Raw genomic sequence first — 57,671 nt, forward strand, 5'->3', positions numbered from 1 at the left:
CGCCGCCACCGCCGCCCGGCGGCCCGACGGGAGCGGCGGGCGCGGGCGGCGGGGCGAACCGGCGCCGGCCCGGCCCGGCGGCCCGCAGGAACGACACCACGCACGCCAGGATCACCCCGATCGCGGCGCCGATGGCGGCGTTGCGCGGCAGTTGGTTGGGCGAGGCGGCGGCCGGGTCGGCGGTGTCGACGAACTGCACGCCGTCGTTGGCGTTGGCGCGCGCCGACAGCACGCCGCTCTCCTGCGACTGGAGCTTGGCCAGGTTGGTGGTCATCAACCGGTAGGCGCGGCTGCCGGCCGTGGTCAGCTCCATCTGGTCGGTGATCTTCTTCATCGCGGCCTGCAGGTTGGCCAGCTGCTTGTCCAGGCGCTCGGTGTTGGTGCTGACCGTCACCTCCTGGTACGCCTGCACCACCGCGTTGGCGGCCATCGCCGCCTCCCGCATGTCGCCGCCGGTGGCCGTCACGATCACCACGCCGCCGTCGGGCTTGCTGGAGGTCTGCACGCGGCCGCGCAGCGCCTCCCCCGACATCGCCGGGCCGCCCTTCTCCTTGACGATCGCGGCGGCGCGGGCCAGCACCGGCGTCGACCCGGCGAACGCGGCCCGCTGCGCGGTGTAGGTGGCGTAGCCCTGCCCCGACACCACGCCCATGCGCAGCACGTTGTTGTTGTTGGTCGGGTCGGTGACCGCGAACCTGGCGGTGGCCTGCACGCTGCTGAACATCATCTGGGTGGCCCCGGCCGAGGCCACGACGGCCACCAGGACGATGAGGAGCGACATCAGCCGGAAGCGCCAGACGGCCTCGACGAGGCTGATCTCCGGCGTGGCGGGGGTCTGTGCTGTCATCGGGTGCTCGAAGTCCTCACGGGGGCGGCATCGGGGTCGGTGAGCGCGCGGACGGCCTCCCGCAGCTCCCGATGGTAACGGTCCTTTCCGAACCGCCGGGCGGCGTCCTCGCGGGCGCGCTCGGCCATCGCCAGGGCGCCGTCCCAGTCGTCCAGCAGACGGGCCAGGCCGTCGGCCAGCGCGGCCGGGTCGTCGGGGGTGACCAGCACGCCGTTCTCGCCGTCGGCGACGATCTCGGTCAGTCCCTGCGTGGCCGCGGCGACCACCGGCCGGCCGGCCAGCATCGCCTCGACCGCGACGTTACCGAACGGTTCGACCCGGGAGGGCACGATCGCCACGTCCGCCTCGGCGAAGGAGTCCCACACCGAGGACCGGAACCCGGCCAGCACCACGCCGCCGTCCCGCAGGGCGTCGCCGGCGAGCTCCCGCAGCTCCTCCTCGAACCACTCGTAGCCCGGGAAGACGCTGCCGACGAGCGTCAGCGTCGCATCGTACCCGCGCTCGCGCAGCAGCCCGGCCGCCTTCACGGCGACGTCGGAGCCCTTGCGCGGCGACAGCCGCCCGACCAGCGCGATCCGCACCGGCCCGGTCAGCTCCGAGCGCGGCTCGGTGACCGCGGGCGGCTCGTCGACCCCGTTGTAGACGATCTGCCCGCGCCGCCCGGCCCGGCCCAGCGCCGCGGCGCTGGCCCTGCTGTTGACCACGACGGTGCGGGCCAGCCGCAGCGGCGCGCTCAGCGCCGCCCGCACCGGCCCGGGCACGCCGTCCTCGGCCTCGTGCACGTGGCACAGCGCAGGGACGCGGGCGAGCCTGCCCGCGATCAGCCACACCGGAATCGTGACGGTGTTCACGTACAGCGCCTCGGCCCCGGTGCGGCGCAGCAGCCGCCGCATGGCCGGCAGGGCCCGCAGCGCCGCCGCCGCCAGCCGCACCAGGCCGAACGGCGACATGTACGCCTTCCGCAGCACCGGCACCGGAAGAATCTCGATCTCGGCCCCCGCGTCCCGCAGCGCCTGCGAGAGCGGGCCGTCGTCCGGCAGTGTCACCACCACCCTGCGGGCCGGCACCAGCGCCCGGACCGACTCCACCAGCATCCTGTCGGAGCCGTAGAGGTCGGGCGAAGGGTGCGCGAGCACCACCACCGGCCTCGGGTCTCGGTCGCCCAACTTCCCCCTCCTTCTGGCGATCCAGGCCCCCTGGATACCAGTTTCGCGCCATGCTCAGATTAACTCTGCTTTACCGTCAAGACGTCTGACACCGGCTTCGGTTAGCGGCGGCGACGAAAAAATACGGAATGGTATGCGAAGAGGAGGCGGAGGGTCACGGTGCGCATCGCCATGATTGGGACCCGGGGAGTGCCCGCGCGCTACGGCGGCTTCGAGACCGCGATCGACGAGATCGGCAGGCGGCTCGTGGAGGCCGGGCACGAGGTCACGGTGTACTGCCGCGGGGAACGGCATCCCGAGCGGGAGTATCTGGGGATGCGGCTGGTGCACCTGCCCGCGGTCCGGAGCAAGGTGGCCGAGACCCTGAGCCACACAGGTCTGTCGGTGACGCACGCCGCCTGGCGGCGCGTCACCCGCCGCGGCCCGGACGTGGCGCTGGTGTTCAACGCCGCGAACGCGCCGCTGCTGCCGGTGCTGCGGGCCATGCGCATCCCGGTGGCCACGCACGTCGACGGCCTGGAGTGGAAGCGCACCAAGTGGAGCGGGACGGGCCGCCGCTACTACCGCAGCGCCGAGAGCCTGGCGGTGCGCTGGTCGGACGCCCTGATCGCCGACGCCCGCGGCATCCAGGACTACTACACCGAGCGGTTCGGCGCCGACTCGGTCTTCATCGCCTACGGCGCCCCGATCCTGGCCGAGACCGACACCGCCAAGCTCGCCGAGGCCGGCTACAAGCCCGGCGAGTACCACCTGGTGGTGGCCCGGTTCGAGCCGGAGAACCACGTCCACCTGGCCGTCGAGGGCTACCGGCGCAGCGAGGCGACCCGCCCCCTGGTCGTGGTGGGCTCGGCGCCGTACGCCGACGAGTACACCAAGCAGGTGCAGGAGCTGGCGGGCGACGACCCGCGCATCCGCTTCCTGGGCGGCGTGTGGGACCAGGACCTCCTGGACGCCCTCTACGCGGGCGCGCTGACCTACCTGCACGGCCACTCGGTCGGCGGCACCAACCCCTCCCTGCTGCGCGCCATGGGCGCCGGGGCCTCGGTCGTCGCCTACGACGTCAACTTCAACCGCGAGGTCCTGGGCGAGGAGGCGGGCCGCTTCTTCGGCGACGCCGAGTCGCTGGCGTACCAGGTCGAGGTGGCCGAGGCCGACCCGGGCGCCGCCGCCGACCGCGGCACCGCCGCCCGCAAGCGGGCCGCCGAACGCTACGTGTGGGACGACGTCGCCACCGCCTACGAACGCCTCTGCGAGGACCTGAAGGCCCGCAGGCTCACCCGGAAGACCATCCGCCGGAAGACCTGACCACAACTGGACGGGAACGGGGAGGGCCCCGGTGATCGAGATCACCGGGGCCCTCGCGTCGTTCGGCATCACACGGAGTTGGAGGCGGCGCTGGTGATCGTCACGCCGAAGGGGTCCTTCACGCGGATGCGGTAGGTGTGCTTGCCCGCGGGGGCGGTGGTGTCGGTGAAGGTGGCGTTCGGCATGGTCCAGAAGTTGGAGTCGCGCTTGACCGTGCCGATCGGGGTGGTGCCGTTGTCCCGGAGGATCTCGTAGGTCAGGTTCTTGTTGTCCATGTCCCAGGTGGTCTTCCAGGAGATGGTCGTCTGCTTGGTGACGGCGTTCCTGGTGGCCTTGGGGGTGCCGAGGTCGGCCTTGATCGGGCCGGACTTGTTCGGCGCGACGTCCTTCACGCCGAACCGGACGAGGCCCTGCTGGTTGACGCCGTTGACGCGGGGGAACTCGCCGCCCATCGCGATGTACTGCGAGGTGCCGGTGACGGCCCAGGCGGCCTGGTACTGCTTGGTGAACGAGCCCATGGCCAGGGTCGGGTACCACTGCAGCAGCGACGGGATCGGCTGGTTGCGGTAGTTGCTGTTGGAGCCGGGGGCGGCCTTGTCCTTGCCGGTGGCGTAGCTGGTCTCGGCGAGGGCCCGGTGCCAGGTCTGCGGGGTGGTCTCGGGGAAGGCGCCCAGCGAGGAGCAGTCGTGGGCGTGCGAGACGCTGTAGATGGACTGGCCCTGGGCGAAGATGCCGTAGCTGGCGCCGTAGCAGTTGTCGAGCCAGACGAGCTCGCCGGTCTCGGCCTTGGCGGCGAAGCGGCCGTCGAACCAGTGGAAGCCCTCGCCGTTGGCGGTGCCGTACACGTTCTCGCCGGACACGGTCAGGTCGGTCACGTAGGAGAACTTGTCGCCCTGGCGGGTGGGGATCGGGCGGCTGCTCCAGGGGGCCAGCGCGCCGGTGGAGCCGTTGACGGCGCCGATGCCGACCTTGGCGGTGCCGTTCAGCTTCTGGAACTTGCCGCCGACCAGGACCCGGGAGCCGCTGATGGCCATCGCCATGACCTCGTCGTCGTCGGCGGTGGGCCGCCACTCGCTGAGCGCGCCGTCGGTCGCGCGGACGGAGGCCAGGCGGGTGCGGGACTTGCCGTTGACGTTGAAGAAGTTGCCGCCGATGAAGACCCAGTTGTTGGTGGCGGCGATGGCGCGGACCTTGTTGGACACCTTGGGAGCGAACCCGGCGACGAGCTTGCCGGTGGCGGTGTCGAACGCGGCGATGCGGCTGCGGGGCTGCCCGTCGACCTGGGTGAACTCGCCGCCGACGTACACCCGCTTGCCGTCGGGCGAGCGCACGATGCGCAGGCCCTGGCCGTTCAGCGAGTGGTTGAAGGTGGTGATGAGGTTCCCGGTCCTGATGTCGAAGGCCAGGATGTTGTTCCGGGTGACCTCCTTGGCGTTGCCGGCCGCGGTGCCCGGCGGGCGCGCCTTGGTGAAGTTCCCGGTCGCGTACACGGTGTTGCCCACCGTGGTCATGCTCCACACGACACCGTTGACCTGCCACGTCGGCAGCGCGTCGGCGCTGACGGTGGGCGGCGTCCCCTGCGGAGGCGCGGTGTCGGCGCCGGCGGGCACGACGGACGCGCCGATGAGTGCGGCGGACGCGGTCACGGCCAGCAGGCCGTTCCGTCCGGTCCGGCGCGGAAGCACTAGAGCTCTCACGAATCGGTTCCCCTGCTCATAAGCCTCCTGTGACCACAACGGCCACACTGGCCCGGAGATACTAATGCCTCGACCCATACCGCCCGCTGGCACCTTATGAAATCGTGACCGGTTCCGGAAACGTCCGGCGGTGTCGTTCTAGGTCAGCATGCTCTTTCCCGCAGGTGAAAAGAAAGCGCCCCGGGGATGACAACCCCGGGGCGCCTTCGCGCGTCGTCAATCGCCGGTTCGGGTCGCCAGGAAATCGTCGACCGAGATCACGAAGGGCGCGTTGGTGGCATTGCCCGCCAGGTAGGTGCGCAGGCCGACGCTGCCCGCGGCCTGCAGGCCCGCGGTGTCGTCGGTGCCGGTGAGCTGCCAGTCGGGTTCGGCGGCGCCGTCGGCCCACACCTTGGCCTTCAGGGTGGTGGGCGAGGTGCCGGTGACCTGCATGCGCAGCCGCAGCGCCTGGCCGGGCGCGTAGGTGAGCCCGGCGACGGTCTGCTCGGCGACGACGGCCGTCTCGACCTGGGCGGCGTCGGTGCGGCTGAGCTGGAGCGAGACCACGCCCGAGGGCCGGAACCGGATCCTGGCCCGGTACTCCCCCGCGCCGCTGACGCGCCGGCCGAGCGTCCAGAAGTAGACGCCGTTGCCGGTGCCCTCCTTGTCGCCGGCCACCTTGACGGTCACGTCGCTGCCGGTGGTGCTGACGTCGTTGAGGTACCCGCCGCCGCTGTTGGTGGTGGCGGGCAGCTGGACGCGGCCCGCGCCGCCGGAGACCGACAGGGCGCCGGCGTTGCCGAGGCCGGTCCAGGCGCCTCCGGTGTCGGCCGTGCCGAACCCGGACGCCACGGTGCGGCCGAACGCGTCGGACGCGAGGGTCTGCGAGGCGACCGTGACGGCATGGGTGACCTGGCCGGTCGCGCCGTCGTCGTCGGTGACGGTCAGCTTCACCGTGTACTCGCCGGCGGCGGCGTAGGTGTGCGAGGGGGTGGCGCCGGTGCCGGTCGAGCCGTCGCCGAAGTCCCAGGCGTGGCCCGCGACCGTCCCGTCGGCGTCGGACGACCCGGACGCGTCGAACGTGCACGCCAGCTGGTCGCACGCGGAGGTGAACGCGGCCGTGGGCGGCTGGTTGGGGGCGGTCGTGCCCGTTCCCACGCCGTGGTGCTCGGTGACCTCGGCGGCGCTGAGGGCGCGCGGGTAGACCGCGACCTCGTCCAGGGTGCCGTTGAGGTAGTCGCTGGTCGGCTTGTCCGGCCAGCCGCCGATGGCGTCGCCGCCGACGCGCCAGTAGCCGGTGTGGCCGCTGGCGCTCGTGGCGCTCGCGTCGGCCGCGACCTGCTGGCCGTCCACGTACAGCTTCAGGCCCGCGCCGGAGTCGAGGGTGCCGACGACGTGGTGCCACTGCCCGTCGTTGAGGCCGGTGCCGCTCCGGATCGTCTTGGCCGAGCCCGGGTAGACGCCGAAGACGACCCGGCCGTCGTTGGTCAGGTAGAGGTGGCGGTCGTAGGTGTTGCTGTTGCCGCTGTTGCGGTTGCCGTACCCGATGATCTTGCCGCCGGTGGTGCTGGTCGTCTTCACCCACGCCTCGACGCTGAGGTTCCCCGGGGTGGGCGCGGCGCCGCTGCTGGAGGTGCCGCTGGAGGTGCCGCTGAACCGCACCGCCTTGTCGGCGTCGCCGCTGATGGCGCCGGCCTGCCCGCGGGTGACGCCCGAGGCGAGGGTGAGGTCGTTGGCGCCGGCGTTGTCGTACGCGACGCCGCTGCTCTCACCGAGGCGCCAGTACGCGTCGGCGCCGTCCCCGGTGACGACCCCGCTGTACGGCCCGGACGTCCCGGCGCCGGGCGAGGCCGCGTTGGACGAGGCGCTGGTCACGGCGTTGCCGAAGGCGTCCTTCACCCGCACCTTGTAGGTGTGCGAGCTGCCGGGCTGCGCCGTGGTGTCGAACAGCGCGACCGTCGGCTGCCGCCAGAACGTGGACGCCTTCTGCGCGGTCCCGACGGGCTCGCCCGTGCCGTCGCGGAGCAGCTCGTAGGTGAGGTGCTCGTTGTCCTGGTCCCAGGTCGTCGTCAGCCGGACACGGACCTTGCCCCCGGGCACCGCCTGTGCCGTGGGCGTGCCCAGGTCGCCCTGCTCCGGACCCACCTGGTTGGGCGCCTTGTCCTTGACGGCGAACCGCACCAGGCCCTGCTGGTTGACGCCGTTGACCCGGGGGAACTCTCCGCCCATGGCGATGTAGTCGGCGTTGCCGGTGACGGCCCAGGCGGCCTGGTTCTGCCCGGTGAACGTGCCCATGGCCAGGGTCGGGAACCACTGCAGCAGGCTGGGGATGGGCTGGCCGTTGTAGTTGCTGCCCGCCCCCGGGGCCGCCTTGTCGGTCCCGGTCGGGTACGCGGTCTCCGCGAGCGCGCGGTGCCAGGTCTGCGGGCTGGTCTCGGGGAAGGCGCCCAGCGAGGAGCAGTCGTGCGCGTGCGAGACGCTGTAGACCGACTGCGCTTGGGCGAAGATGCCGTAGCTGGCGCCGTAGCAGTTGTCGAGCCACACCAGGTCGCCGGTCTCGGCCTTGGCGGCGAACCGGCCGTCGAACCAGTGCCACCCCTCGCCGTTGGCCGACGCGAACACGGTGTCGCCGGAGACGTGCAGGTCGGTGACGTAGGAGTAGTTGCTGCCCGACTTGGTCGGGATCGGGCGGCTGCTCCACGGCGCCAGCGCCCCCGACGAGGCGTCGATCGCGCCGATGCCGACCTTGGCGGTGGCGTTGAGCTGCTGGAACCGTCCGCCGACCAGCACCCGCGCGTTGCCGGGCGCCATCGCCATGGCGAAGACCTCGTCGTCGTCGGCGGTCGGCCGCCACGTGTTGATGTTGGCGCCGTCGGAGGCCCGCACCGCCGCCAGACGGGTGCGGGACGAGCCGTTGACGTTGAAGAAGTTCCCGCCGAAGTACACCGTCGAGTCGGTCGCGGCGATGCCCCGGACCTTGTTGGACACCGTCGGCTTGAAGTTCGGATCGAGCGCGCCGGTGGCGGTGGCGAACGCGGCGATCCGGCTGCGCGGCTGCCCGTCCACCTCGGTGAACTCGCCGCCCACGTACACCCGGTCACCGCTGGGGGACGCGACGACGCGCAGCCCCTGCCCGTTCAGCTCGTGGTCGAACGAGGTGACCAGGTCGCCGGTGGTGACGTCGAAGGCCAGGAGGTTCTTCCGGTCGACCTCCTGCGCGCTGCCGGCGGCGGTGCCCGGCGGGCGCGCCTTGGTGAAGTTGCCGGTCGCGTACACGGTGTTCCCGACCGTGGCCATGCTCCACACGACGCCGTTCACCTGCCAGGTCGGCAGCGGGTCGGCGCTCACGGTCGGCGGTGTGCCCGGCTGGGGCGCGGTGTCGGCCGCCGCCGGTCCGGCCGGTACCGCCGTCACTCCGAGCAGCGCCGTGCAGAGCGCGGTGACGGTCGCGGCGGCGGCCCGGCGAACGGGCGCGCGTGTGAAGGCGAGAACTCTCAACGTGCGATTCCCCCGACAAAAAGAGGCAACTGGTGAAACAAAACGCGATCAACGGGTTGAAGCGAAGATTAACCGACGCACTGTCTAAACTTGGTGGCCACTACCGGCGCGCGCGGTTCCCGCTGCCAGAGGCGCCGGCTCCCCCACCACGATCGAGGAGATATCCGCATGCCCCATCCGGGATCGCGCCCGTCCACGCTCACGCGTTCGGCGGGCCGCGGAACGGCGCTCGCGCTGGCGTTCGCGCTCGCGCTCACGGGCTGCTCGGGCGACGACAAGAAGGCGTCCGGGCCCAAGCCGCCGCCGCCCAGCGAGCAGCCGGAGGCGGAGGCGACCAGCGCGCCCGGGGCCCAGGCGTTCAGCGCCATGACGGGCCTGCGCAAGCCGGTGACCTACGACGACAAGGTGTCGGTCGCGATCACCGACATCAAGTACGTGAAGAACAAGAAGCTGGGGCCGGGCGAGATCACCGGCAAGACCCTCACCATCTTCACGCTGCGCTTCACCAACGGGTCCGGGCAGGCGCTCGACCTCAACAAGGTGCGGGTGGTGGCCCAGTACGGCAAGACCCGCGCCCAGGCGAGCCCGACATCTTACGCAAATCTCAACGACTTCTATGGCACGGTCGCGGCCGGCAGGCAGCGTTCGGCCTCCTACGCCTTCGACCTGCCCACCGCGGGGTACGGTTCGGTCGTGCTCAACGTCGCCTTCAGCGACAAGCACAAGACGGCGGTCTTCGCGGGTTCGCTCAAGCAATAGCGGTCCATGCAGCATCGGGGATAGGGAGCACCGCATGCCGTCACGAACGTCGCGCCGCACACTGGCCGCCGGCCTGGCGCTGCCGGCGGTCGCCGCCATGAGCCTGGTGGCCTGGCAACTGCCTCGGGGCGACGGGGAGGGGAAGCCCTCACCGGCGAGTGCGATGGGCCCGGCCGGGGCGGTCACCGTGGGCGCCGCCGCTTACAAGGTGCCCGGCGATGCCGTGGTCGTGTCCCCGTCCGGGGACGACGCGGCGCCCGGCACCGCCGCGCAGCCGCTGCGCACGGTCGCCAGGGCCATCGCCAAGTCGAGCAGCGGCAGCACGATCGTGCTGCGCGGGGGGACCTACCACGAGTCGGTGACCGTCCCGGCGAGCAAGCGGCTCACCCTCCAGGCGCACCCCGGCGAGGCCGTCTGGTTCGACGGGAGCGAGCCCGTCGAGGGGTGGCGGTCGCAGGGCGGCGCCTGGGTGAAGGACGGCTGGACGGCCAGGTTCGACTCCAGCCCCACCTACACCGCCGGGGCGCCCGCCAGCCGCGACCGGGACTTCCAGTTCGTCGACCCCGCGCACCCGATGGCCGCCCACCCCGACCAGGTCTGGATCGACGACGTCGCGCAGCGCCAGGTCGCCTCCCGTGCCCAGCTCCAGGCGAACACCTTCTATGTCGACGAGGCCGCCCGCAGGCTCTACCTCGGCTCCGACCCGAGCGGCCGGAAGGTGCGCGCCAGCACCCTGGACGAGGCCATCACGCTGCGCGGCGGCGGCTCGGCGCTGCGCGGCATCGGGGTGCGCCGCTACGCCACCTCGCTCCCCCAGCTCGGCAGCGTGAAGGTCGTCGGCGCGGACGTGACGCTGGAGAACGTGGCCGTCACCGACTCGGCCACCACCGGGCTCAGCGTGGTGGGGCCGCGCGCCACCGTCCGGCGCTTCACCGCGACCCGTAACGGCATGCTGGGCATCCACGGCAATCACGCCGACCGGCTGCGGATCGAGCTGGTCCGCGCCCACCGCAACAACCTCGAACGCTTCAAGCCGGCCCCGGTCTCCGGCGGCATCAAGATCACCCGGTCCCGGACGGTCGCGATCACCGGCAGCGTGCTGGCCGACAACCTCGGCAAGGGCGTGTGGCTGGACGAGTCCGTGCACGACGCGACCGTGACCGGCAACCGGATCGTCCAGAACACCAGCCACGGGATCGTGCTGGAGCTGAGCGCCAAGGCGGTCGTCGCGGGCAACCTGGTCCGCGGCAACGGCGGCGACGGCCTCCGGCTCAACGACACCTCGGACGTGGCGGTCTGGAACAACACGCTGACCGGAAACGGCCGCACCGTCCACCTCGTCCAGGACCTGCGCCGCCCCGACCAGCCCGGCACCCCCGGCCGCGACCCGCGCCGCCCCTTCCCCGACCCCGGCATGACGTGGCGGCTCGGCCAGATCACGCTCCGCAACAACGTCCTGGCCGACCCCCGCCCCGGCGCACCGTGCCTGCTGTGCGTCGAGGACCACTCGCACGAGCGCTCGGCCAGGGCGATGGACATCACCGCGAACGGCAACGTGTACGTTCGCTCCTCGCCCGGCTCGCCGCAGCGCCTGGTCCTGTGGTCACGTGGCGAGGGCGAGGCGGCCGCCTTCACCTCCCTCGCCGAGTTCCGGGCCGCGACCGGCCAGGAGCAGCGCGGCCTGGCCTATGACACCGACCACACGGTCGCCCCGGACGGCACCCTGGACCGCCCGACCGCCACGGCCGCCAACGCCAACGCCCTCCCCCTCCCCGCCGCAATCGCCACCAAGCTGGGCAAACCTTCAGGAACCCGCCACACAGGAGCCTGGCACCTCAAGACCGACTAATCTCTCCAGGGGTTCACCCCTTACCAGCCCCGCAACGACCGCAACGGCGACCGCGAAAAACTGTCCGGCCCGTAGCGGAGCGCCAGCGGAGTGGAGGGACGGGCGGGGGGCGTGGGGGGTCGCCCCCCACAATGAAAAGAGGTTTTCATGCTGCCGCGGCTGACGATCCTTCCGCGATGGCGTCCGCCTGTGGCGTCGGCCGGGTGGTGGGCCGTCGTGCTGCCGCTGGCGTTGATGCTGGCCAGCGACTACAAGCTGCGCAGCCGCGACGTCGACCAGGCCGTGGGCGGCAGCGCCGACCTCACCGTGCTGGTGGAGATCGCCGTGTACGGGTTCGCCGCGCTCTACCTCTACTACCGGTTCGGGCTGCGGCCCCCGACGCGGCCGACCACGGGGCTGCTGCTGGCGGCGTGGGCGTTCGCCGTGTACTGGGCGATGTCGGCGCTGTGGTCGCCGTTCATTTCGCTGGGGATCGTGCGCGGCGTGCAGTTGCTCATCACCATGTGCGTGGCGTACACGCTCGCGACGCGGGCCGAGCCGCGGGACCTGCACCGGCTGGCGCACGCCTTCATCGCGCTGGTGCTGGCGTCGGTGGCGATCGGCGTCGCGCATCCGTTCCCGCGCACCTCGCGCACCGAGGACCGCTTCAACTGGCTGTTCGTGCACCCGGTCACGGCGGGCGTCTATCTGGCGGTGGCGATCCTGCTGACCGTCAGCTACCTGATCCGCCGGGAGACGCCGCAGCACCGCCTGTGGCATCCGGTCGTGTACCTCGGGGCGCTGGCCGTCCTGTCCGGGGCGCTGATCGCCACCGGTACGCGCGGTGCCGCGGCCGGGTGCGCGGCGGGCATGCTGGCGCTGCTGGCCACGTCCCGCGGCCCCAAGGGGCGGGTGGACGTGGCCGTGCTGGGCATCGCCGTGGCGACGGTGGCGACGCTGGCGTTCTCCGACAAGATCCTCGCGTTCGTGGCGCGCGGTGAGACGGCCGAGAAGCTGGCCTCCCTGAACTCCCGCACGGAGCTGTGGACGCTGGCGATGCAGGCGTACCGGCAGGAGCCCATCTTCGGGCACGGGCTGGGGGCGTCCCGGGGCCTGTTCCTGGACGACATCGGCCTCGGCGGCGGGCACAACGCGTTCATCAACGCGATGGTCGACAACGGCGCGGTCGGCGCCGTGGTGTTCTGCTCGCTGCTGCTGACGCTCGGTTTCGTCGGGTTGCTGATGGCCCGGCACCGCTCGCTGCGCACGGACGCGGGCCTGCTGCTGGGCATCCTGGTGTTCTTCCTGGTGAACAGCATCACCACCGAGTATCTGGCGGCGCCCGCCAACGTCTCGGGGATCTGGCTGCTGCTCCTGGTCGCCTGGATGGAGGTGCTGCGCCGCCAGGGCGGCGATCCGGTGCCGTCGGACGCGCTCGGCGGCGGCGCGACCGCCGATGAGGACGGCGAGTTCCGGCCAGCCGGCGCCGGTCCCGAGCCCACGGATCGGGTCGTAGGCTAGCGCGCGTGGATCCCCTGACCATCGAAGGCGCCTACGCCTTCACACCCAGCGTGCACGGAGACGACCGAGGCTCGTTCCACGAGTGGTTCCGCCCGGACCTGCGGGACCTGACCGGCCATTCCTTCGGGGTGGCGCAGGCGAACTGCTCGGTGTCGGGCGCGGGGGCGCTGCGGGGCGTCCACTTCGCGGACGTGCCGCCGGGGCAGGCGAAGTACATCACGTGCGTGCGCGGCGCGATCCTGGACGTGGTGGTCGACATCCGCGTCGGGTCACCGACGTTCGGGCAGCACGAGGCGGTCCGGCTGGACGCGGGCAACCGCCGCTGCCTGTACATCGCCGAGGGCCTCGGGCACGCGTTCATGGCGCTGTCCGACGACACGATGGTCATCTACCTGTGCTCGACGCCGTACGCGCCCGAGCGCGAGCACGGGGTGCATCCGCTCGACCCGGACCTGGGGATCGTGTGGCCGGAGGGCGTCGAGCCCGTCCTGTCGGCCAAGGACGCGGCCGCGCCGTCGCTGGCGGAGGCGCAGAAGGCGGGCCTGCTGCCGGACTACCGCGAGTGCCTGGACTTCTACCGCCGCTCGTCCTGAGCCGGGGTGTTCTCCGGCGGCCAGACCCTGATGACGGCGGCGGCGACCGCCTCCAGTTCGGCCCGGGTGGCGCCGTCTCGGGCCTGCTGTGACAGGCCCTGGAGGACGGCCCCGCTGAGCTGGGCGAGCATGCGGGGGTCGGTGCCGGCGGGGAGGACGCCCGCGTCGACGTCGTCGGCGATCCTGCGTTCGAGGACGCGGACGTTGGCGTTGCGCAGGTCGCGCAGGTGCCGTTCGACCTCGGCGGACGCGGGTGTGCAGTTGGTGGCGGCGCTGATGATGAGGCAGCCGCGGGGGCGCGAGGGGTTGGTGTACTCGGCGGCGGCCGTCATCAGGATCCGCTCGACCGCGGCCCGCGCGGTGGGCTCGGCGGCGAGCGCGGGGGTCACGATGTCGCCGGGTCCGCCGCGGTAGGCGGTGACGACCTGCTCGAACAGCGCCCTCTTGTCGCCGAACGCGGCGTAGAGGCTGGGCGCGCCGATGCCCATGGCGCGGGTCAGGTCGGCGACCGAGGTCGCGTCGTAGCCGTGCTCCCAGAAGAGCCGGGTCGCCTGTTCCAGGGCCGCCTCCCGGTCGAAGGACCGGGGGCGGCCGCGCCTTTGCGATGCCATGCCCCGAATTTTATAACGCTCGCTAGTCAATGTGTTAGGGTCGATTTCTATAGCGAACACTAAAGAAAGGTGCGGCCGATGGGCGTGCTGGCGGGCAGGACGGCACTGGTGACCGGGGCGAGCCGCGGGATCGGGCGGGCGATCGCGCTGCGGCTGGCGGCCGACGGCGCCCGCGTGGGCGTGCACTACGGCACGAACCGGGACGCCGCCGTGCAGACCGTGGCGGCGATCGAGGAACGCGGCGGCGGGGCGTTCGCCCTCGGCACCGAGCTGGGCGTCCCCGGCGACGCACGGGCCCTGTGGGCCGCCTTCGACGAGCACGCCCCCGGCGGCCTGGACATCCTCGTCAACAACGCCGCGACGGGTCTCTACGGCCGCATAGGCGAGATCGGCGAGGACGACTTCGACCGCGCGTTCGCCGTCAACGCCAAGGCGCCGTTCTTCATCGTCCAGCAGGGCCTGGAACGGCTCCGCGACGGCGGCCGGATCATCAACGTCTCCTCCGGGGTGACCCGGATCGCCTCGCCCTCGACCATCGCCTACTCGATGACCAAGGGCGCCCTGGAGGTGCTGACCCACACCCTCGCGCAGGAGCTCGGCACGCGCGGGATCACCGTCAACACCGTCTCCCCCGGCATCGTCGACACCGAGATCAACACCTGGCTGGCCGACCCCGCCGCCCGGGCCGCCGCCGCCGGCTACTCCGCGTTCGACCGGCTCGGCGAGCCCGGCGACATCGCCGACGTGGTGGCGTTCCTGGCCGCCCCGGACGCCCGCTGGGTGACCGGGCAGAACATCGACGCCACCGGCGGCTCGTTCCTCGGGGCCGTCCTGCCCACCGGCTGATCAGGGGCGCAGCGACGGCCAGGCGGCGTGCAGGGCGTCCCGCCAGTCCCGCATCGGCTTCAGGCCGGCCTCGGCCCAGCGGTCGTGGCCCAGCACGCTGTAGGCGGGACGCGGCGCCGGACGCGTGAACTCGGCGCTGGTCACCGGCCGCACCCGGTCCGGGTCCAGGCCGAGCAGCGTGAAGATCTCGCGGGCCAGGCCGTACCAGGTGGTCCGGCCCGCGGCCGTGCCGTGGTAGACGCCGGGCGGGGCGCCGGAACCGGCCAGCGCGATGATCCGGTCGGCCAGGTCGCCGGTCCAGGTGGGCTGGCCGATCTGGTCGTCGACGACGCTCACCGTGTCGCGCTCGGCGGCCAGGCGCGTCATCGTCCGGACGAAGTTCGGGCCGTGCGCGCCGTACAACCACGCGGTCCGCACGATGAAGCAGGGGCCGCCCGCCCCGGCCGCGGCGCGCTCGCCCGCGAGCTTGGTACGGCCGTAGGCGTTGACCGGCGACGTCGGGGCGTCCTCGGGGTACGGGCGGTCGCCGCGCCCGTCGAAGACGTAGTCGGTGGAGATCTGGACGAGCGTCGCGCCCGCCTCGGCGCACGCCGCGGCCAGCGTCCCCACCGCCGTGCCGTTGACGGCCAGCGCGGCGCCCTCGTCGGTCTCGGCGGCGTCGACGGCCGTCCAGGCGGCGCAGTTGACGACCGTGGCGGGGCGATGGCGGCGCAGCGCGGCGCGCACCGCCGCCGGGTCGCACAGGTCCAGGCCGGCGCGGGTCAGGGCCACCGCGTCGCCGCCCAGGCGCGCCGCCAGGTCGGTGCCGAGCATCCCGCCGGCACCGGTGATCAGCCAGGTCACCGCGCGTCCTCGGCCCGCTTCTTGAGCGGCTCCCACCAGGCGCGGTTGTCCTCGTACCAGCGGACCGTCTCCGCCAGCCCCTCCTCGAACCCGATCAAGGGCGCGTAGCCGAGCGAGCGCAGCTTGGCGTCGTTGAGGGAGTAGCGGCGGTCGTGGCCCTTGCGGTCGGGCACCCGCTCCACCCTGTCCCAGCCGGCCCCGACCGCGTCCAGGAGACGCTCGGTGAGCTGCAGGTTCGTCAGCTCGGCGGTCCCGGCGATGTGGTAGATCCCGCCGGGCTCGCCGGACTCGGCGACCAGCTGGATACCGCGGCAGTGGTCGGCCACGTGGATCCAGTCGCGGATGTTGCCGCCGTCGCCGTACAGCGGCACGGGCCGCCCGTCCATCAGGTTGGTCGCGAACAGCGGGATGACCTTCTCCGGGTACTGGTACGGCCCGTAGTTGTTGCCGCAGCGGGTGATGCTGACCGGCAGGCCGTGCGTGCGCGCGTACGAGCGGGCGATCATGTCGCCGCCCGCCTTGGCCGCCGCGTAGGGCGAGTTGGGCGCCAGCGGCGACGACTCGTCCCAGGAGCCGACGTCGATGCTGCCGTACACCTCGTCGGTGGACACCTGGACGACGCGGGGCGTCCCGGCCTCCAGGCAGGCCCGCATCAGCGCCTGCACGCCCTGCACGTTGGTGCGGACGAACTCGCCGGCGCTGGCGATCGACCGGTCCACGTGCGACTCCGCCGCGAAGTTGATCACCACCTCGTGGCCGGGCACCACGTGCGCGAGCAGCTCGTCGTTGCAGATGTCGCCGTGCACGAAGGCGAAACCGCCCTCGACCGGCTCCAGATTGGCCAGGTTGCCCGCGTACGTCAGCCGGTCGAGCACCGTGACCTCGGCGCCCCGCCAGGCCGGGTACGCGCCCGCCAGCAGCTCCCGCACGTAGTGCGACCCGATGAAACCGGCACCGCCGGTGACCAGGACCCTCATTTGCTGATCTGCACTTTGCTGTGGTCCCCCAGAACGAGACGGTGGGCCTTGGGCACGCGGGGCGCCGGGGTCACCTCGGCCTCCCGGCCGATCAGCGAGCACTCGATCCGGCCGACCCCGTCGATGGAGGCGCCGCGCAGCACGATCGAGTACTCGATCTCGCTGTCGATCACCGAGCAGTCCCGGTCGATCGAGGTGAACGGGCCGACATAGGAGTCGCGGACCACCGAGCCCGCCCCGACGATCACCGGCCCGACGACCCGGGAGCCCGACACCGACGCGCCCGGCTCCACCACGACCCGGCCGATCAGCTCGCTGGCCCCGTCCACGCTCCCCTCCACAGAAGGTTCGACGCTTTCCAGGACGAGCCGGTTGACCTCCAGCATGTCGGTCACGTTCCCGGTGTCCTTCCAGTAGCCGGAGATCATGGTGGACTCCACCCGGCGACCGGAGTCGATCAGTCCCTGCACCGCGTCGGTGATCTCCAGCTCGTTCCGCCAGGACGGCTTGAGCCCGGCGACCACCTCGTGCACGTCCGGGCCGAACAGGTAGACCCCGACCAGCGCCAGATCGCTCTTGGGCTTCTCCGGCTTCTCCTCCAGGCCGATCACCCGGCCCGAGCCGTCCAGCTCGGCGACGCCGAACGCGCGCGGGTCCGACACCCGGGTCAGCATGATCTGCGCCGCGGGCCGCTCCCGCCGGAACCGCGCCACCAGGTCGTTGATGCCGCCGACGATGAAGTTGTCGCCCAGGTACATGACGAAGTCGTCGCCGCCGAGGAAGTCGCGGGCGATCAGGACCGCGTGCGCCAGCCCCAGCGGGGCCTCCTGCGGCAGGTAGGTCACCTCCAGCCCGAACCGCGAGCCGTCCCCGACCGCGCGCCGGATCTCCTTGGCGGTGTCGCCGACGACGATGCCGACCTCGCGGATCCCGGCGTCCCGGATCGCCTCCAGGCCGTAGAACAGCACCGGCTTGTTGGCCACCGGCACCAGCTGCTTGGCCGAGGTGTGGGTGATGGGACGCAGCCGCGACCCGGCCCCGCCCGCCAGCACGAGCGCCTTCACGCAGTGTCTCCGATACGGCCGTTGCGATACGGACGGGAGAAAACGGACAGGCTCAACGGCACTCCAGGAACTGGCGGGGAGAAGGGGGATGCCGGGAAGCGGCTCCTCATCGACATTACCGGCAGTCAAGGCCGGTACGACCACGAAAGCGCCTGGCCGGGACCGGCCCCGGACGCGCCGGGACCGCTTCCGGCCGGACGGGCCGGAAGCGGCCGGGGACCACCGTGCGGTCGGCGCCGCGTCAGCGGGCGCCGATGATCATTCCGGCGGCGACGGTGTTGTTGGTGGACTCGTCGATGAGGATGAACCCGCCCGTGAGCCGGTTGCGGGCGTAGTCGTCGACGAACAGCGGCTGGGTCACCCGCAGCGAGATCCGGCCGATCTCGTTGAGCCCCAGCCCCGTCGCGGACTCGTCCCGGTGCAGGGTGTTGACGTCCAGCCGGTACTGCAGGGCCTTGACCATCGTCTTCGCGGTCCGGGTGGTGTGCTTGATCACCAGCCTGGTGCGCGGCGTCAGCTGCCGGTCCGGCGTCATCCAGCACACCATCGCCTCCAGGTCCTGGGCGACCTCGGGACGGTTGTGCGGACGGGCGATCATGTCGCCCCGGGAGATGTCGATGTCGTCGGCCAGCCGCAGCGTGACCGACATCGGCTGGAACGCCTCCTGGACCGGGCCGTTCGGCCCGTCGATCGCGGTGATCGTGGTGGACAGGCCCGAGGGCAGGTGCACCACCTCGTCCCCCGGCTTGAGCACCCCGCCCGCCACCTGCCCCGCGTACCCCCGGTAGTCGTGCAGGTCGGGGTCGGTGGAGGCGTGCGGCCGGATCACGTACTGCACCGGGAACCGCACGTCGATCAGGTTCCGGTCCGAGGCGATGTGCACGTGCTCCAGGTGGTGCAGCAGCGAGGACCCCTGGTACCAGGGCATGTTCCCGCTGCGCTCCACCACGTTGTCGCCGTGCAGCGCCGACAGCGGGATGAAGGTCAGGTCGGAGACCTCCAGCTTGGCCGCGAACGCGGTGAACTCGTCCACGATCCGCTCGAAGACGTCCTTGTCGTAGTCGACCAGGTCCATCTTGTTCACCGCCACCACCAGGTGCGGCACCTTCAGCAGCGTGGTCAGGAACGCGTGCCGGCGCGACTGCTCCAGGATGCCCTTGCGCGCGTCCACCAGGATGATCGCCAGATCGGCGGTGGAGGCGCCGGTCACCATGTTGCGGGTGTACTGGATGTGCCCCGGCGTGTCGGCGATGATGAACTTGCGGCGCGGCGTCGCGAAGTACCGGTAGGCCACGTCGATGGTGATGCCCTGCTCCCGCTCGGCCCGCAGGCCGTCGGTCAGCAGCGCCAGGTTGGTGTACTCCTCGCCCCGGTCGGCGCTGGTGCGCTCCACCGACTCCAGCTGGTCCTCGAAGATCGACTTGGAGTCGAACAGCAACCGCCCGATCAGCGTCGACTTGCCGTCGTCGACCGACCCGGCGGTGGCGAACCGCAGGATGTCCATCGTCTTGCCCTCGGACATTAGAAGTAGCCCTCTTTCTTGCGGTCCTCCATCGCGGCCTCGCTGGAGCGGTCGTCGGCGCGGGTCTGGCCGCGCTCGGTCACCCGCGTCGCCGCGATCTCTCCGATCACCTCGTCCAGCGTGGCCGCCGCCGACTTCACCGCCCCGGTGCACGAGGCGTCCCCCACCGTCCGGTACCGCACCAGCGCCTCGAACGGCGGCTCGTCGTCGCCCCGGTTCGCGTACGGCAGGTCGGCCAGCAGCATCCCGTCGCGCTCGAACACCATCCGGGTGTGCGCGAAGTAGATCGGGGGCAGCTCCAGGCCCTCACGCCGGATGTAGTCCCAGATGTCCAGCTCGGTCCAGTTCGACAGGGGGAACACGCGCACGTGCTCGCCCTGCCGGATCCGCGTGTTGAACAGGTTCCACAGCTCGGGCCGCTGGTTCTTGGGGTCCCACTGCCCGAACTCGTCCCGGAACGACACCACGCGCTCCTTGGCGCGCGCCTTCTCCTCGTCGCGCCGCGCCCCGCCGAACGCCGCGTCGAAACGGTGCTCCTCGATCGCGTCCAGCAGCGTGGTGGTCTGCAGCCGGTTGCGCGACGCGCGCCGCCCGGTCTCCTCCACCACCCGGCCCTGGTCGATGGAGTCCTGGACGGAGGCCACCACCAGCCGCACCCCGACCTCCTCCACCAGCCAGTCCCTGAACCGGATCACCTCGGGGAAGTTGTGGCCGGTGTCCACGTGCATCACCGGGAACGGGACCGGCGCGGGCGCGAACGCCTTCTGCGCCAGCCGCAGCATGACGATGCTGTCCTTACCGCCCGAGAACAGCAACACCGGCCGCTCGAACTCGGCGGCCACCTCCCGGATGATCTGAATCGACTCGGCCTCGAGCACGTCCAACTGGGACAGCAGGTAGTCGCAACGCTGCATGGTCTGGGGCTCTCTCCACGCTCGTCTGGCTGGGCGCCGGTGGGGTCAGGGGATATCGGGGATGTCGGGCGCGCGGCCCGTGCGGGTCGGGGACGGCGTACCCCGGGATCGGCCCGGAATGCGCTTCGTCCCCCCCTACTTCGGGGGGTGCGGGGGGTCGTCCCCCCACGATGACACGTCCCGGATGCCGGTCAGCAGCGTCGATGCCGACACGGGATGACACACCAGGATATCCGGGAGCCGGGGGTCCTTCTGGTTGTACTCGGGTGCGGCGCCCGAGATCCGCGACACGTGGGCGCCCGCGGCCAGCGCCACCGCGACCGGGGCCGCCGAGTCCCACTCGTACTGGCCGCCCGCGTGCACGTACGCGTCGACCTCGCCCAGCAGCACCGCCGCGATCTTCGCCCCGGCCGAGCCGATCGGGACCTGCTCCAGTTCGACGCCGGACTCCCGCAGCCGCTCGGTCAGGGGCTCCAGGAGCTTGGGGGGGCGGGTGCGGCTCACCGCGACCCGCAGCCGTCCCGGCTCGGGAGGCGACACCCTCAGCCCGGCCGCCGAGCCGCCGTCCGCCGGCTCGTCCACGGCCCCTCCGGGCGCGGTGCGCAGCGTCCGGCCCTGGGCCGGGAGCGCCACGGCGCCGGCGGCCAGCCGCCCCTTCTCCCACAGCGCCACGTGGACGGCCCAGTCGGCACGGCCCTCCTCGGCGAACTCGCGGGTGCCGTCCAGCGGATCGATGATCCACACCCGGTCGGCGGACAGCCGCACCTCGTCGGCGGTGTTGCCGGTCGGGGAGCGGTCGTCGCCCGCGGCCCGCTTGCCGGACACCGACGCGCGCCCCTCCTCCGACAGGATCGCGTCGCCGGGACGGCGCGCGGCCAGCTCCCCCATGAGGTACTCGTGCGCGCGCAGGTCGCCGGTGTCCTTCAGCACCCGGGGGTCGGCGAACCCCAGCTCGGCGCGGACGCCCAGCAGCAGGCGCCCCGCCGTGCCGGCCAGCTCGCCGGCCAGGTCATGATCCCCAGCGGGGGCGGCCTCCGCCGCCGGATGTTCCGTCATCGACCCCATCACATTTCCCGGCTCGTCACATCGGTCCGGCCCTCATTGTCGTGCACACCGGAAACCCGCCACGCGCCGGGGCCGGTCACAACCGGCGAACGCCCAGGTCCGCCGGCCGGCCGCCGTCCCGTCAGTACGCCCCGGAGCCCTTGAAAACGGCCGACCAGGTCTTCCACATGATCTGCAGGTCGAGGGCGAGCGTCCAGTTGTCGACGTAACGCAGATCGAGCCGGACCGATTCCTCCCAGGTCAGGTCGGAGCGGCCGCTCACCTGCCACAGCCCCGTCATCCCGGGCTTGACCGCCAGCCGCCGGTACACGTCGCCGCCGTACTGCGCGACCTCATCCGGCAGCGGCGGCCGCGGCCCCACCAGCGACATCTCGCCGCGCACCACGTTGAACAGCTGGGGCAGCTCGTCCAGCGAGTAGCGGCGCAGGCGGCGGCCGACCGCGGTGATCCGGGGGTCGGACTTCATCTTGAACAGCACCCCGCCCGGGTGCTCGTTGTACTCCTTGAGCTCGCGCTTGCGGGCCTCGGCGTCCTGCACCATCGTGCGGAACTTCAGCACGGTGAACTCGCGGCCGTCCCGGCCCACCCGGGTCTGCCGGAACATCACCGGGCCCGAGCTGGTCACCTTGATCAGGAACGCCACCGTCAGCAGCAGCGGGCTCAGCGCCGCCAGGCCGCCCAGCGCCGCCGCCCGGTCGAACAGCCCCTTGAGGACCTTCCGGGAGCCGTCCAGCTCCGGGTGCTCCACGTTCAGCAGCGGCAGCCCCGCCACCGGGCGGATCGAGATCCGCGGGCCGGTCACGTCCATCAGCGCGGGCGCCACGACGAGCTCCACGTCGTCCCGCTCGATCTGCCAGGCCAGCCGGCGCAGCGCCACCCCGTCCATCTCCGGGCAGGCCAGCACCGCCACCGAGTCGGCCCCGCTGCGCTGCACCACGCTCGCGGCCTCGCCGAAGTCGCCCAGCACCGGCACGCCCTCGACCTCGCTGACCGCGTCCTCGCCGGACGCCAGCGCGGGCGGCAGGCACACGCCGACGATGTCCATGCCGTGGTAGCGCTTCTCGCGGAGCAGGCGGATCAGGTCGGCCACCGAGGTCCGGTGCCCCACCGCGACCACCCGCCGCATGCACTCGCCCTTCCAGCGCTTCTTGTGCAGCCACTTGCGCAGCCGGTAGCGGGCCACCAGGGCCAGGAAGGTGCCCAGCGGCAGCGCCATCACCACGTAGCCGCGGGCCACCTCGGTCTTGGTGGCGTACGCGGCGATCGCCACCGTCGCGGTGAGCACGAACCCGGCCCGCAGCACCCGGTGGAACTCCTCCCACCCGACCCCGACGAACCGCGGCTGGTAGGCCCGGCACAGCAGCAGGGTCACCACGAAGCACACCGGCAGCGAGCCGGTCAGCACCGCGTACGGGAACGTGGGATCGCTGGGGAAGCCGGGGAACCGCAGCACGAACGCGATCACGCCCGCGGACAGCATGCTCAGGAAGTCCAGCCCGGCGGCCATGCCGCGATAACGCCCGGTCCAGCCCGTTCCCGCGGTACGCCGGGGACGGGTCTGCTCGACCGGGGGATCCTCGAGCCTGATCTTGTCCACGACCGCCATCGGAACTCTCACCACCCCTGCCGCATGCGCCCCATAACGCACGGTCCACCACGGAGACGGCCGAGCGGCAGGGAAGGTTCACACGTCACGTGAAGCCCGTTTGTGATGCATCTTACGATCGGCCCGCGAATACCGCGTCCGAAACGCGAGTTCAGCCAGGCTTCTTGCTGTCTACCGGAGTGATAGGGAATTGCCGCTGTTCGGCAAGGTACGGCGGACTTCCGGCGGGCAGCCGATCAGGACGCGTGGAAGGTGTTCTGCGCCGCTTCCAGGCCCTCGGTCATGAGCGCCTCCACCGCGTCCGCGGCGCGCTCCACGTTGAGCTCCAGCTCCTTGCGCTCGGCCGCGGAGAAGTCCTTCAGCACGAACGCGGCCGCGTCCATCCGCCCCGGCGGGCGGCCCACCCCGAACCGGACGCGCGGGTAATTCTTGTCGCCCAGCGCCCGCGTGATCGAGCGCAGCCCGTTGTGCCCGTTGTCGCCGCCGCCGCGCTTCAGGCGGACCGCACCGTACGGGATGTCCAATTCATCGTGGACGACGATCAAGCGCTCCACCGGCGCCTTATAGAAATCGCGCAGCGCCTTCACCGGGCCGCCCGACTCGTTCATATATCCGCGCGGCTTCGCCAGCACGGCGCGGGCGCCCGCCAGGCGCCCCTCCAGCACGTCGCACCGCGACCGGTGCGCCTTGAACCGCCCGCCCGCCCGCGCGGCCAGCACGTCCAGCACCATGAACCCGGCATTGTGCCGGTTCCCCGCATACGCCGGCCCAGGATTCCCGAGCCCCACCACCAGGAAGTGCTCATTCATGCGCGAGCTGCGCTCCTCGCCTGGCGGCTCGTCGCTGGTCGCGCCTGCGGCGAGCGCTGCATCGCTTCGCGATCAGCCGGATCTCGCCTCCGGCTTCGATCCTGCTGGCCTTCGGACGCGCTCGCAACGCCCGACGGCCGCGCGGAGCGGGTGAGGTGGTCAGGCACTGGTCTCCCTCCAAGGCCGACGGCCCCCGGCGGCGCTGGGCGCCGCGGGGGCCGCATGACGATCGCCGCCGCGGGCTCCGCGGCGGCGTCGCTCACTCGGCCTGCTCGCCGCCCTCGGCGCCCGCCTCCGCGGGCTCGCCCTCGGCCGCCTCGGCCTCGGCCGGCTCGGTCGAGATCGAGGCGTCCACGATCTGCACGATCAGCAGCTCCTCGTCGGCCACCAGCGAGGTGCCCGTCGGCAGCTTCAGGTCACGGGCCAGCACCTGCGCCTCGATCTCCAGGTCGGAGATGTCCAGGACGACCGACTCGGGGATGCGGGTGGCCTCGGCCAGCACGGCGATCTCCACCTCGGGCTGCACCAGCCGGCCGCCCGCGGCCACGTCGCCCTCGATCTGCACCGGGATGGAGACCTCGACCTTCTCGCCCCGCTTGACCAGCAGCAGGTCGACATGCTCCAGGAAGCCCTTGATCGGGTCGCGCTGCACGTCCTTCGGCAGCGCCAGCTCCGAACCGTCGCCCACGCCCTCCACGCGCAGCAGCACGTTCGGGGTCTTCAGGGCGAGCATCAGGTCATGGCCCGGAAGCGAGATGTGCTGCGGGTCGGTGCCGTGACCGTAGAGAACGGCGGGAACCTTGCCGGCCCGGCGGGTGCGCCGCGCGGCACCCTTACCGAACTCGGTGCGCGGCTCGGCGGCGATACGTACCTCGGACACGGCGAAAACTCCTCGTTGTTGCGATCCACGGCCGTCCTGCGCTGGACGTCCGCTACGGACAGAGCGAATCAGGCGTTGCTCGATGCGTCAGGCGCCTCGAAGATTCTTTGCGTTGCCCGGGGAGTGTGAGTCCTCGTACGGAGCCGCACTGAACGACCCGGGCCCTACGCGGATTCAGCAAGTCTAGCCGATCGTCCCAACGCGCAAAGCCAGTGGGGCCGCGGGAACCGCCGAAGTTGATCTTTGACCGGACGCGCGCGGGCCCGCGGCGGCCGATGCCGCCCCGGGCCCGCGTCCTTGACCGTGTCTTGACCCGGCCTAGCTGTGTCCGCCGAACAGGCTGGTCACCGAGCCGTCGCTGAACACCTCGTTGATCGCCCGCGCCACCAGCGGCGCGATCGACAGCACCGTCAGCTTGTCGAACTGCTTCTCCTGCGGAATCGGCAGCGTGTTGGTCAGCACGACCTCCGAGATCCGCGAATTCTTCAGCCGGTCCACCGCCGGGCCCGACAGCACGCCGTGCGTGGCCGCGACCACGACCTTGGTCGCGCCGTTGTCGAACAGCGCGTCCGCCGCCTTCACGATCGTGCCACCGGTGTCGATCATGTCGTCGACCACCACGCAGGTGCGGCCCTCGACCTCGCCGACCACGTCGAACACCTTGACCTCGTTGGCCACGTCCGGGTCGCGCTTCTTGTGGATGATCGCCATCGGCACGCCGCCCAGCCGGTCCGACCAGCGCTCGGTGACCCGCACCCGCCCGGCGTCCGGCGCCACCACCGTCACCTGCGACAGGTCCAGCCGGCTCTCGAAGTGCGAGGCCAGCAGGTCCAGCGCGAACAGGTGGTCGACGGGCCCGTCGAAGAAGCCCTGGATCTGCGCCGTGTGCAGGTCGACGGTGATCAGCCGGTCGGTGCCCGCGGTCTTGAACAGGTCCGCCATCAGCCGCGCCGAGATCGGCTCCCGGCCGCGGTGCTTCTTGTCCTGCCGCGCGTACCCGAAGAACGGCGCCACCACGGTGATCCGCTTGGCGGACGCGCGCTTGAGCGCGTCCACCATGATCAGCTGCTCCATGATCCACTGGTTGATCGGCGCGGTGTGGCTCTGCACCACGAACGCGTCGGAGCCGCGCACCGACTCCAGGAACCGCACGAAGGTCTCGCCGTTGGCGAAGTCGTACGCCGAGGTCGGCGTGAGCTCGACGTGGAGGTTGTCGGCTACTTCCTTGGCCAGGTCCGGGTGGGCACGGCCGGTGAAGAGCATCAGCTTCTTCTGGCCGCTCGCCTTGATCCCACTCACCTTGGACAACTCCCCCTCAATGGAACTGTACTTCCCGTGGGTGTCGTGCCCACGTCCCGCGTCATTCCCCGCGGTCCCGCCCGGACGCCCGGCGAGCGGCCTCGGCCGCCGGGGTACCCGCACGCTTTCGCTCCACCCAGCCCTCGATGTTGCGCTGCCGCCCGCGCGCCACCGCCATCGCACCGGGCGGAACATCCTGAACGATCACCGACCCGGCCGCCGTGTAGGCGCCGTCGCCGATGGTCACCGGCGCGACGATCATGTTGTCGCTGCCGACCTTCACGTGGTCGCCGACCACGCTCCGGTGCTTGTCCACGCCGTCGTAGTTCACGAAAACGCAGGCCGCGCCGATGTTGCTGCCCGTGCCGATCTCCGCGTCGCCGACATAGGTGAGGTGCGGAACCTTGCTGCCCTCGCCCACCTCGGCGTTCTTGGTCTCGACATAGGCACCGATCTTGGCCTTCCGCGCCAGGCGGGTGCCCGGCCGCAGGTAGGCGAACGGGCCGACCGACACCTCGGGGCCGATCTCCGCCCCGGTGGAGACGGAGTTCACCACCCGCGCGTCCGCGCCGACCGAGGTGTCGGTCAGCGTGCAGCCGGGGCCGACCTCGGCCCCCTCCGCCAGGTGGGTGCGGCCGTGCAGCTGCGTCCCCGGGTGGACGACGGCGTCCGGCTCGGCCGTGACCTCCACGTCGATCCACGTCGTGGCCGGGTCGACGATCGTGACCCCGGCCCGCATGTGGGCCTCCAGGATCCGGTCGTTCAGCTGCCGCCGGGCCTGGGCCAGCTGCACCTTGTCGTTGACGCCCTGGGTCTCCACCCAGTCGGGGGTCAGGTACGCGCCCGCCCGGTGACCGTCGTGGCGCAGAATGCCCACCACGTCGGTGAGGTACTCCTCGCCCTTGGCGTTGTCGGTGGTCACCCGCTTGAGCGCGTCCGCCAGCAGGGCGCCGTCGAAGGCGTACATGCCGACGTTGATCTCGCGGACGGACCGCTGCGCCTCGGTCGCGTCCTTGTGCTCGACGATCGCCGAGACCGAGCCGTCCTCCTCGCGCAGGATGCGGCCGTACCCGGTCGCGTCGGGCATCTCCGTGGTGAGGACGGTCACGGCGTTGCCGTCGCCCTCGTGCACGCGGACCAGCTCGGCCAGCGTCTCGCCGCGCAGCAGCGGATGGTCGCCGTTGGTGACCACCACCGTGCCGCGCAGCTCGCCCACGCTCTCCAGGGCCATCCGGACGGCGTGCCCGGTGCCTCCCTGCCGCTCCTGCACGACGGGCTCGGGACGGGGGGACGCCCCGGCCCGTTCGAGATGGGCGATCACCTGCTCCCGGCGGTGGCCGACGACCACCACCAGCCGTTCGGGTTCCAGCGCGCGGGCGGCGGCCAGCACATGCCCGAGCATGCTGCGGCCGCACAACTCGTGCAGGACCTTGGAAGTGCGGGACTTCATACGTGTGCCCTCGCCCGCGGCGAGGACGATGACGGCAGCCGGGCGCTCTGCGCTCACGTGGAGGCTCCTCGGCATCGCGGACTGGATCGGTTGGCTCGGACGCCGATCAGGGGGCCTCGCCCACCAGATCTACCTGCTCAAACAGGCTCGTAACGCGCCCGACACCCGAAGGATACCGCCCAGCCCGGCCCTGTCACCCAGCCGCCCGTCCTGACGGCTGGAACGAGCCCGCAAGCTCCCGGGGGAGGAATCGAACCTCCGTTATCTGAACCAAAATCAGACGTCCTGCCCCTAGACGACCCGGGACCGGCACATCGCCCTGAGGCGAACGCCGATCCAACCATACCGACTACCGCCCCACCCGCCGACCCCATTTCGCCCCGCGAGCCCACACACCCCGGCCACAAGGCGACCAAGGGACCGCTCCCCGCAAGGACCGCAAGGCGACCGCCGAAAACTGTCCGGCCCGTAGCGGAGCGCCAGCGGAGTGGAGGGACGGGCAGGCGGCGGGGAGCGGGTCCGCAGCGAGCCCCCAGGCGAGCGAAGGAGGCGTTCACCGCCGTCCCGGGTGGTGTGGAGGGTCGCCCCTCCACAATGAAACGCGCAACTCTTCGTGCGTCTGGTTCGTTGCGGTTTAGTGCGGTTTTTTGCGAGCACCTCTTAGGGAGTGAAGACCGTCCGGCCCGGGTGAGGGCCGTCACCCGGCCGTCCACTATGACCCGCTGACCTGGCCATACAGTGCTCATGGGATGGCGCCGGCGACAGTTCGCGGCGATTTTACGAACCGGACCTGTCCAACTTACGGAACCGTAGGTTACGTTGGCGTAGGTAAGGCTGCCCAGAGAAGCAGGAAGTGGTGACACATGACTACAGCCCCCGTCCTTGATCCGCCCCGCCCGCAACCCCGACCCGAGATCGAGCCGGAACCGACGGGCATGCTCGAAAGGATCCTCGTCGGGGTCTTCACCGGTGTTCCGTTCCTCGCGCTCCTCGCCGCGATCCCCCTGGCCTGGGGCACCTTTCTCGGCTGGACCGACGTGGCGCTCATGGCGGTCTTCTACGTCCTCTCGGCGGGCGGGATCACCGTCGGCTACCACCGCTACTTCACGCACGGCTCCTTCAAGGCCCGCCGCCCGCTCAAGATCGCGATGGCGGTGGCCGGCAGCCTGGCCATGGAAGGGCCGGTCATCACCTGGGTCGCCGACCACCGGCGGCACCACAAGCACTCCGACAAGGAGGCCGACCCGCACTCGCCGTGGCGGTTCGGCAGCGACTGGAAGGCCCTGGCCAAGGGCCTGGGCTGGGCGCACTACGGCTGGCTCTTCGACGGCGGCCGCACCTCCAAGCAGCGCTTCGCCAAGGACCTGCTGAACGACCGCGACATCGTCCGCGTCCACCGGGCCTTCCCCGCGCTGGTCGCCGTGACGCTGCTGCTGCCGGGCGTGCTCGGCGGGCTGCTGACCATGTCGTGGACGGGCGCGCTGACCGCCTTCTTCTGGGCCGGGCTGGTACGGCTCACGCTGGTCCACCACGTGACCTGGTCGATCAACTCGATCTGCCACACCTTCGGCAAGGAGCACTTCGAGGTCCGCGACAAGTCCCGCAACGTGTGGTGGCTGGCGATCCCCTCGCTCGGCGAGTCGTGGCACAACCTGCACCACTCCGACCCCACCTGCGCGCGGCACGGCGTGCTCAAGGGGCAGATCGACATCAGCGCCCGGGCCATCTGGGCCTTCGAGAAGGCCGGGTGGGCGTACGACGTCCGCTGGCCCGACACCGAACGGCTCGAGGCCAGGCGGACGAACCGTCCGGGCTGAGCGTCACAATTGTCCCGTGACTGAACCTGCCCCCCGGTCCCGCAGGAAGCGGATGACCGGCAAGGAACGACGCGAGCAACTCCTCACCATCGGCCGGTCCCTGTTCGCCGAGCGCGGCCTGGACGGCACGTCGGTGGAGGAGATCGCCGCGGCGGCGGGCGTCTCCAAACCGGTGGTGTACGAGCACTTCGGCGGCAAGGAGGGGCTGTACGCGGTGGTGGTCGACCGGGAGTTCGAGAGGCTGCTCGCCCTGGTGACCGAGGCGCTGAACTCGGCGATCCACTACCGGGGCAAGCTGGAGAAGGCGGCGCTGGCGCTGCTGGAGTACATCGAGTCCAATCCCGACGGGTTCCGCATCCTGGTGCGCGACTCGCACGGCGGCACCGGCACCGGCAGCTTCGCCAGCCTGCTGAGCGAGATCGCCGGCGAGGTCGAGCACGTGATGGCCAAGGAGCTCGACCGGCACGAGTACGACGAGAAGTTCGCGCCGATGTACGCGCAGATGCTGGTCGGGATGGTGGCGCTGACGGGCCAGTGGTGGCTGGACGCGCGGCGGCCCAAGCGCGAGGAGGTCGCCGCGCACCTGGTGAACCTGGCGTGGAACGGGCTGTCGGGGCTGGAGCCGCGGCCGTCGCTGGACCCCAGGCGGCGCCGCAAGGAGGCCGAGCGGCGCGAGAAGCGGGCCGAGCGGGCGGCGGCGAAGGCCGAGAAGGCCGAGGAGAAGGCGGCCGCGAAGGCGGAGCGGGCGCGGAGCAAGGGCCGGCATCCGGAGGACGATCCATCGGACGAGGTGCCGGAGGAGCTGGAGGAGGCCGCTCCGTCCGAGGCGCTCCCGGAGCCGGCGTCGCGTCCGTCCCGGTGACGTGGACCGGTGGCCTCCGGAGTTCGTCCGGACGGCCACCGGCCGGGGTCACCGTGTTACCGGTTGGCCCTGCCTCGGTTCGCGAGGCCGGGGTCTTGGGGGGCGCGCCTTTCTGCGATCATGTGATCGCCGACGTGCCCGTGGTGCGCGGCGTCTGGGCTGCCGCCCACCGTGCGAGCTGGCACACCGCAGGGGAACGAGTCGCTTCCCTCGCGCGGTGGGCGGCAGTTCACGGTCCGGCGCGGCCCGCGATGACGAACACGCGCCGGAACGGGTAGACGGTGCCGTACGGCGCGGCCGGGTAGGCGTCGCGCAGCAGGGCCCCGTATTCGGTCAGGAAGTCGTCGGTCTCGGTCGGGTCGAGTGCGGTCAGGACGGGTCGCAGCGTGGTGCCCTTGACCCATTCCAGGACGGGGTCGTCCCCCTGGAGGATCTGGGCGTAGGCGGTCTCCCACGCGTCGACCCGGCAGCCGTGGCGGCTGAGCAGGTCGAGGTAGCCGGCGGGGTCGAGGATGGGGCGCGCGGCGAACAGGCCGCCGAGGCGGTCGCGCCAGCGCGGGTTCCGGCAGACCTGGCGGAGCAGGGTGTGGCTGGGGGCGCCCCAGTTGCCGGGGACCTGGAACGCCAGCCGCCCGCCCGGGGTGAGGGCGTCGATCCAGCGCGGGAGCAGATCGGTGTGCCCGGGGACCCAGTGCAGGACGGCGTTGGAGACGATCAGGTCGAAGGGGCCGCCGGGACGCCAGGTGGTGACGTCGCCGACGCCGAAGCGGAGGCGTCCGGGGATCTCGTGGACCCGGGCGGCCTCGATCATCTCGGGCGAGGAGTCGATCGCGTCGATGTCCGCGTCCGGCCAGCGGCGGGCCAGTTCGGCGGTGAGCCCGCCGGAGCCGCAGCCGAGGTCGGCGATGCGGGCCGGCTCGGGGACCGCCTGGGCGGCACGGGCCAGCAGCTCGGCGAACGGGCGTGCGCGCTCGTCGCCGAAGGCCCCGTACTGGACGGGGTCCCAGAGGGCGGCGGGCGCTCCGCTCGCTGCTTGTCTCGACATCAAGAGACATCATGCCGTCGCACAATCTTGATGTCAAGAAAGTCTTCTCGATATCGAGACAGGTAAGCTGTCGGAATGCAGGACGAGGTGGACCGCCTGGTCGAGGCCTGGCACAAGGAACGGCCGGACCTCGACGTCCGGCCGCTGCAGGTCCTGAGCCGGGTGTCCCGGCTGGCCCGGCATCTCGACCGCGCCCGCCGCGCCGTGTTCGCCGCCCACGAGCTGGAGGGCTGGGAGTTCGACGTGCTCACCGCGCTGCGCCGGGCGGGCACCCCCTACCAGCTCAGCCCGGGCGCGCTGCTGCGGGCCACGCTGGTCACCTCCGGCACCATGACCAACCGGATCGACCGGCTGGCGGCCGCCGGGCTGGTGGAGCGCCACCCCGACCCGCAGGACAAGCGGGGCGTGCAGGTGCGCCTCACCGCGGCCGGGATGACCCGGGTGGACGCCGCGTTCGCCGATCTCCTCGACCGCGAGCACGCGATCCTCGACAGCCTGGCCCCCGGCGACCGCGAGACGCTGTCGGGGCTGCTGCGAACGCTGCTGATCCCCTTCGACAGCGCCGACGGGCCCCCGGACCACCCCTGACCCCGCGGGCGCGGGGCTGCGGGGCCGGTCGGCGCAGGGCGGTCAGCCGACGTCCTCGGCCAGCATCAGCCACTCCTCCTCGACCTGGGCGGCCTCGGCCTGGATCTCCTTCAGCCTGCCGTCGAGCTCCTGGAGCCGCGCGTAGTCGGTGGCCGCCGCCGCGAGCTTCTCGTGCAGCTCGGCCTCCTGCTTCGCCAGCTTGTCGAGGCGCCGTTCGAGCCGGTCGAGCTCCTTGCGGGCCTTCCACTCCTGCCCGCCGCCCTTCGCCGCCGCCCCGGCGGGCGCCTTCGCCCCTGCCTTCGCCCCGGACTTCGTCTCGGACTTGGGCGCGGTGACGGTGGCCGCGGTCGCCGTCCCCTCGGACGCCGCCGCACGGGTCGGGGCGGTGCCCTCCGCGCGGCGCCGCAGGTACTGCTCCACGCCGCCGGGCAGCATCGACACCCGGCCGTCGCCCAGCAGCGCCACGACGTGGTCGGTGACCCGCTCCAGGAAGTACCGGTCGTGGCTGACGACCACGAGCGTGCCCGGCCAGCCGTCGAGCAGGTCCTCGACCTCGGTCAGCGTCTCGATGTCGAGGTCGTTGGTGGGCTCGTCCAGCAGCAGCACGTTCGGCTCGGCCATGAGCAGCCGCAGCAGCTGCAGGCGGCGCCGCTCGCCGCCGGACAGGTCGCCGATCGGGGTCCACTGCCGGTCGCCGCGGAACCCCAGCCGCTCCAGCAGCTGGCTCGCGGTCCACTCCCGCTTGCCGACGGTGATGCGGTGCTTGATCTCCTCGACCGACTCCAGCACGCGCCGGGACGGGTCGAGCTCCTCCAGGTTCTGCGACAGGTGGGCGAGCTGGACGGTGCGACCGCGGACGACCCGGCCCTCCTCGGCGTCCACCGAGCCGTCCAGCAGCCGCAGCAGGGTGCTCTTGCCGCTGCCGTTGACGCCGACCAGCCCGATCCGGTCGCCGGGGCCGAGCCGCCAGGTCAGGCGCTCGAACAGGCGCCGGTCGCCGAGCCGGACGGCGGCGTCCTCGATGTCGAACACGGTCTTGCCGAGCCGCGCGGTGGCGAACCGGGTCAGCTCGACCGAGTCGCGCAGCGGCGGCTCGTCGGCGATCAGGGCCTGCGCGGCGTCCACCCGGAACTTGGGCTTGGACGTGCGGGCCTGCGGGCCGCGCCGCAGCCAGGCCAGCTCCTTGCGGAGCAGGTTCTGCCGCTTGGCCTCGGTCGCCGCGGCGATCCGGTCGCGTTCGGCCTTGGCCAGCACGTACGCGGAGTAGCCGCCCTCGTAGCGCTCGACCCGGCCGTCGACGACCTCCCAGGTGCGCTCGGTGACCTCGTCCAGGAACCAGCGGTCGTGGGTGACGACCAGCAGCGCGCCGCGGCGGGCGCGCAGATGCCGGGCCAGCCAGTCGATGGCCTCCAGGTCGAGGTGGTTGGTGGGCTCGTCCAGGACGATCAGGTCGGACTCGGGGACCAGCAGCCGGGCCAGCGCGGTCCGGCGCCGCTCGCCGCCCGACATCCCGGCGAGCGGAGCGTCCAGGGGCAGGTCGGCCAGCAGCCCGGCGAGGATGTCGCGGACCCGGGTGTCGCCCGCCCACTCGTGCTCGGGGCGGTCGCCCAGCACCACGTCCCGCACCGTGGCGCCCTCGGCGAACGCGTCGCGCTGGGTCAGGTAGCCCAGGCGGAGCCCGCGGGCGTGGGTGACCCGGCCCTCGTCGGGCTCGGTGGCGCGGGCGAGGATCTCGACGAGCGTGCTCTTGCCGCCGCCGTTGCGGCCGACGACGCCGACGCGGTCTCCCTCGTCGAGCCCGAGGGAGACGGCGTCGAGCAGCGGCCGGGGGCCGTAGGCCTTGGTGACGTTCTCAGCGTTGATCAGATTCACGACGCCTTCAAGGCTAATGGCAGTCGCGGGGGCGCGGGTCAACCGCGAGGGTGCGGCGGCCGGTCCCGGAGGGGTCAGCTGCCTCCGCCGCCTCCCCCGCCGCAGCCGCCGCCACCGCCGCCGCAGGAAGAGCCGCCGCCGCTGCAGGAGGAACCCCCGCTGCACCCGCCGCCTCCACCGGTGCCACCGCCGAAGAAGCCACCGCCGCCGCCGGCCCTGCGGCGGCCCTTCTTACCGCTCTTACCGCCGCCCCCGGCGGCCGCGATGACCATGACGAGAACGACCACACCGCCGATGATGACCACGGGAATCAGGACGTCCATGATCTTCCCCCGTTCAGAAGCTGGAGCTGGACGAGCTGGAGCCGCCGTCGGAGCCGGACGAGCCGCCGGACGACCCGCTGCTCCCGGACGAGCCGCTGTCGTAGCCCGAGGAGCCGCCGTACGACCCGCCCGAGTCGTAGGAGGGACCGGGGCCGGAACTGGAGTACGGATCGGGCGCCGGAGAGCCCGAGTAGGGATCACCACCGGGCGCGTAGCCGCCGGAGTGATGGTGGTGGTGCGCGCCCGGCCCGTACGGGCCGGGGGACGCCCCGGGAGCGCCCGGAGGATAGGGGCCGGGCGGATACGCGCCGGGCTGGTACGGGCCCGGCCCGGGCCCGCCGCGCCCGGACGACGACGCGCGGACCGCCACGACGATCACGACGACCACGACCGCGACGATGCCGAAGAGGAGCGTCAGCGCGACCAGGAGACCAAGAATGCTCATGCCCACCGCTCGTTCCTTCTGGGGGGTAGGGAAGGCGATTTGAGTATGAGACGCACCCGGTGGCCGAAGAGTTCGTCAGATGATTGTGGCCCCGGGGACAGGTCCGTGCGCGCGGACGACGCTCTGCGCCACCCCGGAGCCGTCCAGCGCCGCCGCCAGCTCGCCCGCGTGCTCCTCCGACTCGGCCAGGAACGCGCAGGTCGGACCCGATCCCGACACCAGCGCCCCGATCGCGCCGTGATCGCGTCCGGTGGCGAGGGTACGGCGCAGCGCGGGCCGCAGCGCCAGCGCCGGGGCCTGCAGATCGTTGTCCAGCGCGGCGCCCAGGGCCTTGACGTCCCCGGTGGCCAGCGCGGTCATGAGGGCCTGGGAGACCTCGGGCCAGGGCGCCCGCTCGCCCCGGGCGTCGCGGAGCCGGTCGCATTCGGCGTACACCTCGGGCGTCGACAGCCCGCCGTCGGCGGTGGCGAACACCCAGTGGAAGGTGCCGCGGGTCAGCGCCGGGGTCAGCCGCTCGCCGCGTCCGACGCCGACGGCCGTGCCGCCCACCAGCGCGAACGGCACGTCGCTGCCCAGCACGGCGCCGAGCTCCAGCAGGTCGTCACGGGTGAGCAGGGGGTCCTCGCGGTCGTCCCACAGCCGGGCGCAGGCGACCAGCGCGGCGGCGGCGTCGGCGCTGCCGCCCGCCATCCCGCCCGCGACCGGGATGGCCTTGCGGATGCGCAGCGCCGCCTGCGGCTCGACGCCGAGCCGCTCGGCCACCAGCAGGGCCGCCCGGACGGCGAGGTTGCCGCCGTCGACCGGGACGCCCTCGATCGCCACCCGGGCGGTCGGGGCGGCCTCGACGGTCACCTCCAGCCGGTCGGCGGGGACGGCCGTCACCTCGTCGACGAGGGAGACGGCGTGGAAGACGTTGACGAGGTCGTGATACCCGTCGTCGCGAAGCGGCCCCACAGCGAGCTGGAGGTTGACCTTCGCGGGCGCGCGTACGGTCACTGCTGTCACGTCACGGAAGCGTAGAGGACCGCGGCGCCGCCCACGGCAGGCGGGGCATACCGGTCACCCGCAGGCCACCCCCACCCGACCGTCGCGACCGTGCCGCCCGCCCCGGCCGGGACTCAGTCGCCGCTGGTCACCGGCAGGTTGCGCGGGTTGAAGTAGGGCAGGGTGGCCAGCTCGCGCAGCGCGGAGGCGGCCTGCTTGTCGCCGCTGACCGAGTAGCGGCGGCGCTCGTCCCTGGCCTCCTGCGCCTGCTCGTCGGAGTTGAAGTAGACCACGGCCTTGACCTGCGGATTCTGCAGCGTCTCGGCGGCCTTGCGGAGCCACTCGGCACGCCGCGCGCCGTAGCTCTTCGGCACCCCGAACTCGGCCACCATGATCGGCTTGGGCCGGTCGTCGGCCCACTCCAGGAACAGCTTGAGCGTCTCCGACAGGTCCCGGTAGTCGAACTCGCCGCCCGGCTGGGCGTCCACGCAGATCCAGTCGACCTGGTCGTCGCCCGGGTAGAAGGACGGCGCGTTGCGGGTGCCGAAGCCGCCCGCGGTGGGGCACCACACCCACGCGACGTTGTCGACCCGCTCCCGCTCGAAGATCCGGCGGATGTGCTTCCAGGCGGCGATGAAGTCGGCCGGGCTGTGGACGCGGCTGTCGCGCACGCTCTCCCTGTCCATGTCGCGCTGCCAGCGCAGGAAGATCGGCTTGCCGGTGGCCTTGATCGCGCGGGCCCGCTCCCGGATCAGCCGGTCGTGCTTGCCCGAGACGACCTCGCGGGTGTCGGCGCCCGCCCACGTCAGCAGCAGGTAGCGGTCGCCGGCGGCGAGCAGCGCGGCGTCGTCGCGGCCCGGGAAGGCCGACTTCCAGCCCCGGTAGCTCTGCACGATGTCCAGCGGCCGGCCGAGATCGCGCTCGAACGCGCCCACCGCCCCGGGGGCCGGGCGCGGCGACGGCACCCCGGATGCCCCGCTCTCCGACGGTGACGCGGACGGAGAGCCCGACGGGGAGCCGGACGGGGACGCCCCGGACCCCGGCGACGGCGGCACCCAGGCGCCGAAGTAGGCGCCCTGCTTGGGCGGCACGGGGGCGACCCCCGCCCGGGCGGTCGTCGTGATCGTCGGCGTCGCGCCCGCGCCGTCACTGCAGCCGGCGGCGAGCACCAGCATCGCCAGCGCGGCCACGGGCCCCGTCGCCCGAGTCCTCCGCGAACGCCCCATCGCCCGCCCCTTCAGCATGGTCCTCCGCCTCGTTGAGATCCAGCACGCCCCCAGGACCATACTGGGCGATCCGGGCGAAGGCGGCCACGTCCAGCGCTTCTCCCCGAGCCCGTGGATCGACGCCCGCCGCGCGCAGCGCCCGCTCGGCCTCCGCGGCCGATCCGGCCCAGCCCGCCAGCGCCGCGCGCAGCGTCTTGCGGCGCTGCGCGAACGCCGCGTCCACCACGGCGAACACCGCTTCGCGGGACGCCAGGGTCGGCGGCGGCGCGGTGCGGGTGAAGGCGACCAGGCCCGAGTCGACGTTGGGCGCGGGCCAGAACACCGCCCGGCCCACCGGCCCCGCCCGGCGCGCCTCCCCGTACCAGGCCAGCTTCACCGACGGCACCCCGTAGATCTTGCCCCCCGGCGCGGCGACCATCCGGTCGGCCACCTCCGACTGCACCATCACCAGCGCGCGCCGCAGCGACGGCAGCGTGGCGAGCAGGTGCAGCACCACCGGGACGGCCACGTTGTAGGGCAGGTTGGCGACCAGCGCGGTCGGCTCGGGCCCCGGCACGCCGGTGAGGCGCAGCGCGTCGCCCCGGACGACCTCCAGCCGCCCGGCCAGCTCGGGGGCGCGGGCGGCCACCGTCTCCGGCAGCGCCCCGGCCAAGACCGGGTCGATCTCCACGGCCACCACCCGGCGCACCTCCGGCAGCAGCGCCAGGGTGAGCGAGCCCAGCCCGGGACCGACCTCGATCACCACGTCGCCGGGGGCGGGCTCGGCGGTCCGCACGATCCGCCGGACGGTGTTGGCGTCGATCACGAAGTTCTGGCCGAGCGTCTTGGTCGGCCGGACCCCCAGCCGCGCGGCCAGTTCCCGCACGTCCGCCGGTCCGAGAAGTGCCTGTACGTCCCCCACGGGTCCAGTGTGGCAGGTCCGCCGGGCACCGGCCGCCGAGTGGGCCGGAGAGGCGGCTAGCCGAACAGGCGGCCGCCGCAGTTGGGCCACTGCCCCTGCCAGCGCCCGTTGACCTTGTTGTAGAGCATCTGGGCCCGGTAGGTCTGCTCCTCGGGACTGGCGTCGGACGGCCTGCCCGAACCGCCGACCGAGCCCCACGTCTGCATCGAGAACTGGTAGAGCCCGTAGTAGCCCGCAGGGTTCACGGCCTTGGGGTTGCCGCCGGACTCGCACTGGGCCAGGCCCGGCCAGTTCAGCCGGGCCGCGGCGCCGGTCGAGCCGCCCTTGGGGCCGACCGCCACGATCGCCGCGACCGGCTTGCGCTTGACCTGCTCGGAGATCACGGCCTTGACCTTCTTGCCGCGCCGCTTCACGTAGGCGATCTGCACCACCTTCAGGCCCGGCTTGCCCTTCCGGAGCACCTTCTCGCTGAACGGCGCCACCTTGGAGCTCTTCTTGCGGATCGGCGGCGCGGTGGTCTTCACGGTCCGGGTCACCGGCTTGGACAGCAGCCGCATCACCTTGATCGTCGTCCCGGGCGGGGACTGCCGCGGCGGGGCCACCAGATCGTAGGGGCCCAGCGCGATCCTGGCCTCGGTGAGCACCTGCTCCACCGTGGACCCGGCGCTCATGACCTCGGACCTCTTCTTGTCCACCACGATCACGATCTTCTGCGGGGTGGCGCTGGGCTTCGGCGCGTCGGCGACCGGGGTCGTCGGGGACGGGGCCTTCTCGCCGCCGCATCCGGCGGCCAGAACCGCCGTCATGAGCAGCGGCAAAACCAAGCGCGTGGGGGGTCGGCGCAGTTTTTCAAAGCCCCGGCCCACGGCGCTCGCCTGGCGGCTCGCCCCTAACCGGGTCTTGGCGAGCGCGGCATCGCTTCGCGATCTGGCCGGTGTTGCTCGCCTCCGGCATCGCACCACCGCCCAGCCAACGCGCTCGCGCGGTACCTGAGGGGACATGGAGAGAGACCCTAGAGGCCCGCGAGCGCCTCCCGCCACCCGAACAGCGATGTTTCGCCCGTCACGCCCGGCTCGCCCGGCTCGCCCCGAGACACCCCGCGCGGCCTTTACCAGGCGCCGAAGACGCGTTCGCCGTTGGCCGCGATCGCCGAGCACAGCTCGGCGAGGTCCACGCCCTTCACCTCGGCCATGAACCTGACCGTGTGCGGGATCAGGTACGAGGCGTTGGGCTTGCCCCGGTGCGGGAGCGGCGTGAGGAACGGCGCGTCGGTCTCCACCAGCACCAGCTCCAGCGGCGCCGCGCGCAGCGCCTCCCGCAGCGGCTCGGCGTTCTTGAACGTCACGTTGCCCGCGAAGCTCATCACGTAGCCGCGGTCGGCGCAGACCTTCGCCATCTCGGCGTCGCCGGAGAAGCAGTGGAACACCACCCGCTCCGGGGCGCCCTCCTCCTGAAGGATGCGCAGGACGTCGTCGTGGGCCTCCCGGTCGTGGATGACCAGGGCCTTGCCCGTGCGCTTGGCGATCTCGATGTGGGCCCGGAACGAGCGCTGCTGGTCGTCCACGGGGGCCCAGTCGCGGTAGTGGTCGAGGCCCGTCTCGCCGATCGCCCGCACCTTCGGGTGCGCGGCCATCGCCTCGATGTCGTGCAGCACCGCGTCCTCGACGCCGGTCGTCTCGTTGGGGTGGATCGCCACGGCCGCGTAGACGTCCTGGTACTCGCCCGCGGCGTCCACCGCGAACCGGGAGGACGGCAGGTCGCAGCCGATCGTGACGATCCGGGCGATTCCGGCCGCGCGGGCGGAGGCCAGCGCCTCGGTCACCGGCGTGTCGGCCATGTCGAGATGGCAGTGGCTGTCGAACACGTCGACCGGCAGGCGCTCGGGCAGTGGCGGGAAGGACCGCGAGGCCTCCCCGCCGGGACCCCTGCTCACCGCGACTCCCTCTCGGTCCGGACGGGACCCTCGCTCATCACGATTCTCCCTTGCCCTCTTCCAGGCGGGCCAACTCCTCGTCGACCACCGAAGAGTCCAGCTTCTTGAACAGCGGCGTCGGCTTGGCCAGCGGCACGCCCGGCTTGATCGGCCGCGACTCCCAGACCGCCTCGGTGGTGTAGTCGCCGGTCAGCACCGGGTAGTCGGGGCCGCCCTCCTCGGACACCATCTCGAGCCGCGGCATGCCGCTCCAGGTGCCCGCGCCGCCGAGCATCTCGTACACCTTCTGCGAGGAGTTCGGCAGGAACGGGGTCAGCAGCGACTTGGCGTCGTCGACCACCTGCAGCGCCACGTGCAGGATCGACTTGACCCGCTCGGGGTCGTCCTTGAGCTTCCACGGCGCCTGGTCGGACAGGTAGCGGTTGGCGTCGCGGACGACGTCCAGCGCCTCGGTGATCGCGTTCTTGAACCGGGACCGGCCCAGCTCCCCGCCCACGGCCCCGAACGCGGACCGGCTGCGCTCCAGCAGCGCCCGGTCGGCGCCGGTCAGCTCGCCCGCCTCCGGGACCGCCCCGAAGTTCTTGGCGGCCATGTTGATCGAGCGGTTGACCAGGTTGCCCCAGGCGGCGACCAGCTCGTCGTTGTTGCGGCGGACGAACTCCGACCAGGTGAAGTCGGTGTCCTGGTTCTCCGGGCCCGCCACCGCCACGTAGTAGCGCAGCGCGTCGACGTCGTACCGCTCGAGGAAGTCCTTGACGTAGATGACCACCTGGCGGGACGAGGAGAACTTGCGGCCCTCCATCGTCAGGAACTCCGACGACACCACCTCGGTGGGCACGTTCAGCCGGCCCAGCGAGCCGGGCGTGCCGCCCTTGTCGCCCTCGCCGCCGTAGCCGAGCAGCATCGCCGGCCAGATCTCGGAGTGGAAGACGATGTTGTCCTTGCCCATGAAGTAGTACGACAGGGCCTCGGGGTCCTGCCACCAGGCCCGCCACGCCTCCGGGTCGCCCTGCCGGCGCGCCCACTCCACCGAGGCGGAGAAGTAGCCGATCACGGCGTCGAACCACACGTACAGCTTCTTGGCCGGGTTGTCGCGCCAGCCGTCCAGCGGGATCGGCACGCCCCAGTCGAGGTCGCGGCTGATCGCCCGCGGCTGCAGGTCGTCCAGCAGGTTCAGCGAGAACTTCAGCACGTTCGGCCGCCACTGTGTTTCGCCCCCATGGCTACGCCCCGCCACCCCCCCTCCCTGCTTGCTACGCAGGTAGCGGCCCAGCACGTCGGTGAACGCGGGCAGGTCGAGCATGAAGTGCTCGGTCTCGACGAACGAGGGCTTCTCGCCGTTGATCCGGCTCACCGGGTTGATCAGGTCGATCGGGTCGAGCTGGTTGCCGCAGTTGTCGCACTGGTCGCCGCGCGCGCCGTCGTACCCGCAGATCGGGCAGGTGCCCTCGATGTAGCGGTCGGGCAGCGTGCGGCCGGTGGACGGCGAGATCGCCCCCATCGTGGTCTTGGGGAAGATGTAGCCGTTGTCGTACAGGCCCTTGAAGATCTCCTGGACGACGGCGTAGTGGTTGCGCGTGCTGGTGCGGGTGAACAGGTCGTAGGACATCCCGAGGCCGTACAGGTCCTCGGCGATCACCCGGTTGTAGCGGTCGGCCAGCTCGCGCGCGGTCACGCCCTCCTTGTCGGCCTGCACCTGGATCGGCGTGCCGTGCTCGTCGGTGCCGCTGACCATCAGGACCCGGTTGCCCGCCATCCGCTGGTAGCGGCTGAACATGTCGGCGGGCAGCGCGAAACCGGAGACGTGCCCGATGTGACGGGGCCCGTTGGCGTACGGCCAGGCGGGCGCGGTCAGGATGTGTCGGCTCGACGAGGACATGCACCCAGAGTAGAGGGCGGATCGGGCCCGCTCGAACCGTTAGCCGAACCCGGGCGGGCCGTGCGGCCGATACCCTGCGAGGCGGACGGCATCCACCCCACACAGGCAGAGGTTGATCTCAGGCATGGGCCAGACCACGGTGCGCGAGCCGGCCGGCCAGGACGACGCCGGGACCCGCACCGGTCCCCCCGCCGAAGCGCCCGGCGGCGCGGCCTCCCGGGGCCTGCCCGCCCGGCTCGGGAACGGCCTGCGACGGCCGCGCCGCCGCGTGGCGCTGCTGTCGGCGCTGGTGGCGGCGTGCACCGTGCTCGCCCAGTGGATCAACAACACGCCGCCGCTGTACTTCGACCCCTACTACGTGTGGCTGGGCGCCCGCGACTGGCCGGACGTCCCGCTGGACCGGTGGCCGTTCAACGAGGTCCCGCACCAGGTGACCCGGCTGGGGCTGGTGCTGCCCGCGCGCCTCGCGCAGGAGCTGCTGGGCGACGGCCAGGCCGCCTACTTCACCGTCGCCGCGCTCGGCGGCTGCCTGTTCTTCGTGGGCTGCTACCTGGCCGTGCGGTCGCTGTTCGGCGACGTGGCGGGCGTCGCGGCGGCGCTGCTGCTGATCGTCCACCCGTTCTTCACCATGACGAACCCCTACGGGGTGGAGGTCACCTGGTCGGCCGGGGTGGTGCTGCCGGACATGCCGGGCGCGGGGCTGTTCGCCTTCGGGATGGCGGCGCTGGTGGCCGCGAGCCGCCGCACCGGCCGCGCCCAGACCCGGCTGCTGGTGGCGGCCGGAGTCTGCTTCGGCGCGTCCTTCCTGGTCCGGGAGTTCCTGGCGTTCCTGTTCCTGGCCATCCCGATCTACCTGGCGCTGCTGCGGATCCCGTGGCGGCGCAACGTCACGGTCGGGCTGCCGATGGTCGCGATCCTGGCCGCCAACCTGACCCACAACACCGTCGTGTGGGGCGACCCGCTGGCCGGGCTGATGTCGGCCGCGACCCACGGCGGCGAGTCCCGCGACCACGTCACCCGGTGGCTGGCGCTCCAGTCGTTCGTGCGGGCGATGGACGACTGGCACCCGATGGGCATGATCTTCGTCGCGGCGCTGGTCCTCACCCTCGCCGGCTGGGCCGTGACCCGCGACCGGCGGCTCGCCTTCGTCCTGGTCTGGTTCTTCACCCTGGCCGTCCCGCTGACCCTGCTGGCGGGCGTCCTGGACCCGCACGACATCTCGCTGCGCGCCTGGCTGCTGCGGTACTGGTTCGCCGTCCTCCCGGCGCTGCTGGCGGGCGCCGCCGGATCGGCCGTCCTGCTGGCGCGGCGGATCCCCGACGGCTTCGCCGCCCGCTTCCGGCTCCGCACGGTGGTGGCGCCCGCGCTGGCGGTCGTGCTCGCGGGCACGTACGCCGTGTCGGCGGTGCGCGCCGTCCCCTACCTCCCCCGCGACACGGCCTGGAACGAGCTGAGGAACCACCTCGCCGCCCACGACCGCGACATGCCCGTCCTGTGGGCGGACCGGCGGCTCGCGCAGACGCTGACGTTCTACACCCGCTCCATGTGGGGCGACACCCTGTGGCACGGCCGCATCCGCGACTTCGAGCACTCCTCCACGAAACTGCCGGAGGAGTCGTACGGGCAGCCGATGCTGTTCACCCGGTGGCGCGGCCAGGAGTCACAGATCCTCGCCGGCTGGAGGCCCAGCCAGGAGGGCGGATGGCGCCTGATGTGGCAGTCCTCCGACGGCCTACTGGAAATCTGGGGCCCGGCCTAACCCAGCGAAGGGCACGTTCGGCACCCCGCAACCACCGCAACGGCGACCGCCGAACACTGTCCGGCCCGGAGCGGAGCGCCAGCGGAGTGGAGGGACGGGCAGGCGGCGGGGAGCGGTTCCGCAGCGAGCCCCCAGGCGAGCGGAGGAGGCGTTCACCGCCGTCCCGGGTGGCGTGGAGGGTCGCCCCTCCACAATGAAAAAGTGTGTTCCGGGTCCTGTTGCGGGGCGGACGGGCTGCGCCAGGCCACCCAGTCGCCCTCGGGGGTACGGCGGCTGTCCACGATCCGCCAGCCGTCCGGGGCGTCCCGCCACGTCTGCTCGGCCGGCACGCCCTTCGGCCACGCCAGCACGACCAGGTCCACGTTGCGCGGCGCCGGGGTCCAGCGGGCGTCGAACAGCGTGCCCTTGCTGTCCCAGGCCCAGTAGAACTGGGCGAGCCGCACCGTCCACGGGACGTTCCAGTCCAGCGCGATCGAGCGCTGCGCCTCCAGGTCGGTCTTGTCGCGCAGGTCGGTGTACGACGTCAGCCCCTGCACCAGCGGCCGCGAGATCTGCGTCGTGGCCGTCGTCACCGCGGCCAGGTTGACCGTCACCAGCATCACCACCAGGGCGGCCCGGCTATGCCCGGGCAGCCGGGCCGTGAACACCGCCAGGCCCAGCAGCACCAGCCCGGCCAGCGTGGCCCGCCACAGGTGGAACTCCGTCCAGTTCCAGGTCAGGAAGGACGTCTCGGGAAAGTCGAACCGCGTGTAGGTGTAGCGGCTGAGCAGATCGCCCGCGTACCACTGCACGACGCTCGCGGTCAGCACGGCCAGCGTCACCGTCGCCGCCGCCGCCCACAGCACGGTGCGCAGCGTGGCGCGCAGCAGCACGGCGGCGCCCACCGCGAACAGCACCGGCGTCACGCACGCCAGGTAGCGGCCGTACACGTAGTTGCCGATCCGCCACTCCACGGGCAGCGCGGCCGAGGTCGCGAACGCGATCCCCGCGATGGTCGCCAGCACCGCCAGGGCCAGCGCGCGCAGCCGCGGCGCCGTGCCGCGCCGCACCGCCAGCACCGCGACGGTGATCAGCCCGATCCCGGCGATGCCGCCGGTCGCCACGATCTGGTACCAGACCTGCCCGGTGCCCAGCGACAGCACCCAGCCGTAGCCGTCCAGGCTGGTCAGGCGGCGCTCCAGGTTGCCGCCCAGGTTGTTGTCGCCGCCCGGGTACAGCCGGGGCAGCAGGTGCGCGTTCAGGAGCGCGCCCGCGCCCGCGACGGCCGCGAGGGCGGCGGCGGCGATGCCGGTGGTGCGCCGGTCGCGCCACCGGAACAGCACGGCGGCGGCCATCAGCCCCGCCTGCACGACGATGAGGATCACGCCGCGGGTGTGGGAGGCGTACACGTACGCCACGACCATCGCGGCGGACGCCCCGTACAGCGTCACCCGCGCCCGGGAGGTCTCCGGCGGCGCGGTCAGCCACGCGTGGGTCAGCAGCAGCCAGCCGAACACCGCGACCGGCAGCACCGCGTCGGTGAGCACGAACTCGGCGTAGAAGACCACCGAGGGCAGCAGCGCGGTGACGTGCCCGACCGCGTACGACCAGCCGTGCGGCAGCCGCATCCGGCGCAGCATGAGGTAGGCCAGCGGCAGCAGGGCGGCGCTGATCAGCGCGTTGATGACCAGGCAGATCCGGTAGACGGTGATCGGCTCGTCGGCGATCCAGAACGCCGGGAGCAGCAGCAGCGCGTACCCGCCCCGGTACACCGTGCCGTACGACATGTCGGCCTCGGGGCCGCCGGTCAGCACCCGGGCCGCGAACAGGTAGCCCGCCTCGTCCGGGGTGGCCACCGGCATCGTCTGCCCGGCCGCCAGCCACAGCCGCACGGCCACCTGGGCCGCCCAGCCGATCAGCAGCAGCAGGCCCCAGTGCCGGAAGCGCGGCGGGACGCCGGCGGGGCGCTCGCCCGTGGAACGGGCCGGAGGTCGTGCGACCGTGCGGGTCGCGGCCTGGGTGGTCATCAGTGGCCGGGGTCCGGGAGCAGGACGATGACGGCCGGCACGGGCGAGAGATCCATCAGCGAGTCAGCCTGGCACAGTCCGGTGAGCGCGATTCGGCTTGCTCACGAAACACTCAGCAAGTTGTCGGCTTCCGTTCCGGACGGTGACGACCTCGTTCCCTTCCGTGAGAGGCGGAGCGCGAGCACGGGCGCCGTTCCGTCCCTGAAGGGAAATGCGCGGGAACGGCGCACGGGAAGTGCGCCGACGCCGGTGACCTACCCCGCCGTGATGATTTATTCGTCCTCGGCGGAGCCGGTCTCGCCCGCGGCGCGGCCCTTGGCCCGGGGCTTGCCCGCGGCCTTGCCGTCGCTCTTGCCGGTGGACGTGCCGGTGCTCGTGCCCGCGCTCTTGCCGGTGGTCTTGCCCGTGGTCCTGCCGGTCGACCCGGCCGTGGACTTGCCGGTGGTCTTGCCGGTGGTCTTGGGCTTGGCGGCGGCGACGGCCGGAGCCTTCTCCCGCTCCGGGTCCGTGGCCACCTCGCCGTCGCCGGTCTTGGCACCGACGGCCCGCTCCTTCTGCGCCTCGGCGGCGACCTTCAGCACGGCGGCGTCCACCACGCCCGCGGCCTCGTCGGCGGGGTCGATCGCCGGCGGGTGCTGGCGGCGCCGGATGCCCAGGATGCTGATGAACAGCGAGCCGAAGATGGCCTGCAGGCTCATCACCAGCGCGGTGGCGGCCGGGACGACCAGGCGCAGCGACTGCCGCGGGTCCAGCTCGCCGAAGTTGTTGACGCGCCAGTGCAGCAGGGAGGCGGCCAGGCCCGCCAGACCGGCCACGGCGAGCAGCCCGCCGAGCACCAGTCCGCGTTCCAGGCTCCACCAGTCGATGATCTTCTGTACTCTCCGATCATGCGGCAGGAAGCCTTCCTGCATCGCGTAAACCTTGGTTAGCAGCGCGAACCACACCGCCTGGAACCCGATCACCAGCGCCGCGCCCGCGCCGACCAGCGTGTCGACGTCGAAGGCGACCTCTCCGACCCGTACCGGACCGAACGACAGCGCGATCCCGGCGACCAGTCCGAGCGTCATGAAGACCAGACCGGGAATCAGGAACAGCCAACGGGGACTGTAGAGGAGGAGGAAGCGCAGATGGCGCCATCCGTCCCGCCAGGTGTTGAGATGCGGCGCTCGCGTCCGCCCGTCCGGGGACAGCGTGGTGGGCACCTCGCGGATGTCGTACTTGGCGAGGGTGGCCTTCACCACCATCTCGCTGGCGAACTCCATGCCGCCCGTCTGCAGGCCGAGCCGCATGATCGACTCCTTGTTGAAGGCCCGCAGCCCGCAGTGGAAGTCACCGATCTTGCTGCTGAAGAACAGCCGGCCGGCGAAGCTCAGCACCGGGTTGCCCAGGTAGCGGTGCAGCGGCGGCATGGCGCCGGGGGCGATGCCGCCCTTGAACCGGTTGCCCATGACCAGGTCGGCGCCGTCGCGGAGCTCGTCGAGGAACGGTCCGAGGGTGGTGAAGTCGTAGGAGTCGTCGGCGTCGCCCATCGCGACGTACCGTCCGCGGGCGGCGCGGATGCCGCCCATCAGCGCGTTGCCGTAGCCCTTGTCGATCACGGGCACCACCCGGGCGCCGGCGTCCCGGGCCAGCTGCTGGCTGCCGTCGGTACTGCCGTTGTCGGCGATGACGACCTCGCCGTCGATACCGTTGTCCTCGAAAAAGCCGATCGTCTTGCGGACGCAGGTCTCGACCGTTTCGGCCTCGTTCAGACACGGCATCACTACGGAGAGTTCCACGCGATCTCCTTCGTTACCCCTGGTGACCGTCTGCGGTATTTTCCACTAATCTCGTCATGTTCCGCCGGGCGGCCGGCCGTCGTTCATCATGCCTGCCCGGAGCGAGCGATGCGCACCTCTTCGATCAAGAGCGCCCGTATCGTGTTGCGTACTTGCAACCTGAAGACCCGCTCAGTCACGGCCGTAGGCGGCAGGCTAGGGGAACAAGCATACGGGCACCGCGGCCCGGAAAGGTTGGGTCGGCTTTGACGCGCGCCGGAGAACGCAGTGCCACCGAGCTGGGGGCCGGAGAGCACACCGCAGGTCAGCACCGCGATGGCGGCGGCCTGCCGGGAACCGACGCGACGGCGTCCGGACGCGCGGGCGCGAACGGCGCGACGGGCGCGAGCGGGAAGCCACTGAACGGCGGCCCGGCCGGGGGTGATGCCCCGTCCGGTCCAGACGCGGTGGCCGGGGTGGCGACCGCCGTCGCCGACCCCCCGGTCACCGCCACCGAGGACACCGCCGAAGCCATCGCCGAGGCCATCTCCGGGGCCACCGCCGCCATGCCGGAGACCGCGCCGGGCAAGCGCCCCGGCACGTCGCCCGGCGAATCGGACGAGCCCGGCGAACCGGACGACACGCCGAAGCGCCGCCGCAGGGGAAAGAATTGGGCCGGGCGCACCGCGGGCCGCCTCCGCGGGGCCGCCTCCGCCCGCGCGATCTCGCTCCGCGACCGCGCCCGCGACGTCGCCGCCGACCCCGGCGGCCACCTGCGCGACCGGGCCGCGCGACTGTGGGCGCTGGCGCGCCGTCACCCGATCTTTACTGTGATCCTCGCCATAGCGGCGCTGCTGCGGGTCATCACGATGATCGGCTACCAGCCCGCGATGTTCTTCAACGACAGCTTCGACTACCTGCACGTGGCGATGAAGCCGTACCCGCACCCGCTGCGGCCCGACGGCTACTCGTTCCTGCTGCTGGTCCTCAAGCCGTTCCACAGCTTCGGGCTGGTCGTCCTGCTGCAGCACGCCATGGGCCTGGCCATGGGCGTGATGGTGTACGCGCTGCTGCGCCGCAAGTTCCGGCTGCCCGGCTGGGGCGCGGCGCTGGCCACCACCCCGTTCCTGCTGGACGCCTACCAGATCCAGCTGGAGCACCTGATCCTGTCCGACACCCTGTTCACCTTCCTGGTGGTGAGCACGGTCACGCTGCTGCTCTGGCACGACCGCACCACCTGGAAGATCGCCGCCTCGCTCGGCCTGATCATCGGGATGGCCTGGCTGACCCGCTCGGTCGGGCTGCCGGTGCTGATCGGCGTGCTGACCTACATGGTGATCCGGCGGACCGGCTGGCGGATGCTGGCGGTCACCCTGGCCGCCTGCGCGCTGCCGGTGGCGGCCTACGCGGGCTGGTACAAGGCGGAGAACGGCAAGTTCACCATCACCGAGAGCAACGGGATCTTCCTGTACGCCCGGGTCTATAAGTTCGCCGACTGCCACAAGATCGACTCGCTGCCGGTGGAGGAGATCCCGCTGTGCACCGAGCCGGAGAACCGGCTCCCCAACTCCCAGGACGGCATCTGGAACGCCGCGTCCCCGCTCAACCGGTACACGGGCAAGCGGTTCAGCGCCGACCAGAACCAGGTCGCCAACAGCTTCTCCCGCCGCGCGATCCTGTCCCAGCCGGTCGACTACCTGAAGGTGGTCGGGTACGACTTCCTGCGCGTCTTCCGCTGGGAGCGCACGGTGTTCCCGGACCGGGCCACCTACCAGCAGTACGAGTTCGGCCGCACCACCAGCGCCCTGCCCAACTGGCGGATGGACAACGACAACACCGCCGCCGACGAGGCCGTCAAGTACGAGCAGGGCCGGGCGCGCACCCGGGTGGTGGAGCCGTTCGCCGGGACGATCCGCTTCTACCAGGACCACTTCTACCTGCGCGGCACCGGCGTCGGAGTGCTCCTCCTGGTCGGGCTCGGCGGCATGGTCGTGATGTGGCGGCGGCTGGGCGGGATGGCCTTCCTGCCGTGGACGCTGGGGACGGGCCTGCTACTGGCCCCGGCCGCGACGGCCGAGTTCGACTACCGGTACGTGCTGCCCGCCGTGCCGCTGGCCTGCCTGGCGGCCGGCATGGCGTTCTCGCCCGAGGCGCGCGGCCGGGTCTCCGGGCTGCTGCGCGCGGGACGGCGCCGCCAGGAGGCCGAGGAGCCCGGGACCGGCGGGCCCGCCGCCGGCCCCGTCGAGGAGAAGGTCCCCGAGCCCGCCGCCAACTGAGCGCCGCCCGCCGCGGCGGGACGGTCAGGGTCAGTAGGCGTGCAGGCGGCGGAGCCGGAACACCAGCTCCAGGTCATCGCGGGCCGGCGCCCGCACCGCGGTCGTCCGCCGCCGCCAGGACGCCGGGCGCGCCTTGACGTTCTGGCCCGCGCAGCCGGGGCAGACGTGGTCGATCCATGGTGTGGTGCAGCGCTGCCCGTCGTGCTCGAACAGCTCCACCTCGCCGCCGTGGCCGTCGGCGCAGTGCCGGACGTCGAATTCCTCCTCCCAGGTCGTGGCGCAGTTCACGCACTCGAAGACCCAGGTCTCGTGGCTCGACCATGCGTCGCGCACGGCCCACCCCCTTGGTGACCGCCACCTCGCGCTCGGGGCACCGCTCGGAGTGCATCACCGGCCCCGGCGTGCTGCTCGACTCCTCTATTCCCCGAACGCCGCTTCCGGACCCGTCCGGGAACGCACGGATTTGACCGTCTCTAGGGCGGGGATCTACCGGGTTCTACCGGGATCTACCGGCGGGCGGCCACCACCGCGTCGTACACCACCCGCTTGGGCACGCCGTTCTCCTTGGCGATCTCGGCGATGGCCTGCTTGCGGGGCGTGCCGGCGTCCTCCCGGCCGGCGACCGCGGCGGCGAGGTCGGCCGGGTCGGACAGGCCCGCGGGCTCGGGCGCGCCGCCGACCACGACGGTGATCTCGCCGCGCACGTCCGGGCCGGCCCAGGCGGCCAGCTCGCCCAGCGGGCCGCGGCGGATCTCCTCGTAGGTCTTGGTCAGCTCGCGGCACACCGCGGCCGGGCGGTCCGCGCCGAACGCCGCCGCCATCGCCTCCAGGGTGGCCTCCAGCCGCCGCGGCGACTCGAAGAACACCATCGTGCGGCGCTCGCCGGCCAGGTCCGCCAGGCGCCGGGACCGCTCGCCCTGCTTGCGCGGCGGGAACCCCTCGAAGCAGAACCGGTCGGTGGGCAGCCCGGACACCACCAGCGCCGTGGTGACGGCGGACGGGCCGGGCAGCGCGACCACCGGCACCCCCTCGGCCACCGCCGCGCGGACCAGCCGGTACCCGGGATCGGAGACGCCCGGCATCCCGGCGTCGGTGATCACCAGGACGTCCCGGCCGGCCAGCAGGTCGGCCAGCAGCCCCTCGGTGCGGGTCCGCTCGTTGTGGTCGTGGTAGGCCACGACCCGGCCGCCCACCTCGACGCCCAGGTCGGCGGCCAGCCGGCGGAGCCGCCGGGTGTCCTCGGCAGCGACGATCTCCGCCTCGGCCAGCGCCGCGCGCAGCCGGGCCGAGGCGTCCTCGGCGCGTCCGATCGGCGCGGCCGCCAGCAGCAGGCGGCCCGTCGCCGCGGCGCCGGCCCCGTTCTCGTTCCCCGTGCCCGTCACCCGACCATTCTCGCCGCTCGCCGCACCCGCCCGAGCCGCCGCACGGCCTCCTGACGGGGTTGCCGGGAGCGTCCGGTTTCGCCGCGGGCCCGGGGTTCGCCGCGGGCGGCTCTACGATGGCGGAATGGCGATGACGGATTTCGCGCCGGCACGGGCCACCGGAGGGCGGTCGGAGCCGCCCTCCCTGCGCGAGTGGCTCGCCCCGCCGATCCCGGGCAACGTGCTGCTGAGCTGGCTGGGCCCGCTGCTGGTGACGGTCTTCGCCGGATTCCTGCGGTTCGACCGGCTGGACAAGCCCAAGGCGGTGGTCTTCGACGAGACCTACTACGCCAAGGACGCGCTGGCCCTGCTGAAGTTCGGCTGGGAGCACAACACGGTCAAGGACGCCGACAAGCTCCTCATCGCCGATCCCGACGCGAACATCTGGGCGTCGGGCGCCTCCTTCGTGGCCCATCCCCCGGCCGGGAAATGGATGATCGCGGTCGGCGAGTGGCTGTTCGGCGCCACCCCGTTCGGCTGGCGGTTCGCGGCGGCGCTGTGCGGGACGCTGTCGGTGCTGATCCTGTGCCGGGTGGCCCGGCGGATGACCGGTTCCACCCTGCTCGGCTGCATGGCCGGGCTGCTGCTGGCGCTGGACGGCCTCCAGTTCGTCACCAGCCGGGCCGCGCTGCTGGACATCTTCGTGATGTTCTGGATCCTGGCCGGGTTCGCGTGCCTGGTCGCCGACCGCGACCGGTCCCGCCGCCGGCTCGCGGAGAAGGTCGAGGCCGGGGCCGTCTCGGAGTACGGGCCGTTCGTGCTGCACGGCTGGCGCATCGCCGCGGGCGTCTGCCTGGGCCTGGCGGTCGCCACCAAGTGGACCGGGATCTTCTACGTCGCCGCGTTCGGGATCATGGTGGTGTTCTGGGACTTCGGGGCGCGCCGCGCCGCCGGGGTGCGGCGGCCGTTCGCCGGGGCGGTCGCGCTGGACGCGGTCCCCGCGTTCGTCCAGCTGGTCGTGGTGGGGCTGATCACCTACCTGGCCACCTGGTGGGGGTGGATCTTCCGGCCCGGCGGCTGGGGGCGCGGCGAGGTGGCGGGCTTCGTGCCCGCGCGGCCGTTCGAGGCCCTGCCCGACCTGTGGAAATACCACGCCGAGATGCTCAACTTCCATACCGGCCTCGACTCCGAGCACCCCTACCAGTCGTGGCCGTGGGACTGGCCGATCCTGCGCCGTCCGGTGGCGTTCTTCTACACCGAGCCCAAGAACGCGTGCGACGCCGAGCGCTGCTCGCGCGAGATCCTCGGGATCGGCACCCCGGCCCTGTGGTGGGGGGCGCTGATCGCCCTGGTGCTGGTCGCGGGCATCTGGCTGATGCTGCGCGACTGGCGGGCGGGCGCGATCCTGCTGGGCTTCCTGGCCGGCTGGCTGACCTGGTTCCCCTCGGCCATGGCCGACCGCACGATGTTCCTGTTCTACGCGACGCCGATGCTGCCGTTCATGGTGCTGGCGATCGTGCTGGTCTTCGGCTATCTGATGGGCCCGGCGCGGGGCAGACCGGGCGCGGTGCCCGCGGCGCGTCCGGACGTCCCCGAGCAGGAGACGGTCGGGGCCGGCTACGGGATCTACGGGCAGCCGCCCGAGGCTCCGCCGGGGGCCGGGTCCGGGGCCACGGCCGCGCTGCCGGCCGGGCACGCGCCGGTCAGCGGGCGGCGGGTGGCCGGGGCCGCGGCGGCGGGCGCCTACGTGCTGGTGGTGCTGGCCAACTTCGCCTACTTCTACCCGGTGCTGGCGGCCAAGATCATGCCGTACGACGACTGGCACGCCCGGATCTGGTTCGGCACCTGGATCTGACCCCGCGGCGCGGCGGCCCGCCGCTCTCGCGTGCGGGCCGCCGCGCGTCGGTTCCTTTTCTCCCGTGTGTCGTTACCGCTTGAGCAGGGCGCGCATGGCGGCGATCTCCGCCTGCTGGGCGGTGATGATCGTCCCCGCCAGGCGCCTGGCGTCGGGGTGGGCGCCCTTGGCCTGCTCGTCCCGGGCCATCGCGATCGCGCCCTCGTGGTGCTCGATCATCATGGTGAGGAACATCCGGTCCCGGGCGGCGCCGGCGGCCTTCTCCAGGTCGGCCATCTGCCGTTCGGTCATCATCCCGGGCATCTCACCGCCCCCGCCGTGACCGCCGTGACCGCCTACGTGGCCGCTGCCGTTCTCGGACGGGACGGTCGCGCCCCACGTCCGCAGCCAGCCGGTCATCGTCGCGATCTCGGGCCCCTGCGCCTTCTCGATCTGCTGCGCGAGCCGTCTGACCTCGGCGTCGGTGGACTTCGCCGCGACCGCCTCGGACATCTCCAGGGCCTGCCGGTGGTGCGGGATCATCATCTGGGCGAACGTCACGTCCTGCTGGTTGTGCTGCGCCGTCCGCGCACCGGCGGAGGGGGACACGGGGCCGGAGGCCGTCCCGTCGTCGCCGCCGCACGCCGCGGCGGTCGCGCCGATCAGCAGCGTCGCGCCGATCGCCAGAATCCGCGTCTTCATCGCGTTCTCTCCTTGGTGTGAAGGCTTGCGGGCATGCCGGAGGAACCGGTGGCGCAGGAACCGCGGGGACGCGGCGCGCACCGGTTCGGCGGCCTGTCACAGCCTCAGGACGGAGAGCCGGTAGATGCTGGGAGGCCGGGGACGCGGCTTCCTCGACGGTGAACGCGTCGCCGGGACGGCCCGGAACGCCCAGGCCATCAGGGCGTTGAACGCGCGTCCCCTGGCCAGGGCCAGAGCCAGCCCGACCAGGAGGGCGAAGCACATCACCCCGGCGCCGCAGCCCGCGTCGTGGGCGCCCGAGTGCCCGGAATGCCCGGACGACTGCTCGGACGACTGCTCGGACGACCCCTCCGACGCCCCCTCGTGGGGCGCGGGCGTCCCGGCGGTATGAGGGCCGGGGACGTGCGAGGCGATGACCGGGGCGGAGATGTGGATCGGCGTCGGAGTGGCCGTGACCCCGTGCATCAGGAACAGACCGGCGAGGAGACCGAGCCCGAGCAGCAGCGGCCACAGGCCGCGCGATACTCCCCTCCGGTACATGGTCCCCGAGTCTAGTGACCGTCCAGGGCGGGTGCGTCGCCGACGCCCGGGCGTCCGGCGGGCGCGGGCGCCGGGCTGGGCCGGTAGGTGCGATGGCCGAGCAGGCAGACGGTGAGGGCGAGCAGCCCGCCCGCCCCGGCGGCGGCGAATGCGCCGGGCACGCCCGCCAGGTCCTGGCCGATCCCCGCGGCGGCGGAGCCGACGGCGCCGCCCACCGCGAACGCGGCGACCACCCACGCGAACGCCTCGGTCACCGTCCCGCTGGGCGCAAGCCGGTCGACCAGCGTGAAGCTGCAGGCCAGCATGGGGGCCAGGAACAGGCCGCTGGCGAAGGCCAGCACCGACATGACCGGCAGCGCGGGGGCCCAGATGAGCGGCAGGTAGCCGGCGGCGAGCGCGGCCATCAGCCAGGGGAAGCGGCGGTGCTCCTCGCCGGGCCAGGGCCGCGCGCCGTACACCAGCCCGCCGACCAGGGCGCCGCCGGACATGGCGGCGAGCAGGAGGCCGGAGGCCAGGTCGTGGTGGGCGCGCTCGGCGTAGGCGACGACGGCGATCGCGTACACGCCGAGGGCGGTGCCCGCGCAGGTCAGCGCGGCGAACAGCACGCGCAGGCCGGGCGCCCGCAGCGGTCCCGCCCAGTCGGAGGCGCGCGGCTCGCCCCGCCAGGCGCGGGACGGCGCCGAGGTGGTGATGACCAGGGTCCCGGCCACGCCGAGGGCGCCGGTGAGCAGCAGGGCCGTCTCGGTGTTGACGGCGGCGGCCACGACCACGAGCAGCGGGCCGGCGGTGAAGAGGATCTCCTGCGCGGCGGCGTCCAGCGCGTAGGCGGCCTTGACCTCGGCGGGGCCGGGCAGCACCAGGTTCCACAGCGCCCGCAGGCCCGCCTCCAGCGGCGGGGTGGCGAACCCGGCGAGGATCACCGCGCCGATGGTGACGGGCAGCGGGTCGGCGCCGGTCAGGGCGAGCAGGCCGAATCCGGCGGCGGACAGCCAGGCGGCGGGCAGCAGCACGCGGAGCTGGCCGAAGCGGTCCATGGCGCGGCCGAGGACGGGCTGGCCCGCGGCCATGGCCAGGCTGAACACGGCGGCGAGCGTCCCGGCCAGCGGGTAGCCGCCACCCTCCGCGCGCACGTGCAGGACGACCGCGAGCATGCCCATGCCGTTGGGCAGCCGGCCCAGGAGGGTTCCGCCGAGCAGCCGGGCGGCGTGGGACACCCGCAGGAAGTCGACATAGGTGCGCATCCGGCCTCCGATTCGGCGGCGTCATACGTATTACTTGTTCCGTCATACGTACCACCTCGGGGCCCTTCCGCTCTACCCTGTTTCGACATGCGAGATCGGCGCGAGGAGGCCGCGTGAGCGAGGCCGGGGCCGGGACCGGGGCCCGTTCCGCCCGTCCCACCAGCAGGGACGTGGCGCAGGCGGCCGGCGTCTCGCAGTCCACCGTCTCGCTCGTGCTCGGCGGGAAGTGGACGGGCCGGGTCTCCCCCGCCACCGCCCGCGCCGTGGAGGAGACCGCCGAGCGGCTCGGCTACCGGCCCAACGCCGCCGCCCGCAACCTGCGGCTGGGCACCACCCGCACCGTCCTGCTGGTGATCCCGACGATCACCTCGCCGTTCTTCGGCCCGGTCTACATCGGCGCCGCGCGGGTCGCCGCCCGCCACGGGTTCGGCGTCGTGGTCTACCCGCCCGACGACGCCCGGCCCGCCACCCCCGGCGCCAGCCCGTTCGCCGTGCCCCGGGAGGCGATCGACGGGATCATGGCCTCGTCGATGACCCTGGACGCGCTGCGCGGGTTCGGGCGGGCCCCGGTGGTCATGCTCGACAGCGGCCCGGCCGCCGCGGGCACCGCGCCCACCGTCGACTTCGCCGTCGAGGACGGCATGCGCGCGGTCGTGGCGCACCTGGCAGGGCTCGGCCACCGGCGGTTCGGGCACCTCGCGGCGGCGGTGGACGAGTGGACGTTCCGGGCGCGCGGCGGCGCCGTCGCCCGCGCCGTCCACGACGTGCCCGGCGGGACGCTCACCCGGGCCGCGGGCGCCATCGACGTGCGCTCGGCCAAGGAGGCCGCCGAGCGGCTGCTCGGCCTTCCCGACCGTCCCACCGCGCTGGTCTGCGACGACGACCTGATGGCGGCGGGGGTGTACAAGGCCGCCCGGGCGCGCGGGCTGGAGATCCCCGGCGACCTGTCGGTCACCGGGTTCGACGACGTCGAGATCGCGCGGGCGCTGGAGCCGGAGCTGACCACCGTCCGGCTGCCCGCGCAGGAACTGGGCGAGCAGGGCATGCTCGCGCTGCTGGAGCTCCTGGGCGGCGGGCGCCCCGAGCCGCGCGCGCTCCCGGTCGAGCTGGTCGTGCGCGCCTCCACCGCGCCGCCGCCCGCCTGACCCCGCCCGTACCGGATCTCCGCACCGGCATCCGGGTATGGGCCCCGCATGGAAACGGCGCACGCCGGGCAGACGACCGGGAACGGGCCCGTACGGACCCGCATGTGGCGGAACGGAGACCTGGAGGCCGAGAACTTCCCGATCGCGGAGCTGGGCCCGCGCCTGCGCGAGACCGGCACCGTCGTCTGGCTGGACCTCCTCGCCCCGGCCGATACCGATCTCCGCCTGGTCACCGACGAACTGGGGCTGTCCCCGGTCGCCGTCGAGGACTCGGTCACCGCCAGGGAACGGGTCAAGCTCGACCGCTACCGCGGCTACGTCTTCCTCAACCTCTACGCCCCCGAGACCACCCGCGACGGGCTCGTCCTGCACGAGATCTCCGCGTTCGTCACCGAGCGGGCGCTGGTGACGGTGCGGGAGAGGCCCGGGTTCGACGTGGACGCGCTCGTCCGGCGCTGGGACGAGGGCCCGCGGCCCCTGCCGGAGGGCGCGGCGCCCGACACCGCCCCGCTGGTGCACGGCCTGCTCGACCTGGTGGTGGACCTCCAGCTCGACACCGTCCAGGCCCTGGACGGCGACGCCGACACGCTCGAAGAGCTGATCTTCGACGACGCGTTCCCGGTCAAGGAGATCCAGCGGCGCAGCTTCCGGCTCCGCAAGGACCTGATCGCGCTGCGCCGGGTCGCGCTGCCCATGCGCGAGATCGTCGACGAGCTGCTGCGCCGCCCGTCCCGGCTGGTGCCCGACGCGCTGGTGCCCGACTTCCAGGACGTGTACGACCACACGCTGCGCGTCGCCGAGTGGACCGACGAGCTGCGCGACCTGGTCGCCAACCTGCTGGACAGCCGGATCGCGCTCCAGGGCAACCGCATGAACGAGGTGATGAAGAAGGTCACCAGCTGGGCCGCCATCATCGCGGTGCCGACCGCGATCACCGGCTTCTACGGGCAGAACCTGCCCGTCCCCGGGTTCGAGCGGCTCTCGGGCCTGCTGGTCAGCACCGGCCTGATCGTCGGCAGCGGAGTGGCGCTGTACGCGGTCTTCAAGGTCAGGGACTGGCTGTGAGCCCGCCGGAGGCGGCCGCGGCGTCGTCCAGCAGCCGCCGCACCCCGCCCGCCTCGGCGACCTCCAGCGCGGTGAACAGCTCCAGCGCCTCCTCCCAGCGGCGCCGCGCGCCGCCGGGGTCGCCGAGCTCGGCCAGGATCCGGCCGATCGCGGTGAGGACGCGGCCCTGCTGGTACTCCTCACCGATCTCGCGGCCGATGGCCAGCGAACGTTCGGCGCTGTCCAGGGCCTCCCGGGCCCGGCCGCGGAGCAGCTGCGTCTCGGCGATCCGCAGCAGGATGTACGACTCGCGCGCCCGCAGCCCCTGGGACCAGCAGATCGCCAGGCCGTCGTCGAAGCGCGCCACCGCCTCGTCCAGGCGGCCCAGCTCGCGCAGCGCGATGCCGAGGATGTAGAGGGCGTACGCCTCGGCCGCGCCGTGCCCGGCCGCCCGCGCCAGGTCGCGGCTGCGCTCGGCCGCCGGGACGGCCTCGGCCGCCTCCCCCACCTCCACGCGGGCGTAGGCGAGGTTGGCGGTGCGCTCGGCCTCCCCGGCGCGGTCGCCGAACTCGCGGCCCAGCTCCAGCGCCTGCTCGATGCGGCCGATGGCCGCGCGCAGGTCGTGCTCGTAGAAGTCGATGTGGGACAGCAGGTCCAGGGCCGACATCAGCATCAGGCGGTCGCCGGTCTCCCGGCTGAGCGCGGTGGCGCGCTCGGCGTGGCCGCGGGCCCCGGCCAGGCGGCTGGTGTGGACGAGGGCGCGGCCGAGGACGTACCGGGCCCGCGCCTCGGCACGGCGGTCGCCCTGCCGCAGCGCCTCGTCCAGGACGGCGCGCGCCGCCGGGCGGGCCTCCTCCCAGCGGTAGCCGTCCTCCAGGAGGGGATCGAGGGCGAGCAGGACGTCGGCGGCCTCGGCGAGGGGCGTTCCCTCGGCGCCCTCGCCGTCGGCGCCGGCCGCGGCGGCCTGGCGGACGATGACCAGCAGGTCGGTGAGCTGGTAGAAGATCCATTCGCGGGCCTCGCCCGCGCCGCCGAACTCCAGCTCCCCGGAC

The 57,671-nt window shown here is 72.5% G+C and carries 48 protein-coding genes and 1 tRNA gene (1 of these 49 running past the window's edge); 14 read left to right on the forward strand and 35 right to left on the reverse strand.

Going from position 1 to position 57,671, the window contains the following annotated elements:
• On the reverse strand, window positions 1-847 hold an 847-nt coding region (locus tag ACFPZN_RS00005; protein WP_378278750.1), incomplete at its 3' end, for a GumC domain-containing protein.
• Window positions 844-2,013 (reverse strand): glycosyltransferase family 4 protein, encoded by a 1,170-nt coding sequence (locus ACFPZN_RS00010; RefSeq protein ID WP_378278752.1) that lies wholly within the window; start codon window positions 2,011-2,013, stop codon window positions 844-846. The genes ACFPZN_RS00010 and ACFPZN_RS00005, both read right to left, overlap by 4 nt.
• A gap of 171 nt (window positions 2,014-2,184) precedes the next feature.
• Here ACFPZN_RS00010 and ACFPZN_RS00015 point away from each other — a divergent pair, with 171 nt between their 5' ends.
• Entirely contained in the window at window positions 2,185-3,318 is a 1,134-nt protein-coding gene (locus ACFPZN_RS00015) for a DUF1972 domain-containing protein (RefSeq protein ID WP_378278754.1), read from the forward strand.
• Window positions 3,319-3,386: 68 nt separating this feature from the next.
• Here ACFPZN_RS00015 and ACFPZN_RS00020 read toward each other — a convergent pair whose 3' ends face one another.
• Both ACFPZN_RS00020 and ACFPZN_RS00025 read right to left on the reverse strand, forming a co-directional pair.
• Window positions 3,387-5,015, reverse strand: a complete 1,629-nt coding sequence (locus ACFPZN_RS00020; protein ID WP_378278756.1) for a PQQ-binding-like beta-propeller repeat protein — start codon at window positions 5,013-5,015, stop codon at window positions 3,387-3,389.
• A 216-nt stretch (window positions 5,016-5,231) separates the two neighbouring features.
• Window positions 5,232-8,492, reverse strand: a complete 3,261-nt coding sequence (locus ACFPZN_RS00025) for a LamG-like jellyroll fold domain-containing protein (RefSeq protein ID WP_378278758.1) — start codon at window positions 8,490-8,492, stop codon at window positions 5,232-5,234.
• A gap of 168 nt (window positions 8,493-8,660) precedes the next feature.
• Between ACFPZN_RS00025 and ACFPZN_RS00030 the strand changes: the two genes are divergently transcribed.
• From ACFPZN_RS00030 to ACFPZN_RS00045, 4 genes are all read left to right on the forward strand, one after another.
• Window positions 8,661-9,251 carry a hypothetical protein gene (locus ACFPZN_RS00030; RefSeq protein WP_378278760.1) on the forward strand — a complete coding sequence of 197 codons (591 nt, stop codon included), beginning with the start codon at window positions 8,661-8,663 and terminating at the stop codon, window positions 9,249-9,251.
• A gap of 34 nt (window positions 9,252-9,285) precedes the next feature.
• Window positions 9,286-11,100, forward strand: a complete 1,815-nt coding sequence (locus tag ACFPZN_RS00035; RefSeq protein ID WP_378278762.1) for a right-handed parallel beta-helix repeat-containing protein — start codon at window positions 9,286-9,288, stop codon at window positions 11,098-11,100.
• 147 nt (window positions 11,101-11,247) lie between these two features.
• The gene (locus ACFPZN_RS00040; protein ID WP_378278764.1) at window positions 11,248-12,600 is read left to right on the forward strand and encodes an O-antigen ligase family protein; all 1,353 of its coding nucleotides are present in this window, start codon (window positions 11,248-11,250) and stop codon (window positions 12,598-12,600) included.
• 5 nt (window positions 12,601-12,605) lie between these two features.
• The gene (locus ACFPZN_RS00045; RefSeq protein ID WP_378278765.1) at window positions 12,606-13,193 is read left to right on the forward strand and encodes a dTDP-4-dehydrorhamnose 3,5-epimerase family protein; all 588 of its coding nucleotides are present in this window, start codon (window positions 12,606-12,608) and stop codon (window positions 13,191-13,193) included.
• Here ACFPZN_RS00045 and ACFPZN_RS00050 read toward each other — a convergent pair.
• Window positions 13,175-13,804, reverse strand: coding sequence for a TetR/AcrR family transcriptional regulator (locus ACFPZN_RS00050; RefSeq protein WP_378278767.1), 630 nt, complete (start codon window positions 13,802-13,804; stop codon window positions 13,175-13,177). The genes ACFPZN_RS00045 and ACFPZN_RS00050 overlap by 19 nt on opposite strands.
• Before the next feature lie 78 nt (window positions 13,805-13,882).
• On the opposite strand from ACFPZN_RS00050, the gene ACFPZN_RS00055 reads away from it, so the two are divergent.
• Window positions 13,883-14,650: an SDR family oxidoreductase gene (locus ACFPZN_RS00055; RefSeq protein ID WP_378278769.1), complete on the forward strand. Its 768-nt coding sequence runs from the start codon at window positions 13,883-13,885 to the stop codon at window positions 14,648-14,650.
• Here ACFPZN_RS00055 and rfbD read toward each other — a convergent pair whose 3' ends face one another.
• The 12 genes from rfbD to ACFPZN_RS00115 form a co-directional block, all read right to left on the reverse strand.
• Window positions 14,651-15,493 (reverse strand): dTDP-4-dehydrorhamnose reductase, encoded by an 843-nt coding sequence (gene rfbD, locus ACFPZN_RS00060; RefSeq protein ID WP_378278771.1) that lies wholly within the window; start codon window positions 15,491-15,493, stop codon window positions 14,651-14,653. It abuts the gene before it with no gap.
• A complete protein-coding gene (gene rfbB / locus ACFPZN_RS00065) occupies window positions 15,490-16,470 on the reverse strand; it encodes a dTDP-glucose 4,6-dehydratase (RefSeq protein ID WP_378278773.1) in 981 nt (326 codons plus the stop codon). Before rfbB ends, rfbD begins: the two co-directional genes overlap by 4 nt.
• Complete coding sequence (locus tag ACFPZN_RS00070; RefSeq protein ID WP_378278775.1) at window positions 16,467-17,534, reverse strand: glucose-1-phosphate thymidylyltransferase; 1,068 nt, start codon at window positions 17,532-17,534, stop codon at window positions 16,467-16,469. The genes rfbB and ACFPZN_RS00070 overlap by 4 nt, the downstream gene beginning before the upstream one ends.
• Window positions 17,535-17,775: 241 nt before the next feature.
• Entirely contained in the window at window positions 17,776-19,038 is a 1,263-nt protein-coding gene (locus tag ACFPZN_RS00075; protein ID WP_378279224.1) for a sulfate adenylyltransferase subunit 1, read from the reverse strand.
• A 17-nt stretch (window positions 19,039-19,055) separates the two neighbouring features.
• Window positions 19,056-19,970, reverse strand: a complete 915-nt coding sequence (gene cysD / locus ACFPZN_RS00080) for a sulfate adenylyltransferase subunit CysD (RefSeq protein WP_378278777.1) — start codon at window positions 19,968-19,970, stop codon at window positions 19,056-19,058.
• 135 nt (window positions 19,971-20,105) lie between these two features.
• Window positions 20,106-21,026: a 3'(2'),5'-bisphosphate nucleotidase CysQ gene (locus tag ACFPZN_RS00085; RefSeq protein ID WP_378278779.1), complete on the reverse strand. Its 921-nt coding sequence runs from the start codon at window positions 21,024-21,026 to the stop codon at window positions 20,106-20,108.
• 130 nt (window positions 21,027-21,156) lie between these two features.
• Window positions 21,157-22,641, reverse strand: a complete 1,485-nt coding sequence (locus ACFPZN_RS00090; protein WP_378278781.1) for a sugar transferase — start codon at window positions 22,639-22,641, stop codon at window positions 21,157-21,159.
• 236 nt (window positions 22,642-22,877) lie between these two features.
• Complete coding sequence (gene pth / locus ACFPZN_RS00095) at window positions 22,878-23,450, reverse strand: aminoacyl-tRNA hydrolase (RefSeq protein WP_378278783.1); 573 nt, start codon at window positions 23,448-23,450, stop codon at window positions 22,878-22,880.
• Window positions 23,451-23,709: 259 nt separating this feature from the next.
• The gene (locus ACFPZN_RS00100; RefSeq protein WP_378278785.1) at window positions 23,710-24,330 is read right to left on the reverse strand and encodes a 50S ribosomal protein L25/general stress protein Ctc; all 621 of its coding nucleotides are present in this window, start codon (window positions 24,328-24,330) and stop codon (window positions 23,710-23,712) included.
• Window positions 24,331-24,648: 318 nt separating this feature from the next.
• Window positions 24,649-25,629, reverse strand: a complete 981-nt coding sequence (locus ACFPZN_RS00105; RefSeq protein WP_378278787.1) for a ribose-phosphate diphosphokinase — start codon at window positions 25,627-25,629, stop codon at window positions 24,649-24,651.
• A gap of 61 nt (window positions 25,630-25,690) precedes the next feature.
• A complete protein-coding gene (glmU, locus tag ACFPZN_RS00110) occupies window positions 25,691-27,136 on the reverse strand; it encodes a bifunctional UDP-N-acetylglucosamine diphosphorylase/glucosamine-1-phosphate N-acetyltransferase GlmU (protein ID WP_378278788.1) in 1,446 nt (481 codons plus the stop codon).
• Between the two features lie 178 nt (window positions 27,137-27,314).
• Window positions 27,315-27,385, reverse strand: a tRNA-Gln gene (locus tag ACFPZN_RS00115).
• A gap of 557 nt (window positions 27,386-27,942) precedes the next feature.
• On the opposite strand from ACFPZN_RS00115, the gene ACFPZN_RS00120 reads away from it, so the two are divergent.
• A complete protein-coding gene (locus ACFPZN_RS00120; protein ID WP_378278790.1) occupies window positions 27,943-28,896 on the forward strand; it encodes an acyl-CoA desaturase in 954 nt (317 codons plus the stop codon).
• A 16-nt stretch (window positions 28,897-28,912) separates the two neighbouring features.
• Entirely contained in the window at window positions 28,913-29,758 is an 846-nt protein-coding gene (locus tag ACFPZN_RS00125) for a TetR/AcrR family transcriptional regulator (protein ID WP_378278792.1), read from the forward strand.
• A gap of 229 nt (window positions 29,759-29,987) precedes the next feature.
• On the opposite strand, the gene ACFPZN_RS00130 is transcribed toward ACFPZN_RS00125, so the two are convergent.
• Window positions 29,988-30,803 (reverse strand): trans-aconitate 2-methyltransferase, encoded by an 816-nt coding sequence (locus tag ACFPZN_RS00130; RefSeq protein WP_378278794.1) that lies wholly within the window; start codon window positions 30,801-30,803, stop codon window positions 29,988-29,990.
• Between the two features lie 75 nt (window positions 30,804-30,878).
• Between ACFPZN_RS00130 and ACFPZN_RS00135 the strand changes: the two genes are divergently transcribed.
• Complete coding sequence (locus ACFPZN_RS00135) at window positions 30,879-31,391, forward strand: MarR family winged helix-turn-helix transcriptional regulator (protein WP_378278796.1); 513 nt, start codon at window positions 30,879-30,881, stop codon at window positions 31,389-31,391.
• A gap of 42 nt (window positions 31,392-31,433) precedes the next feature.
• Here ACFPZN_RS00135 and ACFPZN_RS00140 read toward each other — a convergent pair whose 3' ends face one another.
• The 9 genes from ACFPZN_RS00140 to metG all read right to left on the reverse strand — a co-directional run bounded on the left by ACFPZN_RS00140 (window position 31,434) and on the right by metG (window position 40,954).
• The gene (locus ACFPZN_RS00140) at window positions 31,434-33,263 is read right to left on the reverse strand and encodes an ABC-F family ATP-binding cassette domain-containing protein (protein ID WP_378278798.1); all 1,830 of its coding nucleotides are present in this window, start codon (window positions 33,261-33,263) and stop codon (window positions 31,434-31,436) included.
• A 74-nt stretch (window positions 33,264-33,337) separates the two neighbouring features.
• Window positions 33,338-33,586, reverse strand: coding sequence for a hypothetical protein (locus tag ACFPZN_RS00145; RefSeq protein WP_378278800.1), 249 nt, complete (start codon window positions 33,584-33,586; stop codon window positions 33,338-33,340).
• A gap of 13 nt (window positions 33,587-33,599) precedes the next feature.
• Window positions 33,600-34,031, reverse strand: a complete 432-nt coding sequence (locus ACFPZN_RS00150; protein ID WP_378278802.1) for a hypothetical protein — start codon at window positions 34,029-34,031, stop codon at window positions 33,600-33,602.
• Between the two features lie 75 nt (window positions 34,032-34,106).
• The gene (locus tag ACFPZN_RS00155) at window positions 34,107-35,027 is read right to left on the reverse strand and encodes a 4-(cytidine 5'-diphospho)-2-C-methyl-D-erythritol kinase (protein WP_378279226.1); all 921 of its coding nucleotides are present in this window, start codon (window positions 35,025-35,027) and stop codon (window positions 34,107-34,109) included.
• Between the two features lie 122 nt (window positions 35,028-35,149).
• Complete coding sequence (locus ACFPZN_RS00160; RefSeq protein WP_378278804.1) at window positions 35,150-36,205, reverse strand: glycoside hydrolase family 26 protein; 1,056 nt, start codon at window positions 36,203-36,205, stop codon at window positions 35,150-35,152.
• On the reverse strand, window positions 36,162-37,142 hold the full coding sequence (gene rsmA, locus ACFPZN_RS00165; RefSeq protein ID WP_378278806.1) for a 16S rRNA (adenine(1518)-N(6)/adenine(1519)-N(6))-dimethyltransferase RsmA: 981 nt from the start codon (window positions 37,140-37,142) through the stop codon (window positions 36,162-36,164). Before rsmA ends, ACFPZN_RS00160 begins: the two co-directional genes overlap by 44 nt.
• Window positions 37,143-37,198: 56 nt before the next feature.
• Window positions 37,199-37,948 (reverse strand): transglycosylase family protein, encoded by a 750-nt coding sequence (locus ACFPZN_RS00170; protein ID WP_378278807.1) that lies wholly within the window; start codon window positions 37,946-37,948, stop codon window positions 37,199-37,201.
• Between the two features lie 302 nt (window positions 37,949-38,250).
• Window positions 38,251-39,075: a TatD family hydrolase gene (locus tag ACFPZN_RS00175; protein ID WP_378278810.1), complete on the reverse strand. Its 825-nt coding sequence runs from the start codon at window positions 39,073-39,075 to the stop codon at window positions 38,251-38,253.
• Between the two features lie 37 nt (window positions 39,076-39,112).
• A complete protein-coding gene (metG, locus tag ACFPZN_RS00180; RefSeq protein ID WP_378278812.1) occupies window positions 39,113-40,954 on the reverse strand; it encodes a methionine--tRNA ligase in 1,842 nt (613 codons plus the stop codon).
• 124 nt (window positions 40,955-41,078) lie between these two features.
• On the opposite strand from metG, the gene ACFPZN_RS00185 reads away from it, so the two are divergent.
• The gene (locus ACFPZN_RS00185) at window positions 41,079-42,713 is read left to right on the forward strand and encodes an ArnT family glycosyltransferase (RefSeq protein ID WP_378278814.1); all 1,635 of its coding nucleotides are present in this window, start codon (window positions 41,079-41,081) and stop codon (window positions 42,711-42,713) included.
• Window positions 42,714-42,865: 152 nt separating this feature from the next.
• Here the strand turns inward: ACFPZN_RS00185 and ACFPZN_RS00190 are convergent, their stop codons facing one another.
• Window positions 42,866-44,719, reverse strand: coding sequence for a hypothetical protein (locus tag ACFPZN_RS00190; protein ID WP_378278816.1), 1,854 nt, complete (start codon window positions 44,717-44,719; stop codon window positions 42,866-42,868).
• Window positions 44,720-44,991: 272 nt separating this feature from the next.
• Window positions 44,992-46,497 (reverse strand): glycosyltransferase family 2 protein, encoded by a 1,506-nt coding sequence (locus tag ACFPZN_RS00195; protein WP_378278818.1) that lies wholly within the window; start codon window positions 46,495-46,497, stop codon window positions 44,992-44,994.
• A 245-nt stretch (window positions 46,498-46,742) separates the two neighbouring features.
• Between ACFPZN_RS00195 and ACFPZN_RS00200 the strand changes: the two genes are divergently transcribed.
• Window positions 46,743-48,752, forward strand: coding sequence for a hypothetical protein (locus ACFPZN_RS00200; RefSeq protein WP_378278820.1), 2,010 nt, complete (start codon window positions 46,743-46,745; stop codon window positions 48,750-48,752).
• 30 nt (window positions 48,753-48,782) lie between these two features.
• Here ACFPZN_RS00200 and ACFPZN_RS00205 read toward each other — a convergent pair whose 3' ends face one another.
• On the reverse strand, window positions 48,783-49,085 hold the full coding sequence (locus tag ACFPZN_RS00205; RefSeq protein ID WP_378278821.1) for a hypothetical protein: 303 nt from the start codon (window positions 49,083-49,085) through the stop codon (window positions 48,783-48,785).
• 173 nt (window positions 49,086-49,258) lie between these two features.
• On the reverse strand, window positions 49,259-50,134 hold the full coding sequence (rsmI, locus tag ACFPZN_RS00210) for a 16S rRNA (cytidine(1402)-2'-O)-methyltransferase (protein ID WP_378278823.1): 876 nt from the start codon (window positions 50,132-50,134) through the stop codon (window positions 49,259-49,261).
• Between the two features lie 124 nt (window positions 50,135-50,258).
• On the opposite strand from rsmI, the gene ACFPZN_RS00215 reads away from it, so the two are divergent.
• Window positions 50,259-51,968 carry a dolichyl-phosphate-mannose--protein mannosyltransferase gene (locus ACFPZN_RS00215; protein WP_378278825.1) on the forward strand — a complete coding sequence of 570 codons (1,710 nt, stop codon included), beginning with the start codon at window positions 50,259-50,261 and terminating at the stop codon, window positions 51,966-51,968.
• A gap of 72 nt (window positions 51,969-52,040) precedes the next feature.
• On the opposite strand, the gene ACFPZN_RS00220 is transcribed toward ACFPZN_RS00215, so the two are convergent.
• The 3 genes from ACFPZN_RS00220 to ACFPZN_RS00230 all read right to left on the reverse strand — a co-directional run bounded on the left by ACFPZN_RS00220 (window position 52,041) and on the right by ACFPZN_RS00230 (window position 54,430).
• Window positions 52,041-52,649: a DUF305 domain-containing protein gene (locus ACFPZN_RS00220; RefSeq protein ID WP_378278827.1), complete on the reverse strand. Its 609-nt coding sequence runs from the start codon at window positions 52,647-52,649 to the stop codon at window positions 52,041-52,043.
• 96 nt (window positions 52,650-52,745) lie between these two features.
• A complete protein-coding gene (locus tag ACFPZN_RS00225; RefSeq protein ID WP_378278828.1) occupies window positions 52,746-53,189 on the reverse strand; it encodes a DUF6153 family protein in 444 nt (147 codons plus the stop codon).
• Between the two features lie 11 nt (window positions 53,190-53,200).
• On the reverse strand, window positions 53,201-54,430 hold the full coding sequence (locus tag ACFPZN_RS00230) for an MFS transporter (RefSeq protein ID WP_378278830.1): 1,230 nt from the start codon (window positions 54,428-54,430) through the stop codon (window positions 53,201-53,203).
• 113 nt (window positions 54,431-54,543) lie between these two features.
• Between ACFPZN_RS00230 and ACFPZN_RS00235 the strand changes: the two genes are divergently transcribed.
• Both ACFPZN_RS00235 and ACFPZN_RS00240 read left to right on the forward strand, forming a co-directional pair.
• Complete coding sequence (locus tag ACFPZN_RS00235; protein ID WP_378278832.1) at window positions 54,544-55,575, forward strand: LacI family DNA-binding transcriptional regulator; 1,032 nt, start codon at window positions 54,544-54,546, stop codon at window positions 55,573-55,575.
• 48 nt (window positions 55,576-55,623) lie between these two features.
• A complete protein-coding gene (locus ACFPZN_RS00240) occupies window positions 55,624-56,640 on the forward strand; it encodes a magnesium transporter CorA family protein (RefSeq protein WP_378278834.1) in 1,017 nt (338 codons plus the stop codon).
• Here the strand turns inward: ACFPZN_RS00240 and ACFPZN_RS00245 are convergent.
• Window positions 56,624-57,671: the 3' portion of an AfsR/SARP family transcriptional regulator gene (locus ACFPZN_RS00245; RefSeq protein WP_378278836.1), read on the reverse strand. It continues 1,949 nt past the right edge of the window; only the last 1,048 of its 2,997 coding nucleotides appear in the window; its start codon lies beyond the right edge, outside the window; its stop codon occupies window positions 56,624-56,626. The genes ACFPZN_RS00240 and ACFPZN_RS00245 overlap by 17 nt on opposite strands.

Origin of the sequence: Actinomadura rugatobispora, assembly GCF_042656285.1 — a bacterium.
In the GTDB taxonomy this organism is placed as follows: domain Bacteria; phylum Actinomycetota; class Actinomycetes; order Streptosporangiales; family Streptosporangiaceae; genus Spirillospora; species Spirillospora rugatobispora.

What these genes read in the sequence shown, in the direction of transcription:
- ACFPZN_RS00050 (WP_378278767.1), bottom strand. Translation starts at nt 13,804, where the DNA reads ATGGCATCGCAAAGGCGCGGCCGCCCCCGGTCCTTCGACCGGGAGGCG.
- pth (WP_378278783.1), bottom strand. Translation starts at nt 23,450, where the DNA reads ATGAATGAGCACTTCCTGGTGGTGGGGCTCGGGAATCCTGGGCCGGCG.
- ACFPZN_RS00055 (WP_378278769.1), top strand. Translation starts at nt 13,883, where the DNA reads ATGGGCGTGCTGGCGGGCAGGACGGCACTGGTGACCGGGGCGAGCCGC.
- ACFPZN_RS00015 (WP_378278754.1), top strand. Translation starts at nt 2,185, where the DNA reads ATGATTGGGACCCGGGGAGTGCCCGCGCGCTACGGCGGCTTCGAGACC.
- metG (WP_378278812.1), bottom strand. Translation starts at nt 40,954, where the DNA reads ATGTCCTCGTCGAGCCGACACATCCTGACCGCGCCCGCCTGGCCGTAC.
- ACFPZN_RS00040 (WP_378278764.1), top strand. Translation starts at nt 11,248, where the DNA reads ATGCTGCCGCGGCTGACGATCCTTCCGCGATGGCGTCCGCCTGTGGCG.
- ACFPZN_RS00030 (WP_378278760.1), top strand. Translation starts at nt 8,661, where the DNA reads ATGCCCCATCCGGGATCGCGCCCGTCCACGCTCACGCGTTCGGCGGGC.
- ACFPZN_RS00185 (WP_378278814.1), top strand. Translation starts at nt 41,079, where the DNA reads ATGGGCCAGACCACGGTGCGCGAGCCGGCCGGCCAGGACGACGCCGGG.
- ACFPZN_RS00090 (WP_378278781.1), bottom strand. Translation starts at nt 22,641, where the DNA reads ATGGCGGTCGTGGACAAGATCAGGCTCGAGGATCCCCCGGTCGAGCAG.
- ACFPZN_RS00240 (WP_378278834.1), top strand. Translation starts at nt 55,624, where the DNA reads ATGGAAACGGCGCACGCCGGGCAGACGACCGGGAACGGGCCCGTACGG.
- ACFPZN_RS00075 (WP_378279224.1), bottom strand. Translation starts at nt 19,038, where the DNA reads ATGGACATCCTGCGGTTCGCCACCGCCGGGTCGGTCGACGACGGCAAG.
- ACFPZN_RS00150 (WP_378278802.1), bottom strand. Translation starts at nt 34,031, where the DNA reads ATGAGCATTCTTGGTCTCCTGGTCGCGCTGACGCTCCTCTTCGGCATC.
- rfbB (WP_378278773.1), bottom strand. Translation starts at nt 16,470, where the DNA reads ATGAGGGTCCTGGTCACCGGCGGTGCCGGTTTCATCGGGTCGCACTAC.
- ACFPZN_RS00190 (WP_378278816.1), bottom strand. Translation starts at nt 44,719, where the DNA reads ATGACCACCCAGGCCGCGACCCGCACGGTCGCACGACCTCCGGCCCGT.
- ACFPZN_RS00135 (WP_378278796.1), top strand. Translation starts at nt 30,879, where the DNA reads ATGCAGGACGAGGTGGACCGCCTGGTCGAGGCCTGGCACAAGGAACGG.
- ACFPZN_RS00170 (WP_378278807.1), bottom strand. Translation starts at nt 37,948, where the DNA reads ATGACGGCGGTTCTGGCCGCCGGATGCGGCGGCGAGAAGGCCCCGTCC.
- ACFPZN_RS00035 (WP_378278762.1), top strand. Translation starts at nt 9,286, where the DNA reads ATGCCGTCACGAACGTCGCGCCGCACACTGGCCGCCGGCCTGGCGCTG.
- ACFPZN_RS00225 (WP_378278828.1), bottom strand. Translation starts at nt 53,189, where the DNA reads ATGTACCGGAGGGGAGTATCGCGCGGCCTGTGGCCGCTGCTGCTCGGG.
- ACFPZN_RS00130 (WP_378278794.1), bottom strand. Translation starts at nt 30,803, where the DNA reads ATGTCGAGACAAGCAGCGAGCGGAGCGCCCGCCGCCCTCTGGGACCCC.
- cysD (WP_378278777.1), bottom strand. Translation starts at nt 19,970, where the DNA reads ATGCAGCGTTGCGACTACCTGCTGTCCCAGTTGGACGTGCTCGAGGCC.
- ACFPZN_RS00085 (WP_378278779.1), bottom strand. Translation starts at nt 21,026, where the DNA reads ATGACGGAACATCCGGCGGCGGAGGCCGCCCCCGCTGGGGATCATGAC.
- ACFPZN_RS00120 (WP_378278790.1), top strand. Translation starts at nt 27,943, where the DNA reads ATGACTACAGCCCCCGTCCTTGATCCGCCCCGCCCGCAACCCCGACCC.
- ACFPZN_RS00230 (WP_378278830.1), bottom strand. Translation starts at nt 54,430, where the DNA reads ATGCGCACCTATGTCGACTTCCTGCGGGTGTCCCACGCCGCCCGGCTG.
- ACFPZN_RS00220 (WP_378278827.1), bottom strand. Translation starts at nt 52,649, where the DNA reads ATGAAGACGCGGATTCTGGCGATCGGCGCGACGCTGCTGATCGGCGCG.
- ACFPZN_RS00215 (WP_378278825.1), top strand. Translation starts at nt 50,259, where the DNA reads ATGGCGATGACGGATTTCGCGCCGGCACGGGCCACCGGAGGGCGGTCG.
- ACFPZN_RS00145 (WP_378278800.1), bottom strand. Translation starts at nt 33,586, where the DNA reads ATGGACGTCCTGATTCCCGTGGTCATCATCGGCGGTGTGGTCGTTCTC.